Here is a 57,671-nt window from a genome sequence, read left to right as displayed (position 1 = left end):
TCCTTCAAGCTGGCGTGCTATTCGGACCTGCCAAGGCTGCAAATGCCGGTGGTGTTGCTGTATCGGCTCTCGAAATGGCACAAAACAGCATGAGATACTCCTGGAGCTTTGAAGAGGTGGACACGAAGCTTCATGAAATTATGAAGAATATTTATGCTTCGGCTGTCCAGGCGGCGGATGAATATGGTCATCCTGGCAATCTGGTCGTAGGAGCCAATATTGCTGGCTTCACGAAGGTGGCAGATGCCATGATCGCACAAGGTGTCATCTAATTCATCGAATTGCAATAAGCGGCAGTGAATCGGTTGTAGATTCAACTGCCGTTTTTTTGCACCTGGACCGATGATCAGGAGGGTCTGTCATCTGGATGAGGATAGGTTAATTATACTGCTCTAGTGTAGATGTCAGGATTAGGCCTAGTGTTGGTGCAGCTTCACTTGAACGTGTGACTGTAGATAGCCATGCTCTATGAGCAGCTCTTGTGTAGCCTGCCATAGCTTTTTCTGCAATTTGACATTACCCCCAGGTTCCGCTGGCTTAATAGATTTTCCGCTTCCAACATTGAAATATCCACCTGTGACGCTGGAGAATTCCGGATCCATAATCAGGCGTGTGATGATTGCGGCCCCCTTTTGCGGGTTACCGAGTCGAAGGAATCTCAGAATCTGTTCGATTATACCCGCATATTTGAGCTCACGACCAAGCCCCGTAACATTAAATCCGGGGTTGAGTGCATTCACATGAATTCCAGTTCCGGTCCATTGCCGAGCCAGTTCCGCAGTGAACATGATATTTAACAATTTGGTCTTGCCATAGATAGCAGATGAGCCTCGGGCTGTAAACGGAGTGGTGTCCGTTAAGTCGTCGGGCAGGGTCAGCACGCCATGGCGACGAGAAGCTTCGGAAGCGACATTGACGACCCTGGCTGTGCCCGTTTTTTGCAAGGAAGGTCTTAGCAGATGCGTTAACAGCCATGGGGCCAAATAATTCACGGCCATCATCTCGGGAAGCCCCTCGGAGGTGATGCGAGGTTCAAAGGCATGAATGCCAGCGTTATTTAATAACACGTCGATTCTAGGGTGAGCATTGGCGATCTCATTTCCTACGCGAACTACGTCACGCATGACCGATAAATCCCCGTAGAACACATCTACCTGTGCTGAAGGAGCATGCTCATAGATTCGTTTTCGAGTGGCAGCTGCACGTTCCATGCTTCTTGCCGTCAGGATGAGATTATAGCCGCACATGGCTAGCTGAACGGCAACCAGCTCTCCAAGACCACTCGTTGCGCCTGTAATGACAGCTATTGGCTTATTACTCATACTCATGCTCCTTTGTGTGATACAATTTTAATAAATATGGAAAGAAGAGATTGAAGAATCAGCAACAGAAGCAAGACTTTAAAGTAATATAATTGACATATATCCACTATATTAATTTGATTGATATATGTCAACTATACTTCTGGTGTTACTTTACGAAGGAAAGGTGAACGAGGATGGAGGAGGAGCAATCTTTCCCTGTGTCGAGAGCTCAATTGGAATTGGATCTGGGTAAACAGCTGAATGCGCTGATTAGTGCTTCTCATGCACTCCATGTGGAAGCTGCCGCCCGGTTTGACTCTTCTTTGCAGCCAGCTGCCTTCCACATTGTACGTTGGCTCTATTCCTACGGGCCGACCAATGCGGCAGCCTTAGCAGAAGCAATTGCTATGGATCGGAGTTCAGTCAGTAGGCTTGTCAAGCGACTAGAGGCTTTGGGGTATGTTAAAAAAGAGGCGTCGTCTGAGGACGGCAGGGGAGTTATTCTATCCCTAACAGATGTCGGACAGCAAAATATGATTCGTGCCTCCCAAGAAAAGGAGTCCATTTTCTACGAAAGAATTACAAATTGGACGAATACCGATTTGCAAGCTTTTATCGAAATGCTGAGGCGTTTGAACGGGTTGGAGCTCTAGACATACCATTGCTCCTTCTATCGGAGTTTGCGAAAGGCGTATATGACATGCGGAGGACGTATCCGACAGTATGAAGAGACAGGCTTCTGATTCATTCAGAGGCCTGTCTTTTATGTTATTCATATAAATCCTTCTCGGAAATTGGCCCTACTTTGGATGGATCAATAGTAGCTGGACCTGTATATGATCTAGGTCGGTACTGGAGTGGAGACAGGCCCGTCCAACGCTTGAATTGTCTGCTGAAATGACTCTGGGAGGCGAAGCCCAGCTGCTCCGCAATGTTCTGAATTTTTAAGTCGGAGTAGACAAGCAGGTGCTTGGCTTGTTGAAGTCTTTTACTCGTCATATACTGCCTTGGAGAGATCTTATATACCTTGGAGAACAGCTTGTGGCACTGTACCCGACTTAGACAGAGCTCCTCCGCCATTGACTGTATCGAAAGACTTGGTGAATGCAGATTGTTCATCATATATTGCTCAATCCAATGTGCTGTCTCCACCTCGTAGAGGGAATGCTTCTGTTGGATGGACTGTGCAGGTAACGATGTCTGCTGGAGCTGTGCAGCCATAATCTCACTTAGAATCATGAGGATGGTGGAGTGAAGACGCAGTCTCTCTTTCATCAGCAAGAAGCCCTCAATCTTCTCCGGATAGTGGGTGGATGCTGCTGTCGTCATCAGAATGCTATTCTTGATGAATTCATCTAGATGCTCAAGCTGGTGACTGAACTCGGGACGTGGAGGCTGTTCATGATTCCATGCTTGCAGAGGCTGAGCCTGGAACCACCGACGACACTCCAGGTCATCGATGTCAAAATGAATGGAGAGATAAACATAGGGTCCTGCATTGGAGCTAACGACATGATGGCGAAGACCAGGTGGAATTACCAGCCAATCTCCTTTGCTAAATGGAATCGAGCATTGATCAATATATTGAATGGCGCTGCCATCATAGCAATACAGAAGCTCAAAAATTTTGTGGTGATGATCGGGATAAGTCCAGCCGGGCTCGGTTACCCGAAAATGAAAGCCAATAAGATGAAGGGTGCTCATCATGTCTGGAAAGGCAACCTTGTAAGTCAAAGCTTTAGCCTCCCTCTAGGTTTGGAGTTCCAATATACTTCCATAATTATACATACTATGCGACAGATACGATAGCAATTAGTATTACAAATGGTCAAAAAATAGAGAGAAACTATCATTGGAATCGCTTACATAAAAAGTCATAATGGAGGAAGCGCGCGTAAGAACTATCAAGCGGTATCGCAATATACGTAAGGAGAAGGGAGAATTGAGATGAAAGGATTCTGGACCATGCTGCTTTCCTTATCACTGCTTCTAACTACGATGCTGACTTCTGGTTATGGCAAGCTAGTAGCTGCTCCCAATGAGCCAATAGAGGAGGGAAATCATGCTATCGTTGCTGATTCGTATCGGTTCAATTTCGCTAGCCAGACCAAGCCTGGTTACCAGTCTGTAGTGTATGATGCACACATAGGTGCCCCTTTATATAACGCCTCAGTAGGCTACGGATTTGTCGAGCACACCAGTGCCCTCCCACCACGAGAGGTACATACAGATACGATTACCTCCGATGGAACAGGCTTTTTCATCACTGAGCCTGAATTCTATGCGGAACCAAAATTCGAGAAAGACAACTATAACAACTATGGTATGACTTTTCGAATTGCGGCTCCTCCAGGTGCTTATAACGTATATGTGAGGACTACCTCAGACACGGCGGATACTACAATATCGATCTCAGGCATGCAGGCGAGTCGTCTGCTGTCTGGTGGACATTGGGATGCTGCCAAGCTTGTACCCAAGCAATTCAAGGCCGAGGCACGAGGGAGGGATTGGACCTTTGCCTATGTCAATGGACGAGAATATCTGGATGTTGAAATTGAGCCGAATCGCGTTGGCACGAAAGTAGGCATTGAAGAGATTGTTCTGGAGCCTATTGCAGCGCAGGAGGGGGCTGCAGGGACTCTTCCGACCATTTTTACCCTTGGGGATTCGACGGTCAAGTCCTATACCTTCGACGAGGCACCGATGAGCGGCTGGGGCCAGGTGTTCGATACCATGTTTGATCTGGACAAGGTGAAAGTCATTAATTATTCCATGGGTGGTCGTTCGTTCAAAAATGCATACACGGAGGGGCGCTTGAATGATATTCTGCTGAGCGGCAGGATTGGCGACCATGTGCTGATCCAGTTCGGACATAATGATGAGAGCACGGATGAATTCAGGCGCTATGGGCGAGGCTCTACAGAGGCGATGTATGAGACCTATATCAAAGAGGTCTACCTTCCAGCAATTCGCTCAAGAGGTATGGTTCCTGTGCTGATTACTCCGGTATCCAGAGTAAAAGGTGATGCAGCCCAGGATTACGTGTACAGCAATTCCTTCACGAATCGTAAGTTTCCGGATATTCTGAAGCGTATTGCAGCCGAAGAGAGCATCACGCTCATTGATCTGAACACCGAGAGTGTGCAATATTACAACGAAATTGGCGTCAAAGCTACGACAGCAATCTTCATGTCTATTGAAGCCGGAGAGACGCCTGGCAAGACAAATGACGGAAGCTATGCCAATGGGCATCCATCCAAGAAGATTGACGGTACGCATTACAAGGAGGCGCTTTCTAAGCAATTGGCGCGGATGGTTGTGACTGATCTGGTGAAGCAGGCACAGGCAGGCAATTCCGTCGCTGCCGATATTTCATCTCATCTGAAAGATCATGTGAAGCTGGCGGTTACGACAACAGACTGGACAGAGATTTTCCCGGAGATGGCCAAGGATACCACCACCGGTGAGGGGGCTTATTACCGGAATCAGATTGAGAAATTGCTACAGTTAGGAGTCATGAACAAGGACCATCAGGGTAACTTTAACCCGCGAGCGATGATCAGCGTGGAGGAGTTTGCGGATAGTCTTACCCGACTCATGAATTTGGATCGTTCAGTATTGGCCGGATATAGCAATGGGGAGTTATCTCGCGAGCTGATGGGAGCAATGCTGTATGATGCATACCAGTCCAGGTTCATCGACAAGCCAAGGTTCATGACGGACTTTAACGGCTCGACAGTGGTGCCTGGGGACCCGGATTATGATCCGAATCTGGATTCAGGAGCGCGGGGAGCCATGTATTATCCACTGGTGTCCTGGCAGCAGTTGACGGATACGGAGAATACTCAGCCGCACCTGTTAGCCAAGCTGAAGGGAGCCTATGATCTGGGGCTAATTCGCTCGGAGAAGGGGATTACGAGAGGTCAGATGACCAATGGTACGGAGTTAGAGCCAAGGCTCGGGGTAACCCGCGCGCAAGCTGCCAAAGCACTGTATTTTATGTGGGTTCTTAGACAGGACATCACGGCGGAGAATGATACTTCTTCTCTGATTCCCTAGGTAGCCCTCCTTGCTCAGTAACAGCTATTCATTCCTATTCCCTATGAAATGGCGGAACCACCTATGAAACACCTTATATACTAATTTATTAACAAATGGTTTATAAATCGTTTTCTTTTACCGATATAGGAACTAGGAGTGTTCCATTTTTTAACTGGGGGTAAGAGGATGAATACGCTTGAAGCTTTGGTCCATAGCATGCCATTTGTAAGTCAGATGTTTCGTGATGATGTCTCGATATCCATCAATGATCATGAGAAGGTGCTGTATTTTTTGGAGGCCCAGTCGCTTGATATCGGAGTGAAGGTGGGCGACGAGCTGCACAGTGACTATAAGAATTTCAAGATGCTGACGAATCGTGACTCTAGAACCGTCGTGCGGATGCCAGGTGATCTTAAAGGTAGACCCTTCGATGCCATTCTTATCCCAATTAAGGAGAACGAGCAGGTCGTTGGAATACTGGGTGTCAACTATTCATTGGATAGTCATCATACGCTGGAATCACTCATTTCGGAGACCGAGACAATTATCGGTTCGCTGTTAGGCGGGATTCAGCAGGTAGCTGCCCACTCGCAGGAGCTATCCGCCACCTCGGAGGAGATGCTGCGCAATTCCAAGCTAGCCGTCCAGAACTCAGCAGGTGTCACCAAGGTGACTGGTGTGATTCGTGAGGTCTCGGAGCAGACCAATCTGCTTGGGCTGAATGCGATGATCGAAGCGGCGCGTGTTGGTGACCTGGGAAGTGGCTTTGGCGTTGTCGCAGGTGAGGTGCGGAAGCTATCCGATCACACCAAGCAAGCGGCTGCGAGCATTGAAGAATCGCTCGTCAATGTGCAGGCCTCAATGAAGCATATGGAGGTCGAGATCAGTCAGATTACAGCAGCGACTCAGGATCAGGCGATACTGGTTAATGAATTTGTGAATAGTATCGAGCAGCTCAATCAGACGAGCAAGAAATTGAAGGAGTTTGTACAGCAAATGCTTGCTCTGAAGTAGGTAGAAGTGGTTCTGATAGTATCCAACAGCTCTATTCGCGATACGCGAGTAGGGCTTTTTTTAATATGGGATATGTGACATTGAAATAACTGGACTACATCATGTAAAAAAGACCCTGAGTCCAGAACACGAATTCTGGGCTCAGGGCTGAGGCTATGGGTAAGGAGCTGCACCGCATACTTCGCACATTACTTAACGCTTGCGTTCACTTTCGCGGTGCTGCTTCATTTTCTCCACTAGCTGTGGCAGGGTGAGTGTCTTGCTCTGACTCATATATGTCCGGATCTCAGTAGTGGAGTTGTCCTGGGTAAGCGAGCTACCCCAAGTCATGGAATATACCCATTTCGGTTGATTTTTGAGTACTTCTGGACTAGGAAGCCCACCATTCTCACCGATGGCGATCGGTTTGCCCCCTGCGAGTGCAAGCAGCTCCTGATAGTAGGATTGCTTGAAATCATGCTCATAGATATCGGCCGCCAGTATATCGACCTTCGCCGTACCAGGAAAGAACGCCTCGTAGTCCAGAGAATAGGCATTCGGAGCATTAGGATTCCATACCCATAATAGATTGTCCAACTGGTGAACGTTGACGAAGCGATCATACATTATGCCCCAGAGGGCCTCAAAATTATCCTTCTCCCCCCACCAGAACCAGCCTCCATTCATCTCATGATAGGGCCTCCACAAGACAGGTACATCTGCATTCTTGAGTGTCTTCAAGGAGGCGGCGACCTGATCCAGATCGCGGATTAGCCGCTGGTATTGAGGGGTTCCGGGAGTCACATAAGCATTGAATTCAGCTTGGCTAATCTTGCGCTGCACATTCTTCCAAGTAGGTGCCGTACCTGGCAGAGGCTGATGATAGGTCATCACCACAATACCGCCCGAACGGCTCCACTGGATAGCTGAATGGATGACACTTTTTCGCTGGGAAGCAGCTACTGTCGGGCTTTGATTGGAGATTGCACCAAGCTCATATCCATGCAAGCCAGGCATTGAGCCGCTGATTTTCCTAAGACGATTTTTTTGCTCGTCTGGGCTTTCCAGATAATCATGCTGGCCTGTAATCAGGTATTCACCTGATATATCGGACAGGAAAGCTAATAGTTGCCGAGAGCTGTCCGAGGCGTTCGGATTGATGGGTTTGAGGGCCGCTTCAGCACTAGAAGTGGAGTCCTGGGAGCCGGTGAACAATAGCAGGCACAGGAAAGTGAGTGTAAATGCTTTTACGAGCATCAGCGATTGTCTTGAAGTATTTTTCACAAGCATCAGCGTCCTTTCTTCATAACCTGGCGGTTATTTTCTGGATGTAGCATCATGTACTCTGAACCGATTTTTGCTCCAAGCCCGTAGCGAAGTCAATATTACTACTGTATTCAAGATAGATTAACGTCATGTTATAGATAGATATAATTACATTAAGCAGAAGGGTTCTATAACATATATGTAAAAAGGTTATGTAAGATAACAAGAGGGCGTATACTTGGCTCCCTCTCCGCCTGACTGTCTATTGGGGTGGAATCATTATCCATATATACCCGAATTCAGCCGTACTGATTACAATTATTGCAGATAAATGTTTGGTTTGCATGTGCAAAAAGACGTAGGTCCTGTGCTGGAACCAACGCTTTCCTGACATCACTTGGGCACATCAGAGACATAATGTATTTGACAGGCTAGCTGTTTTTTTGCTAGAGTTTTATCAAATCCATAATCTGTATCATTAGGGATGTTACCGTAAGAGGGCATAACCTGATCTGGCTTGTTTGCGTTGCCTACTAATGCATACAGGCTGGTTCGGGTTTTTTTGTTGTAAAGGGCAAGCTATACGGTAGCGAATTTGAACTATTCGGAAGGAGAGTTAGTATGTCCAATTTTGTGTTTCCTGAGAATTTCCTGTGGGGAGGTGCCTTGGCTGCGAACCAGGTTGAGGGCGCATATCTGGAGGATGGCAAAGGTCTGAGCGTTGTCGATCTTATGCCAGCAGGCGAGAAGAGAAGAGATATCATGAAAGGATATGTTCCATCCCTGACTCCACTTGAGGGAGAATTTTATCCGTCACATGAAGCTATTGATTTCTATCACCGCTATAAAGAGGATATCGCATTATTTGCAGAGATGGGCTTCAAGGCTCTTCGTGTCTCGATCGCATGGGCCCGGATTTATCCAACAGGTGAAGAGGCTGCACCGAACGAAGCAGGACTGAAGTTCTACGACGATCTGTTCGATGAGCTGCTGAAGCATGGAATCCAGCCGGTGGTTACATTGGCTCACTTCGACGTGCCAGTTAGTCTGGTAGAGAAGTACGGAAGCTGGAGAAGTCGCGAGCTGGTGCCGTTATTTGAGAAATATGCGCGCACGGTGCTGGAGCGCTACAAGAGCAAAGTGAAATACTGGATGACATTCAACGAGATCAATATGCTGCTGCATTTGCCATTCGTGGGTGCAGGGCTTACGTTCCAGGAAGGCGATAATGTGAAGCAAATTCAGTATCAAGCGGCACATCATCAGCTAGTCGCAAGTGCGCTTGCGGTAAAAGCCTGTCATGAGCTCATACCAGATGCCATCATCGGCTGTATGCTGGCAGCAGGAAGCTTCTATCCGTATACTTGCAATCCTGAGGATGTATTCCAGGGTATGGAGAAGGACCGCGAGTCCTACTTCTTCATTGACGTGCAATCCCGCGGGGAATACCCAGGCTATGCCAAGCGTTTCTTCAAGGACCATGGTCTGAATATAGCGATGGAGCCTAGCGATGCAGACATTCTCAAGAATAACACAGTAGACTACATTGGCTTTAGCTATTACTCCAGCCGTACAACCAGTACCGACCCAGAGGTCGTGAAGAAGATGACCAGTGGTAATGTGTTTGGCTCGGTTTCCAATCCTTATCTGGCTAAATCCGAATGGGGCTGGACCATTGATCCTAAGGGCTTCCGTATTACTGCGAACCAATTGCATGATCGTTATCAAAAGCCTCTATTTGTGGTGGAAAATGGCCTTGGAGCGGTGGATACAGTCACTCCAGACGGAGAAGTGGATGATTCCTACCGAATCGACTACCTGCAGCGTCATATTGCCGAGATGGGAGAAGCCATTCAGGATGGTGTCGAAATCATCGGATATACCAGCTGGGGGCCGATCGATATCGTCAGCGCGTCGTCTGGTGAAATGAAGAAGCGCTATGGCTATATCTACGTCGATCGTGACAACGAAGGCCAAGGTACGCTGAAGCGCATCAAGAAGAAGAGCTTCGACTGGTACAAGCAAGTTATTGCATCCCGTGGAGCCGATCTCGAACAAAAGTAACCGCATCTCGACTACCTGATATCTTATAATCGTCTGCCGGAGTCCTTTTTCTCCTCGGAATGAGGGGATAAGGCTGCGGCAGGCTTATTTCGGTTGAAAGCGTTGACATATCCCTGTTTTCAGGCTATACTTGACGCGAATCCATCTTTACTATTGGGATTGTTACTATACGGGTATTATGCGTACTCTCATGCATGGTGCTGACTGTGTAGGCAAAACCTAAGCTGTCAGAGGACCGGCAATATTGCCTGTTTTATTCTGGCCTGCTTTAGGTTTTTTTTGTATCCCGAGACCCAGATGAATAAGGGGCGGTTGGTGCAGTGAGAACGGGGGATCAACATGAAAATAGCCAAAGTCATTAACAACAACGTAATCAGTGTATATCAAACGGACGGTACAGAGGCTGTCATCATGGGGCGTGGAATTGCGTTTAAGAAGAAGCCCGGAGATCAGGTTGATGAGACGCGGATCCAGAAGGTATTTGCACTGAAAAATAAGCAGACCACCGATAATTTCAAGATGCTGCTGCGGGAAGTACCACTGGAGCTGATTGAGATCGTGGAAGGAATTATCAGTGACGCCAAGCGTGATCAGGACCGGAACCTGAATGAGAATATCTATGTGTCGCTGACAGATCACATTCACTTTGCCATGGAACGTTATGAGCAGGGAATAGAGATTAAAAATGCCCTCTTGTGGGAGATCAAGCAGCTCTACAAAGAGGAGTTCAATCTGGGTCTCAAGACACTGGAGCAGATTAAGCATAAGCTGGGCGTAGAGCTCCCTCCGGATGAGGCGGCCTTTATTGCTATTCACCTCGTTAATGCGGAGATGAACGAAGAAGTAGCGACTACGATGAATATTACCAAATTCATTCAGCAAATTGTGAATATTGCCAAATATCACTTTAAAATGGAGCTGGATGAGGAATCATTAAGCTATTTTCGCTTTATTACGCATTTGAAATTCTTCTCGCAGCGGATATTCAACGGCACGCATTATGATAACCATGATGACCATTTCTATGATCTCATTCGGGATAAGCATCCTGAGGCAGCAGCCTGTGTGGAGAAGATCAATGTCTTTATCCAAAATGAGTATAATCATGTTCTAACGAATGAGGAAAAGCTGTATCTAATGATTCATATTCAGCGAGTGATTACACGTGGGCCTGAGGTTGCGAATGATTAAATAGCGCTTTATCAAGTTGTTATATGAATTTAAAATAGTTGTTGACAATCTTCAAGGCTGTCGTTTACGATATGTCTAACAGGAACTGAATAATGATTTAACTGGGATTGTTACTGGTTATGCAGGCAAAACCTAAGTCATGGGAGGAATAGGACTACATGTGTCCCCTCGCCAATGGCTTAGGTTTTTTGTGTGCTCAAAAATCGGTTCCACCTGTTCTAATAACACACGGGGGTGTACAGCATGAGTCAGGAGAAACTGGCAAAGGAAATTATTGAGTTGGTAGGTGGCGAGAAGAACGTCGTATCTCTCGTACACTGTGCCACGCGTCTGCGCTTCGTACTGAAGGACGATAGCAAAGCAGACAAGGCAGGTCTGCAGAGAACAGATGGGGTCATTGCCGTCAAAGAAAATGGCGGACAGTTTCAAGTTGTCGTAGGTAACAAGGTACCTGAGGTCTATAGCGCCATCGGCAAAATTACCAAGCTGCTGGATGACGGACCTAAGGAGCCAAGTGGCAAATCCGCTAAAGGTATTGGTGCTATCGTCGATGTCATCTCCAGTATTTTTGCTCCATTGCTTGGAGTTATGGCTGGTGCGGGTATTCTCAAGGGCTTGCTGCTGATCGCCAGCAATCTAGGCTGGTTGGAGACGACAGAGACCACTTATACGATTCTGTATGGTACATCTGACGCTTTATTTTATTTCCTGCCAGTGCTGTTAGCGGTTACAACCGCTCGGAAGTTCGGAGGAAACATTTTTATTGCAATGACCATAGCCGGATCATTATTGTATCCGTCTATCATGGCTTTGAAAACAGAAGGTGTAGCAACTGATTTCTTCGGGATTCCAGTCATCATGATGACGTATTCCTCTACCGTTATTCCGATTATTATCGCCATTATTGTAATGTGCAAGCTGGAGAAGCTGTTCAACCGATTGATTCATGAGAGCGTGAAGAACTTCATCACGCCACTGCTGCTTCTGGTCATCATGGTTCCGCTTACGCTGATCGTGTTTGGACCATTCGGTGTGTATGTTGGTAATGCCATTGCTTCCGGTCTGGTAGCTGCCTTCGGCTTCAGTCCACTGATCGCTGGTGCGATCATGGGTGCATGCTGGCAGTTGCTCGTTATCTTTGGAGTACATTGGGGTCTGGTTCCGATCTTCATCAATAACGTGGCTGTTCATGGCCGTGATGGCATCAAGCCTGCAGCAACAGCATCTGTATTTGCTCAGACCGGCGCATCCTTCGGGGTTATGCTCAAAACCAAGAACAAGAAGCTCAAAACATTGGCGGGTTCCGCTACACTGAGTGCCCTGTTCGGAATTACCGAGCCTGCTGTCTATGGTGTGACGCTCCCACTGAAGCGTCCGTTCATCGCTGGTATTATCGGTGGTGCTGTCGGTGGTGCTATCATTGGTCAAGCGGGTACACAGGCGTTCGCTTCCGGCGCACCTGGACTGTTGACACTGCCAATCTTCTATGGACCAGGTGGACAAGGCTTCCCGGGTCTGATTATGGGTATTACGGCATCCTTTATTATCTCAGCGGCGCTCACTTATATTCTGGGCTTCGAAGATCCGGTGGAAGAGGAAGACAAGGCTACCAAGTCCGTTGAACCATCCAATCAGACGGCTCCTGTAGCCAGCGCGAATCAAGAAGTGCTCAGCCCGATCCAAGGTAAAGTAGTATCTCTGTCTGAAGTGCCAGATCCAGCGTTTTCATCCGGCGCCATGGGGCAAGGCATTGCGATTGAACCTTCTGAAGGACGGGTAGTGGCTCCATTCGATGGAACGGTTACTGTAGCCTTCAAGAAGAAGCATGCTTTGGCTGTTGTCTCCGAGACAGGAGCAGAGGTTCTCGTTCATGTCGGAGTAGACACTGTCAAGCTGGATGGACAGCATTTTACCTCCTACATTAAGGAAGGGGATCAGGTCAAGGCTGGCGATCTACTGCTGGAATTTGATCTGGAGCAAATCAAGGCGGCTGGTTATCATACGGTAACGCCAGTCATTATTACGAACTCGGCCGATTATGCTGAGGTGAAGCCTGCTGCGGATGGTCAAGTTCAGCTTCAGCAGCCACTATTGAAGCTACACATCTAATTCGACGATAAAGCTACTATAATGTTCATATCATGGATAGGCAGCGAGCCCTTGGGGGGTGTCGCTGCCTCTTTTTATTAAGATGATAGAATATATAAGCTTTCAGCGAAGCTGATAGTAAAATAAGAAATGCGAACTATTGTTCCCTACAATGACTTGCTATACAATATATGAGGGAATGGAGCGGTAACATCCATTATTGACATTGTGGCTGCCCAGATGAATAGAGAGGATGCATGACATCATGATGGGAAGAGCCCATATTATTATTGGTACTGGCGTTAGCTGGTCAGTGCTTGTGCTGCAAGGCTATGATGTAACATTGCCCGCTGCCGCAGCGGCTGTGATTGGATCCTTGCTGCCGGATATTGATGAACCGAATTCGCTCTTGCTCAGCAGGACGATGCCACGGAAGCTGTTGCGTTGGGTACAGATATTGACGCTAATCGGTGCTGTGATTGTGTTCATGGCAGGTGTATTCAGCTACCCATGGGATTGGATTCTGGCAGGGATTATGGCCGTCGTGGCGTGGATTCCTTCCCGCTCCTTACGGAAGGTCATTCTGTTTGCGCTAGGCGCGGGGTTCGCTTGGTACGGTGGTGCTTATAGTCCGTGGAATTATATTGCGGGCAGTCTGCTCGTAATTTGCACGATTGTCCCTCATCGTGGGCTGACGCATACGCTCTATGGAGCGGCAGCCTGGACAGGGCTGCTGTATGGCACAACAGCCGCTTATGGAGACAGCATCTGGCTGGCAGGTGGTATAGCCTATGTAGTGCATCTCCTTGCGGATTCCTTGACCAATAATGGCATTAAGCCACTACCGCCCCTGAATCTGCGCCTTCGCTTCCGCCTGATGAGCACAGGAACGAAGAAGGGAGCCAGGGTCGAGAACATTTGCATTGCTCTGACGCTGCTACTGGTGACGGTCGCGTACATTTTTCGATCCGTTTGATGAATTAGTAGTGACAACACACCAAAGCCATGCTCTGCGGCACGTATCCCTTTTCAGGATAGACGAGCCAGGAGCATGGCTTTGATCATTGTGGCTGTGTAAGTCTCATGATCTCGGCATGATCACGAGTTCTCAATGATGGTATTGAGTGTGGTGCGATCCAGATGCTTCACAAGCTTGATAATCAGTTCTTTTGCAGCTGCATAATCATCTGTGTGAATAATGGAGCCAGAGGTATGGATGTATCTACCACATATGCCAATGACAGTGGAAGGCACACCTTTACCACTTAAATGAACCTGACCAGCGTCTGTTCCACCTGGAGAGATGAAATATTGATACTTAATACGATGGGTATCCGCCATATCCTTTACATATTCCACCAACCCACGGTGGGTCAACATCGTAGGATCAAATACGCGAAGTAAAGCCCCGTGACCGAGATGCCCATAGGCATTTTTGTCGCCGGTCATATCATTAGCTGCACTACAATCAAGTGCGAAAAAAATGTCCGGCTGAATGAGATTGGCCGCCGTTCTTGCTCCTCGCAGCCCCAATTCCTCCTGCACAGTAGCTCCCGTATATAACGTGTTTGGCAGCTTTTCCTTATGTACAGCCTCAAGAAGCTCAATTGCCAGGCCGACACCATAGCGGTTGTCCCAAGCCTTGGCCATTATTTTTTTGGGGTTAGCCAGAGGTGTGAACTTGCTTACTGGAACAATGGATGTCCCGGGCACAATTCCCAAAGCCTCTACTTCCTCACGACTATCTGCACCGATATCCAGATACATGTGCTTCAATTCAACAGGTTTGCTGCGCGCGGCATCATCGAGCAGGTGTGTAGGCGTCGAGCCCACAACGCCTTCGATAGGTCCATTTGGCGTGATGACCTGAAGTCGCTGAGACATGACTGCTTGACTCCACCAGCCGCCGAGCTGTTGGAATTTGATCATGCCAGTATCTGTAATGCCGTTGACCAAGAAGCCAACCTCATCAAAATGTCCCGCTACCATGACGCGAGGTCCTTCTTCATCGCCTCTTACAACACCGAACAGGCTTCCCAGATGATCCTGTACGAATTCATTGGTGTAAGATGACATCTTGTCCTTCACCCATGCTCTGAGCTCTCGTTCATGCCCTGGTGCAGAAGGGAATTCAGTCAATGTTCTGAACAATTCTAAAGTGTGCTGATCCATGTATGTAATCACTCCTCATTAATTAACCGCCGGATAGTTATTATGTTTAAGTATAAAGCATTATGTATAAATGTCCATGCTGAATCCGTTTGTCAGAAGTGGTGATCAGCACGAAATTACCAATCATAACAAGGGCTCCCTCGACAAATAATGAACATGGAGAAAGATTGTCCTTTAGTTCTTTATTTAAATACGATACAGGAGGTGCGGGGATGGCTGTGAAAACAGGGCGTTCCAATGCTGGACAACAGATTAAGCCCAAATTGACTCTCCACGAGGAAGAATATCAGCAAATTGCCAAGAAGCATGAGCCTTCCAGAAAGGTGCTGGTGAACTGCATCCGTGCTTTTTTAGTAGGTGGTTTTATTTGTCTTATCGGTCAGGCCATTCTCCGTGCTTTTATGGCCGGATTCGATATGACGGCAAAAGATGCAGGGAATCCAACCGTTGCGGTCTTGATTCTGATCTCCGTCATTTTGACCAGCATGGGGGTATACGACAAGTTCGCACAGTGGGCGGGTGCAGGGACAGCCGTACCTGTAACGGGCTTTGCCAACTCCATGTGTTCAGCTGCAATTGAGCATCGGTCAGAAGGTCTGGTGCTTGGTGTCGGTGCCAGTATGTTCAAGCTTGCGGGCTCCGTCATTGTATTCGGCGTGGTCGCTGCGTTCATCATTGGACTTGTCTATGCAGCTCTAGGTGTAGGAGGCAACCATTTATGAAAAGATTGGGTGAGCAGACCTGGAAATTCGAATCACGTCCGCGGATTGCGGGAAGCGCTACTGTAGTTGGCCCTGATGAAGGCGAGGGTCCCCTTGCCGCAGATTTCAGCTATGTGTATGACAACCTTGAGATTGATGAGAAGACTTGGGAAAAAGCTGAACGCCGCTTGCTGGAGCAAGCCTCACAGCTTGCTCTGGTCAACTCCAATCTGACCAAGGATGATATTCAGTTTTTTGTGGGCGGCGACTTGCTGAACCAGATTATTAGCAGTTCCTTTGCTGCTCGTAAGCTTGGCATCCCTTACCTGGGCGTATTTGGTGCCTGCTCCACCTCGATGGAGAGCCTTGCTTTGGCTTCCCTTATTGTGGATTCAGGGGGCGCAGATTATGCCATCGCGGGTACTTCCAGTCACAATTGTACGGCAGAAAAGCAATTCCGCTATCCTACGGAATATGGCTCTCAGAAGCCGCCAACCGCACAATATACCGTTACTGGGGCAGGCTGTGCCGTCGTTGGTACCACCGGCAATGGTGCAATTGTTGACTGTGCGACCATAGGCAGGGTACAGGATATGGGGATTAAGGACCCGTTCAATATGGGAGGCGCTATGGCTCCAGCAGCAGCAGACACCATTCTTTCTCATTTTCGAGATACGGGAAGAAGTGTTCAGGATTATGATTTGATTGTGACTGGTGACCTCGCATCTGTGGGTCTGCCTATAATGAAGGAATTACTTAAGGATCATGGGATGGATACCGAAGCGACGGAATTTAACGACTGCGGGCTCATGATCTTTGATCGTGAGAAGCAGAAGCAAGTTATTGCGGGTGGAAGCGGCTGCGGCTGTGCAGCAGTAGTGACCTATGGGCATCTGCTCAAGCGCCTTCAGAGTAGGGAACTGAAGCGAGTGCTGGTTGTTGCTACAGGAGCACTCTTATCGCCACTTTCGTATCAGCAAGGAGACAGTATTCCATGTGTTGCACATGCTGTAGCTTTAGAAGCAGGAGGACAATAATATGCAATTTTTATGGGCTTTCTTAGTAGGTGGCGCGATCTGTGTCGTGGGGCAAATCTTAATTGATGTATTCAAGCTGACTCCTGCCCATACGATGAGTTCGCTTGTCGTTGCGGGGGCAGTAGCAGATGCAGTAGGCATTTATGATCCACTAATTAAGTTCGCAGGGGCTGGAGCAACCGTGCCCATTACCAGCTTCGGTAATCAACTCGTCCACGGAGCACTGACAGAACTGGAGACACAAGGATGGATGGGGGTTATTACCGGCATCTTCAGCCTGACGAGTGCGGGCATCTCCTCTGCGATCATTTTCTCCTTTCTGGCAGCATTGGTCGTTCGGCCCAAAGGATAAAGCTGTCTTAGCTGAACATAACATTTACATGTCGTATACATCGGTTTCTGCGGCGACCTGCAGATCAGGTCGTGAATTCAAAAGCTTCATCATCTAATAAGCGAATGCCGACATCCCGGAGCAGAGTTCCGGGGTGTTTTGCTGTTAGCTACACTGGGTATTGTACATAGATATGAGAAATTGATAGTTATAGAGAAAATCATAGGAATACTTGAATCTGGAAGCTGTGGCAAGTGTACTCTCGCTTCATGTTCATGTACAATAATAAATAGAAACTACTTTTAATAGAAGCTATATCGTAGAGTCCAACATCTTAATGCACTTACTCATGAATGCAATGAATTCAATAAACTCAGTAAACACAATAAACTCAACAAACTCAATAAACTCAATAAATTTAATGAATGCTCTTAATAGAATAGCAGTTGAATCGTTTACGTCCTGTGAACGGACTGCATGTTGATATTTTAGGAGGTACACGATTATATGCCCGTTCGCCAAGAATCTCTGCAGACGATCTCTGCAGTCCGTACGAATCTAGAATCATGCATACTAGGTAAATCTTTTGAAATACAGCTGCTCATGACCGCGATGCTTGCGGGAGGGCATGTACTCATCGAGGATGTGCCGGGTACTGGCAAAACTCAGATGATCAAAGCATTGGCAAAGTCCATGCGAGGCGATTACAGACGGATTCAATGTAACCCGGACTTGTTGCCAAGTGATATTACAGGGGTATCCATTTTCCACCCCAAGGATGAGAAATTCTACTTCAGACCCGGTCCGGTCATGACGAATATTTTGCTTGCCGATGAGATTAACAGAGCCACAACCAAGACACAATCTGCCCTGCTGGAGGTTATGGAGGAACGGAGCGTCACTGTGGATGGCGAGACATATCCACTACCATCCCCGTTCATGCTGTGTGCCACCCAGAACCCAATTGACTTCGAAGGTACGTATATGCTTCCTGAAGCGCAGCTGGATCGATTCATGCTGAAGCTCAGTCTGGGCTACCCAGATGAAGAGACAGAGAGAAATCTGCTGTTCAGCCATCAGCAAGGCCAGCCAGTGGACAAACTGGAGCCTGTAGCTAATATGGAGCAGATCGCAGCCATTCAGCGCGAGATTCGTGATGTCTATCTGAATGAGGATGTAGCATCCTATCTGCTGGGAGTGGTTCGTTCTACGCGTGAAAATTCAGCCGTGCTGCTTGGGGCCAGCCCTCGTGCCGCCCTATCTTTTGTTATGGCTGTCAAGGCTTATGCCTTTTTGCAAGAGAGAGACTATGTGCTTCCTGACGATGTGAAGACCTTGGCTCCTTATGTGCTGGCACACCGCTTGCTGCTGCGCCCGGAGGCCCGCATGGATCACGCAAATTCGCAGGCTGTGCTGCATTCAATTCTGCGGCAGGTTGAGGTGCCCGTACAGCTGGAGAGATTGTGAACATGAGCACGGGTAAATTCAGTACCAAGTTACGTTATATTAACGCTAAAGTAGGTACTTTTATTCTGATCTGGGTGGTCTGTCTCCTCTATGTGTTGTTTCAAGGCGGCAAGACATCCTTTATGCTGCTGTCCATGATTACGTTGTTGGGCTTATATTTGTGGATTTCGGGGCTCAGCAGTGTAAGTCGTGTCACAGGCGTCCGGCGACTGTCCTCTGGAGAGGAATATGATGATCTACTTCACGCGGGGGATCAGGTGCATGTCAGACACAATGTCAGCATCCCTGGATTTTTGCCGCTGCCTTATGTCATTGTCAGAGAGGTGCTGCACCGTCATACAGGCGAGACATGGTCATTTGAGGAGAGTATTATTCCATCCATGAAAGGGGAGGGGCAGCTCTCCTATCAGACTCCGTCCTTGGAGCGGGGAAGGTATTCCTTTGCAGAGACCGAGATTGTCAGTGAGGATATATTTGGTCTCTTGGAGAATAAGGGACGTCTTAAGGTGCCGGGGGATTTCAGAGTCCTTCCCCGGACAGCGTTCATTCCCCACTGGGATCTGAATGACTACAAGACCAGACGATCTGGCCAGCAATCCACCCACATTCGTACCCGCAGAGAGACGACTCAGATCAACGGAGTTCGTGATTATGTATATGGGGACCGGCTATCGCGTATTCACTGGAATGCAACAGCCCGGACGGGTAGCTGGAAATCCAAAGAATATGAGCATGAGACGATTCCGAAAACCATCGTAATTCTGGATCAACTGGCTACGCATTATGCTTCAAGAGATCAATTCGAGCTTGCTGTCTCCTGCGCGGCTTCACTGCTGGATTATGGTGGTCGTGAGCGAATGCGTATTGGCTTGGGTGTGGCAGGTAATGGACTAAAGGTGTTCACGGCAAGTGAGAATATCAACGATATTCAGAAAATGATACAGCATCTCGTGGATGTCGACATGGAGGAGAACGGCGACCTGCAGATTGCCTTGGAAAAGCAGCTTCATCTGCTTCCATCCGGGTCGTATATGGTACTGATTAGTCCGTGTACAGATGATCGGATATTGGAGCTGCTGCGTTGGGCAGACACACGTGGGATGATTCCCTGCCATGTACATGTTGGAGGCTCTCGTGCAACCTCATCTCAAGAGGAGTGGAAGGAATTATTACGCATGAGAGGCATTAAGGCTTATACAGTATCCTCTCTTGAAGAGTTACCTGCTGTGATGGGAGGAGGGGGACGATGAATAAATGGGTAAGACTGATGCTGTCGAACTGGTATCTGTCTTTTGCAATATTGTGGATCATGGTCATCGCCTTTCAGTGGCTGTCCTTTGCTTCTATATTATGGTTTGAGGAGACCACCACGATTGTCCTTAAGACGTTGATTGCTGTCGCAGTGATCAATATACTTCTTCCTTTCAGCTCCTGGTGGAAGCTGCTCCTGAAGGCAATTGCATTGCTATTTATCCTCTTCAGAACGTTAAGTGACTACTCCATTATGCTGAGTGACGGGAATGCCTTGGAGCAGGTTATATATTTTACAGGTATGGTCACCCCATACATCTGGTATGCGATGATTGCCTGGCTGCTACTTGAGCTCATTCCGATGCTAGTCACAAATAAGAAGCGTATTCTCGTTTTTATCGGCCTGAATATTGTTGCTCTGGGGGTACTGGATTCCTTCACACCATTCGTGCTCTGGCAGGAAGTGGCCTGGATATTTTTTGCCGGCATGGGCTGGCTTGTGACCAAGCATTTTGAGCAATTTAGACAGCGTTACCCGCAGGGCTGGCGCAATTTGCGACGTTATCCGTTCAAGATTACCGCCAATATTGCGATAATTTTCTCGTTGGTCATTGTGGCTGGCGTTAATATGCCTGAGGTTCCTCCCTCATTAATGGATCCCTATACAGCCTGGAGAAATATGTCTGGAACAGGTACGGCAGGTGGGAATGGGGTGACGGGATCACCAGTACAGCAGATGAATTCGGAATCCGGATACAGCCGTCAGGACAATCGTCTGGGGGGCGGCTTTAATTTTGACTACTCACCTGTTATGACAGTCATCACCAATCAGCGCAGCTACTGGAGGGGAGAGAGCCGGAGAGTGTATACCGGTCTTGGCTGGGCAGACAATGCTGGTAGTCGGGCTGATTTTGAGGATGTTGCGGCTAACCAGGAACTCGGACTTGGGGAGACTCCTTCGATCCAGACAGAGTCAGTCGTTCAGACCGTGATGATGCAGAATGAGAATTCCTATCCGGTGCTGTTCGGTGCCTTTGCCATTAACAGGGTCGAATCGGTAGATGGCACTACGAATACAGACTGGCTTAGCTGGAAAGAAGAACAAGGCGAGCTACACTGGAATTCTCCGCGTCGTACGAATCGGTACCCACGGACGTATACGTTGATCTCGCAGGTGCCTGTCATTCCGGAGCGGGAGCTCCGCTCCAAGAGCTTTAGTGAGCTCTATGGCAATCGTGATCTTGAAGAATATTTGCAAATGCCCGGGAGCTTCCCCGACCGGGTAACCGAGCTGGCAGAGACCATTACCGAGTCAGCAGATACACCATATGAGAAGGTTGGTCTTCTGCAGCAATATTTGCAGCAAAACTACACGTACACGAACAATCCGGATCTGTCGCGTAGCAACAGTGAGGATTTTGTGGAAGGCTTTCTATTCGATATTCGCGAAGGCTACTGCGATTATTTCTCGACCTCGATCGTTATGATGTCACGGTCCTTGGGGATTCCTGCCCGCTGGGTGAAGGGATATGCCCCAGGCCAGATTACCTTTAACGAGCAAGCTGCATCTGCATCTCAAGAGGAGAATATGATCGCTTATTCTGTAACGAATGCAGATGCCCATTCCTGGGCAGAAGTCTATTTTGGTGAAGAGTATGGTTGGATACCAGTAGAAGCTACGCCTGGATTTGATATGCCGTTGCTGACGCAAAGCGAGGACTCACAGCCTGTTCAAGCACCTGAGCTGGAGGAAGAGGAGCAGGCTCAGGAGCCGCAGCAGGAGACACCTGCTAACCAAAACAATGAGACAAGCATTCCGCAAGGCATCGTTTGGGTGGCAGTTGCTGTGCTGGTATTATGGGCAGGGTACATTCTGTGGCGCAACCGGATATTTATACATTTTTACATGCTTCATGTTCGGCTGGGGCGTCCACTGAATGCTGCGGAGAAAGTAGTAGTAGAGACGGAGCGATGGCTACGTTATATGAAGCGAAGAGGCTATGGACGACAGCCTGGCGATACGCTGAGGGAAGCCGTCAATCGCTGGCAGTCTGAGTCAGAGGAGCTTGCGGTTGTGCTGAACAAGCTGCTGGAGCTGTTCGAGCAAGCCAGATACAGCCCGGCAAAGGTGTCTGAAGACGATTGGCGATTGGTGCGCGTGTACGCAGCCCAGCTTCGGAAAGCAGGAAGACAGTCAGGTCCTCCTGGAAGCAATGCACATCAAGCAGATGTGAATGGATAGCAAGTGAGGAGTCGCTTACGCTTCGTAAGCGGCTTTTTACTAAGCTCCCGTAATATGGTATAGTTTGTCGTATGAAGCTGAGGTGACCGAATTGTTTGAATTGTTCATGCCCAAATTGCGGGTAGATACAGTGTTTGACATTGATCTAGAGGGACTATACGCCCAAGGATACCGTGGTATTATCACGGATCTGGATAACACGCTTGTAGGAGCCAAAGCACCTAACGCAACTCCCGAGCTCATTGCATGGTTCGAGAAGGTGAAGAAGGCCGGCTTCAAGCTTATTATTGTGTCCAATAATAAATTGAATCGTGTATCACTATTTGCTACGCCACTGGATATCCAATTCATTCATGGCGCAAGAAAACCTACGAACAAGGCATTCCGCCAAGCGATGAAGCTGATGGAGCTAACACCTGAGCAGACCATTATGGTAGGCGATCAGATGATGACAGACGTGTTCGGCGGTAACCGCATGAAGCTGCACACTGTCCTCGTATTGCCTATTTCGGAACAGGATGAAGGCTGGACGACACGCATCAATCGGCGCTTGGAGCGGATTGCCCTGACACAGCTACGTAAGAAAGGGATTTGGCTTGAGGAGGAAAAGAATAAATGACAGAATCCAAGAGGGACAACGTTAAGCTGCGCTGTAGCGGCTGCGGAATTGCTTTGCAATCTGCAAGTCCCGAGCTTCCGGGTTATATTCCGGAGAAGACCATGGAGCGCGAGCCAGTAATCTGCCAGCGCTGCTTCCGTATCAAGAACTATAATGAGGCATCGTCTGTGGCTGTGGACCAGGACGAATTCCTGAGTCTGCTTAGCAAGATTGGTGATAAGGACGCGCTAGTCGTTCACATCGTTGATTTGTTTGATTTTGAAGGTAGTCTGATCTCTGGTCTGCAACGCTTTGTAGGCAGTAATCCAGTTATTCTGGCAGTTAACAAAATTGATCTGCTGCCCAAGGTGACCAACTGGAACAAGGTGCGTAACTGGGTGCAAAAGCAAGCCAAGGAGCAGGGACTTCGCACCTCCGAAATTGTCTTGTGCAGCGCCAAGAAGAATCAGGGCTTCGATCGTCTGCTTGAGGCTGTTGCCGAGCAGCGTGGTAATCGAGACGTCTATGTTGTAGGCGGAACGAATGTGGGTAAATCCACTTTAATTAACCGCTTGATTAAGGATTATAGTGATCTGGAGCAGGAATTGACGACCTCGCGCTATCCAGGCACGACCTTGGATATGGTTAACATTCCGCTGGATGACGGACATTACATTATTGATACTCCAGGGATTGTGTACCCTTGGCGGTTCAGTGAGATTGTATCGAAGCGTGATCTGGGGGCTATTATGCCAGATAAGCCGCTTAAGCCTGCTGCGTATCAGCTTGATGCGGGACAGACGCTGTTCTATGGCGCGATGGCTCGGTTTGATTTCATTGAGGGTGCGCATCAATCGTTCACCTCGTATATCTCAGGTGCGTTGAAGATTCATCGGACGAAGCTGGAGCGAGCGGATGAGCTGTATGCTAACCATAAGGGAGAGATGCTATCTCCTCCCCATACGGCTGAATTGGCTGAGATGCCTGCTTGGACGAGACATGAATTTAGAGTACCTAAGGGTGCCGATGTAGATTTGTTTATCTCGGGACTCGGATGGATTAAGGTAAACGGCAGCAGCGGAGCTGTGGTGGCTATTCATGCGCCGCGAGGAATCCGTGTGCTGATGCGACCATCATTGATATAAGACGGTTCACAGTCACTGGTTAGATGAGCAAGGCAAATGATCAAGTTAAATGATGAAGATAAATGGTCAGGTAAATGATCAGGATAAATAAGCATTACAGAAATGATACTGGCAAAGCAGGGGGCTATGGTATGCAGAAAAGGGTTACGGAGTCGGGGCAGGAGCATCGTGTCCAACTGGGTGTATTAGGAGATCCGATTGCACAGTCTCGCTCTCCGCTCATGCATCAGGCGGCCCTGGACGCTGCTGGCATACCGGGAGAATATGTTGCCATTCATGTGACTCGGGAACGTCTTGGTGATGTAATGCGTGACATCCGGGTGCAAGGCTTCCGAGGTGTAAATGTAACGATCCCCCACAAGGTGGAGGTCATGAACTACCTGGACGAGCTGGATGAAGCAGCCAGGCGGATTGGTGCTGTGAACACCGTGGTCAACGAGCAGGGACGCCTGAAGGGGTACAATACGGATGGAGTCGGCTACGTAAGATCTTTGAAGGAAGAGGCCATAGCCCAGCTGTCGGGGTTGAAGATCATGATGCTCGGCGCTGGTGGTGCCGCTAGAGGTGTGCTGGATGCTTTGGTTGCAGAGCAGCCGGATACCGTATATATTGTGAATCGGACCGTGGATAAAGCAGCGAGCCTCGCAGCAGAGTGGAACGGAGCAGTTAAGGTAGAGGGCTATGGAATGGAGGACGCTGAGCGGCTTGTTCGCGAGGTCGATGTTTTGATCAATACAACCTCTTTAGGCATGTACCCAGCTATAGACGAGCTACCTTTTCCGACTGAATGGATTCCTAAGGGAATTGTGGTCAGTGATCTGATCTACAATCCGCTGGAGACGCGTTTATTGCTGGAGAGCAAGGGGCGTGGCTGCAAGACTCATGGCGGTCTTGGTATGTTCATTTACCAAGGGGCGATTGCCTACGAGCATTGGCTCGGACAGACTCCGTCGATTCCTCATATGCGTGAGGCATTGCTACAATCTCTGGGCAACCAGGTTGAGTGATAGCTAAAGTATTGAATGATTTACATGTACAAGGCTGTGCTTATATATGTAACAAGCTTAAATGAAAAGCAGTCTGTTCAGGGCAACTATTGGAGGCAGACGAAGCTATGAAGGAGTACAATAATTATGTTAACTGGTAAACAAAAGAGATATCTGCGCTCTATGGCGCATCACCTTGATCCGATCTTTCAGGTCGGCAAAGGGGGAACCAACGAGCATCTTTTCCGCCATATCAATGATGCCATTGAGAAGCGGGAGCTGATGAAGATATCCATTCTGAATAACTGTCTGGAAGACAAGCAGGATATCGCCAAGGAGCTGGTCGAAGGCACAGGAGCAGAGCTCGTGCAGATCATCGGCGGGACGATTATTCTGTATAAGGAATCTCGTGATCACAAGGAGATCCAGCTTCCTAACTGAGTAATTTTGCATTGCAAAATACTGAACTAGATGACAGACAAAGGTGATGCTATGAAAGTCGGTATAATGGGCGGTACGTTCGACCCGATTCATATCGGTCATATGCTGGCTGCTGAAGCGGCGAGAGATGGCTACGCACTAGATCAAATCTGGTTCATGCCCTCTCATATTCCACCGCACAAGCGGGCAGCAGGTGCAACTGGAGAGCAGCGTCTGGCTATGACACGGGAGGCTGTGGCCTGTAATTCTGCATTTGAGGTGCTGGATCTGGAGATTCGGCGTGGAGGAGTAAGCTACACGATCGATACCATTCGGGCACTACAGGAGCTTCATCCTGACAAGGACTTCTATTTCATCATCGGAGCGGATATGGTGAACTATCTCGCGGCGTGGGAGCAAATTGAGGAGCTGGCCTCCAGAATAACTTTTATCGGGCTCAGAAGACCGGGGTTCGAGCTGGCGCTGGATTTACTACCTCCCTTCCTGCATAACAAGGTTCTACTTGCTGATATGCCAGTCGTGGATATTTCCTCTACAGATATTCGGGAACGACTTGCGACAGGGCACTCCGTACGTTATATGATCCCTGAATCCGTGTATGAATATATAAGGAAGGGGCGTATGTATGAATTACAGCCGTGAGAAGCTAATGGAGAAGGTCTCTGTACAAATGCCCCAGAAGCGCTGGCAGCATACCCTTGGAGTTATGGAGACCTCTGTCCTGTTGGCCCTTCGCTATGGTGGAGATGCACAGAAGGCGGAGCTGGCAGCGATCCTGCATGACGTAGCCAAATACTGGCCAGTCAAGGACATGGAGGCTGTCATTATGGATAGTCCGGAGGCTGACCGGGAGCTACTGCAGCATGAGAAGCAGCTGTGGCATTCCGAGGTAGGCTATATCGTAGCCCGGCGTGATTATGGCGTAGAGGACTCCGAAGTGCTGAATGCCATACGTTGGCATACATCAGGCCGTGTTGGAATGAGCTTGCTGGACAAGATCGTCTGTCTGGCTGATTATATGGAGCCTGGTCGTGACTTTCCAGGTGTGGAACGGATTCGTGAGCTGGCTCAGCACAGCCTGGAGGAGGCTCTCGTAGCTGGACTGGATAACACCATCTCACATCTTCTGCAGCAAGGGAAGGTCATCTATCCACAGACGGTGCTAACCCGGAATGACCTACTGCTCCAGCTTAAGTCTGTTAAAGACCATAACAATAATAAATGATGACTAATGGCTATCAAGTGAATTGGAAGAGAGTCCATGAATATGTGGATGTGTTCGTTATTAAAGTAACATAAAAGAAAACTGTTGGCTGGATATATGATTCAGGCATGTAGGCGTTTAAATATGAAGCAGCACATCAATAAATGATTATTGGAGGCGTGTGAATGGCAGTAGCAGCGGATCAAATTATGCAGCTTGCAGTAGCGGCGGCAGATGATAAGAAGGCAATGAATATCGTAGCACTGGATTTGCGTGGAATCTCGCTTGTAGCAGATTATTTTGTAATTTGCCACGGTAATTCTGACACTCAGGTGCAGGCGATTGTTACCGAGATTAAGAAGCAAGCGCAGCAAGCAGGAGGCGTAGTTAAGGGAATAGAAGGTATGGATTCAGCACGTTGGGTGTTGGTAGATCTTGGCGATGTCATCGTACATGTGTTCCACCGGGACGAACGTGAATATTATAATATTGAGCGGCTCTGGTCGGATGCCAAAGTCGTGGAGACCGTATGATGCTGACAGCTGGAACCTATGCCAATATTATGGTAGACCGTGAGGTCTCCCCTTATGGGTATTTTCTCAGCGTTGGTGCTCAGGATGTGCTCTTGCATTACACAGAGCTGACCCGCGAGATTGAGATTGGGGAGCGTCTGGACGTCTTTATTTTCTATGATACGGAAGATCGCATTGCAGCAACGATGAAAAAGCCTTACTTGACGTTAGGCGAGATGGCCAAGCTACAGGTGGCGGATATTCACCCGCGCCTGGGCTGCTTCCTGGAGATGGGCCTTGGACGCCAATTGTTACTACCAATCCGTGAACTACCTGAGAACAAGGATCTTCATCCGAAGGTCGGTGATTATGTATTCGCGATTATGGAGCATGACAAACAAGGGCGTCTACGGGCAAAGCTAGCCGGTGAACAAGAGCTGGCACCGCGGGCATTCCATGCCCCTCAATCCTGGGTAAATACCTGGGTCGAAGCCACCGTGTACAAGCCATTACAGATGGGGACTTTTGTTCTGGTAGATGGTGGGGTGCTTGGATTCGGAGCCATTGGTATGATCCACTCCTCCGAACGGAGCCGCTTGCTTCGTCTTGGTGAGCAGGTTAAAGTACGGGTTACGCATGTACGGGAGGATGGAAGAGTTAATCTGGCTATGGCTCCGCGCAAGGAAATTGGCAGGGATGAAGACTCGGAACGCCTGCTTGCTTTCTTGAAGGAACGTCCAGGTGGCGGTATGCCGTATTCCGATATGACTCCTCCGGATATCATCAAGCAACGGTTTGGAATTAGTAAATCGGCGTTCAAGCGAGCGATCGGCAAGCTCATGAAAGAAGGCATCGTCGTTCAGGAGGAGAATTGGACTTACCTGAAGGACAGGCTGCCGAAGAAGGAAGGCAAAGGGCAGGATTCATAACTTACGGTTACGCAGTCACTGTCATACAGGAGATGTTATATATTGTTTATTTTAGGCTCGATCTGAAATATCAGCTGTTGACATGAAGTGCGAATAATGTGCAGGCAGAGGAATGCTGTAGAATCAGCGGTTCATCCTGAAGCACCATTTGGACTTGACGGCGCTGATATGAGGATTGGGCCTTCCGTATGATGAATGCCAATGAAACGAAATGAAGCTCCCCAAGCCAACCAGCTTGGAGAAGGTATAGAAAGTGCGGTGTAATATGGCTTCATACCGAAAATTTGCCTATGTGTATGACGAATTAATGGAGGATATGCCTTATCCGGACTGGCTTCGTTTTGCTAGAGAGGCCTGGGATCGATATGGAATGCCCCATACTGTGGCCGAACTCGGCTGCGGTACGGGTGCCATTACGATTCCCTTGGTCCACTCTGGCTTCGAGGTTGCGGGAATTGACTTGTCCTCAGATATGCTCGCCGTAGCTCGGCAGAAGATGGAGAACACCCCGCAAGGACAGCGTCTCTTCAGGCAAGGGAGTATTCGCTGGCTGCAACAAGATATGCGGGACTGGACGCTTCCAGAGTCAGTTGATACGGTAATATCCTTTTGTGATTGCCTGAACTATCTGCTGCAGGAGGATGATATTCGTGCTACCTTTGCCCAGACCTATGCTGGTCTCAAGGAAGGCGGCACTTTCCTCTTTGACGTGCACCATCCCCGTACGTTCAGGCGTTATGATGAAGAGCAGCCCTTTGTGCTGGATGATAAATCCATTTCTTATATATGGACCTGTGAGCTGGAGGAGGCTACCTGCGAGATCGAGCATCATCTGAGCATTTTTGCCAGAACGGACGACAAGCACGGGGATCTGTACCAGCGGTTCGAGGAGATTCATCTACAGCGTGCCTATGATCCTGATTGGATGAAGAGTGCACTCCTGCAGGCAGGGTTTCGCGAAGTACATATGTATGCGGATTTCGAATGGAAGCAACCGGATGAAGAGACGGCTCGTCTGTTCTTTGTTGCTGTAAAGTGATCGAATTGATTGACTTTATGGATACTTTTCAACTATAATAAGGCGAAAATTAGTGCTGTCTAACGTGAGGCACTATAGCATAGGTAATCCATGATGAGGATTAGTAATTCACACTGGACATAGCAGAGAGTCGGCGTATGGTGCAAGTCGATTGTCAGTAATGAATGAACTCGCCTCGGAGATATACGGTCAACGCAGGCACAGATTTTCACTGTGCATGTCAGTAAATCGTATCGGCGCACCGCCGTTATCAGGTGTAAAGGGAGCGAACAGCGAAGCACGCTGGACGCTAACTAGGGTGGTACCACGGGAATTCAACCTCTCGTCCCTAGCGCTGAACACGCTAGGGATGTAGAGGTTTTTTTTATAGATGATAGGGTATTTAAGGTTTCCAGAGGAGCTGAACCACTCGATCATCGAGAAAAATTTGCGCAAAATGAGGTCTGTCTTCAGGGGAAGTACGTCGATAGACGTAATTTGTTCTGAATTTCAGTGAGTACGGCCTGTCATGCGACAAGAGTAAGTGTACATTGTTGGAGGAGGAAATAAGATGAGCGACACGACACAGCCGAAGCACGGCTATCAGCCACAGCAGCTTGAACCGAAATGGCAGACTTATTGGGAGGACAACCATACCTTCCGTACCGGAGAAGAGGCTGGTAAGCCTAAATTCTACGCACTGGATATGTTCCCGTATCCTTCGGGCGCAGGGCTTCATGTAGGCCATCCAGAAGGGTATACAGCTACAGATATAGTATCGAGATACAAGCGGATGAAGGGCTACAATGTACTTCACCCTATGGGTTGGGATGCCTTCGGTCTGCCTGCTGAGCAGCACGCACTGGATACTGGAGAGCATCCACGGGACATTACCGTGAAGAACATCAATAACTTCCGCCGTCAGATTAAGTCTCTGGGCTTCTCGTATGATTGGGATCGTGAGTTCAGCACGACGGACCCGGATTATTACAAATGGACGCAATGGATCTTTATTCAGCTTTATAAGCGGGGCTTGGCCTATGTGGCTGAGGTTCCGGTGAACTGGTGTCCAGCCCTGGGCACGGTGTTGGCAAATGAAGAGGTTATCGACGGCAAGAGTGAGCGCGGAGGTCATCCGGTCATTCGTAAGCCGATGCGTCAGTGGATGTTGAAGATTACGGCATATGCTGAGCGACTGCTGGAGGATCTGGAGGAGCTTGATTGGTCCGAGAGCATCAAGGACATGCAACGTAACTGGATCGGCAAGTCCACAGGAGCAGAGGTTACCTTTGCTATCGATGGACATGATGCACAGCTTACAGTATTTACTACTCGTCCGGATACACTTTTCGGCGCAAGCTATTGCGTATTGGCTCCAGAGCAGGAGCTTGTGGCGCAAATTACTTCAACGGAATACAAGGATGCGGTGCAGCAATACGTGGATAAGGCAGCGCACAAGAGTGATCTGGAACGTACGGATTTGGCCAAGGAGAAGACGGGTGTATTCACAGGAGCTTATGCTATTAACCCGGTTAACGGCAAGAAGCTCCCGATCTGGATTGCTGATTATGTACTGGCTGGCTATGGTACTGGGGCAATTATGGCTGTGCCTGGGCACGATACACGTGACTGGGAATTCGCTAAGCAGTTCAATCTCGATATTGTAGAAGTCGTGTCTGGCGGAGACATCACTCAGGAAGCCTATGCGGGCGATGGAGAGCATGTGAACTCGGAATTCCTGAATGGCATGAAGAATGAAGAAGCCATTGCAGCCATGATTGCCTGGCTGGAGGAGCAAGGCGTAGGAACTGGCAAGGTCACCTATCGTCTGCGTGACTGGCTGTTCAGCCGTCAACGTTATTGGGGAGAGCCGATTCCTGTGCTCCATCTTGAGGATGGATCAATGAAGACGGTGCCTGAGGATCAGCTTCCACTTGTTCTGCCAGATGTGGAGCAGATCAAGCCGTCGGGAACGGGAGAATCTCCGCTGGCGAATGTGAAGGAATGGGTAGAGACTGTTGACCCAGAGACGGGTATGAAGGCACGGCGTGAGACCAACACGATGCCGCAATGGGCTGGAAGCTGTTGGTATTACCTGCGCTACATTGATCCACACAATGATAAGGAGCTTGTCTCCAAGGAGAAGCAGCGCGAATGGCTGCCTGTTGACTTGTATATTGGCGGTGCTGAGCACGCGGTCTTGCATTTGCTCTATGCTCGTTTTTGGCATAAGGTGCTGTATGATATCGGTGTGGTTGAGACGAAGGAGCCTTTCCATAAGCTCGTTAACCAGGGTATGATTCTGGGCGACAACAATGAGAAGATGAGTAAGTCCCGTGGAAATGTTATTAACCCTGATGATATTGTTAACGCCTACGGTGCGGATACATTACGTGTATATGAAATGTTTATGGGTCCATTGGAAGCTACCAAGCCTTGGAATGAAAAGGGCGTAGAGGGAATCCATCGTTTCCTTTCTCGTGTATGGCGTCTGTTCATTACTGACGCTGGTGAGCTGAATGACAAGATTACTGACGAAGTCGGCAGTGATGAGTTCAGACGCACATGGCACAAGACTGTGAAGAAGGTTACGGAGGACATGGAGCATCTGCGCTTCAATACCGCCATCAGCCAGCTCATGATCTTTATCAATGATGCATACAAGGCTGAGACGTTGCCTCGTGCCGCGATGGAGAACTTCTTGCAGTTACTCTCCCCGCTGGCTCCGCATATTGCTGAAGAGCTGTGGGAGCGCTTGGGGCATCAAGAGAGCATCACGTATGTGGCCTGGCCGCAGTATGATGCAGCTTGGGCTATTGACGCCGAGGTGGAGATTGTCATTCAGATCAACGGGAAAATTGTACAGCGTACAACGGTCTCCAAGGAGCTGGATGCCAAAGGACTGGAGGAGCATGCCCTCTCACTGGAGTCCGTGACAGAGGCGCTTGCTGGCAAGACGATTCGCAAGATCATCGCAGTTCCAGCCAAGCTTGTCAATATCGTTGCTGGTTAATGGAGCTGTCGCCGAATAGCGCATCAAGCTTCTGTACATCCTCATCATACTTCGTGTGAGTTGTCCGGGTCAGTTCAGGAAATACACTGTCCAGACTCATGCTGAGGACACGGAGCGCTTCCGCTGTAATGCCGCCAGGCACGGACACCCGTGCTTGCAGCTCAGCGGGAGTGAATCCCTCCTCTTGCAATAGCTTGCCTGTACCGATAAGCATCTCTCCAGCCAGTAGGCATAGTGTCTGTGAATCCACACCAGTTGCTTCTGTGGCTGCTTGAATCCATTCCTGTAGAAAGTAAGCAAGGAACGCAGGACCGCAACTGGCGAAGTCAGAAGCGACACGGGTGTGCTGCTCTTGAATACGTACAGGTCTGCTGATGAAGGACATCAGCTTCTCGACGACAGCACAATCCTGTTCACTCATTCGCTCACCGTGTACACAGAGAGAGGACCCTCTTCTGGTGAGATTTGTGATGCTGGGTATGATTTTGCTGATTTTGGCGGGAAGCTCCTTTTCAAGATGAACAAGCTGTAACGGACTTGTAATGGATATAACAATTTGTTCAGGAGATATGAGGTCCTTAATCTCATCCAGGACACATTTGTATTCAAGGGGCTTGACACAAATGAATAATATATCACTGAAGTCGGCTGTTTCACGGTTACTCCATGAGACATGAAGACCGTGATGGCGTTCAGCTAGTTCCAAGACTTTAGTCGTGGTGCGGCTGCTCGCCATGATTTGCTGCGGTGTGAGAGCACCCGCTGCTATAAAGGCGTCAATGAGCAGGCTTCCCATGCTTCCGGTCCCGATAAATCCCACTTTCATCGTTCAACGTCCTCCTTTCATACTGTAAAGGTGTAGGCATAGTCATTCTTCAGAGTATATGCATCCAGTCTTGGCCAACATGTCATGTTTATGAAGGAATTCAGGATTGGATTGAAAAAGGGAGCAGACTATAGACTGGACATTGCAGGATGGAACTTACATATGAGGACGAGAAAGGATGACAGGCTTGAAGCGAGGAACGACATTAGCCGCTGCTGTACTAGCTGTACTCGGCAGTGGGTTTATTTTATTCTCTGGAGGCGAGAAGCCGCATGAGGAAGTATGGAAGCCTCTGAATCAGCAACTTGAGCGGCAGCTTGAACAATCCTCCGACAACGGATTGCCTGTAGCGGAAGCCAGGTCTCTGTCGCAAAACTCTTCGGTTACTCCGTCGGTAACCTCGACCATGAATACTGCCGAGGAGCAGATAGAACCCAAAGCTCAGGAAGCCAATAATTCTGATAAGGGTGAGCACCCGACTCCGTCTATAATAGTTGGTGAAGCAGCGGGAGCGAAAGAAGCTGTACAGAACACGGCTACGATAACGGAAACTTCTCCTACAGAGCTGGGTGTTAATGTTATTGCAGATGGCAAAATAAATGTGAATACAGCGTCGCTCGCTCAGTTGATGGAGCTTCCGGGCATAGGCGAGAAAAAAGCGCAGGCTATTATGGATTATCGGACACAGCACGGTGCCTTCAGACAAGTTGAGGATCTGGAGAATGTGAAGGGAATTGGTCCGAAAATGCTGGAGAAGATGAAGCCATACGTCGGTCTGTAATTACGGCTTGACTTGATGATGATGTATATCTATTCCTGCTACAGGAGAGCGAATGAATATGAGCTTAACGATACGAAAAGATTGGGATACGTATTTTATGGACATTGCCTATATGGTATCTACACGCTCCAGGTGCTCACGCCGTCATGTAGGTGCTGTATTGGTACAAGGCAAGAAGCTACTCGGAACAGCATATAATGGAGCTCCCTCTGGCGTGCCGGATTGCTCGGAAGCTGGCTGTATGATTTCGGAGGAAATCGAATTGGTTATGGTTGACGGGAATGAGGAGCATGTAAAGAAACAGCGGTGTATCCGCACAATTCATGCTGAGCAGAACCTGCTACTATTCACAGACCGCTCTGACCGAGAAGGGTCGACCGTATATGTGACGGATGAGCCATGTTGGACCTGCTCCAACATGCTGGCGAATAGCGGTATTGTGGAAGTTATCTATCACAGGCCATATCCAAAGGATACGCGGAAGGTACAGCAGCTAATGGAGCAAAAAGGGATTGCCTTTCGGCAAATAGTGGACTATCACCCTCCGCAAGAGACTCTGATGAAGATTCAGGATTAGACAGGTAACGAGAGGCTAAAGTTGTATGACTACAGGCAAAGGGCTGTAGGATGCAAGAATACACTGCTATTTATATTAGAGGAGGAACCTCTGAGCGACGATATGTCGCCCAGAGGTTCCTTTTTTGTTGCATAGCTATCGTCAGCATAAGAAAGGGAGGTGTACCATGCAACGAAGACTCTTGGTATGCGTGACCGTGAGTTGGATTGTTGGCAATGCAATCGCTTGTATGTATTCTGGACGTGAGCTGCTCCTGATCTGGATCGGATTGTCGATAGTACTGGCTGCAGTACTACTAATCGTGCGTATCCCCGTGCAAAGAGGCTTATTGCTATGGGTAACACTGACGATTGGCGGATTATACTGGGAATGGAATGACAGCCACAATTCCAGTCAGATACCATCCATATTTCATCATACGGTACTGGAGTCTGCCATTTCGGCGACTGAACAGGGGGAATCTGTAGTTGAAGCTCAATTGGCAGTTGAAGATCAAGCCGTTGTCATTGAAGGCAATATAGCCTCTGCGCTGAAGATTGATGGAGATCGGGTGCAATTTCAGATGAAAATGAGCCAGATTCAGGCCGCTGACCAGACTCAACCACAAGCTTTAGGTGAACTTGTCCTGGTACAAATTAGATTGGCAGCTGTAGAGGAACAGTCCATTGCTAACCAATGGCAAAGAGGAGACCTGATTCGCTTGCAAGGGACCTTGAAGCAACCCTCTCCTGCTAGAAATTTTGGTGGATTCGATTATAGAAGGTATCTACATACGCAGAGAATACACTGGATAGTGAAAGCAAATGGAATTAGTGCAGCGAGCGTTACATCACCATCAGGCTGGAATCAACATACACTGCTACGTTGGAATGATGCCCTCAGAAATAAACTGGGCGGACAGATGGACTCAGTCTTTACAAGCACTGTTCAATCAGGCTATATGAAGAGCCTTGTACTTGGCGTGACAGAGGATATGGATGCTGGAGTATATGATGAATTCACTCAGTTGGGATTGACACATGTGCTAGCGATTTCTGGTATGCATGTTGCTGTATTTACAGCGGGACTATCCTTCTTATGCAAATTGATCAGGCTTCCACGTGAGCATACTTTATTGCTGATGTTATTGGTTGTCCCTGGTTATGTACTGATTTCTGGTGGATCACCATCAGTTGTTCGAGCAGGTATAATGGCGATGCTTGGACTATATGCAGCCAGGAAGGGGATTCTGAAGGATGGTCTGAATATATTATGTGCAGCTGCTCTCGTCATGCTTCTATGGGAACCCTATTTCCTTCTTAGTGTAAGCTTTCAACTCTCTTTTCTTGTGACCGCTGGCTTAATGATCTACGGTCCTATTCTGCGGCCGCTGTTCCGTAGCTGGAAGGAGAGCATTGGAGGAGCTGCTTCGGTGACTATTACCGCTCAACTGGTTTCCTTTCCGTTAACCATATACTACTTTAATCAATTTTCTCTGCTGTCACTTGCTGCGAATTTTGCCTTGGTGCCCGTAATAACCTCCATAGTGATGCCTTTAGGTGCTGCAGCCCTCTTGCTTGGCTTCGTGTGGCAACCAGCTGCGGTGATTGTGGTATGGCCTGCCGAGAAGCTGAATGAATTAAGCTTTGTCATCATTGAATGGGTGAACGGTTATGGAGGTGCGGTGAACATCTGGCCTTCTGTTTCTCTTCCCTGGCTCTGTGCTTATTTTGTGATCCTGTATGCTCTGTTGCGTCTGTTGATGAGATGGATCGATGCATACAGATCATTAAACTCGCACAGTCAAGATATGACAGCTCCTCTCTCCCAATCCAATGAGCGATATGGATGGGTTCGTTCTTTGTTCCATTCCCGCCGGCCTACACATGCGGGGGCAGTTAATGCCGTGTCATCGTTGCCGCTTGCGGCTGTCCCGGAATGGTCCGTGACATGGCGTCCATCAGCGGCTGCTTATGCCAGGAATCGAATGACTAAAGGCGCTTATATCCGTCTAACACTCACATTGCTATCATTCATTATCTTGCTGGTGATGGGATATCAGACACCGACTTATGGCGGTGCGGGTCTGGTGCAATTTCTGGATGTGGGTCAGGGCGATAGTATTCTGATTACGACACCAGCAGGCAAGCATATATTGGTTGATGCCGGTGGGACGATGGACTTTGCGCAGGGTAAAAATGCCTGGAGAAAGAGGAAAAAGCCTTATGAAGTTGGAGCGCAAACGGTCGTACCTCTGTTAAAGCAAAGAGGTGTACATCAACTGGAAGCCGTGATCGTCACTCATGGTGATGAAGATCATGCTGGAGGGATGAGGGCGGTGCTGGAGCAGATCCCCGTTAAAGCTTTTATATTTAATGGAACATTAACGGGGAAAGCTCCTGACCAACTGATTACATTGGCGCTTGCCAAGCAGATTCCTATATATTCAGCGTATAATGGTCTTACCTTGGAACCAGATTCTCATACGAATCTCCGATTCTTGGCCCCTGACATGCGAGGAGAAGAGGTACCTACCCGAAAAGAACAGAATGTCGAATCCGTAGTATTCTACCTTGAAATGGGGGGAGCCTCCTTCCTCTTGACCGGAGATACGGTAACGTCTGTGGAGAAGAGTATGGTTGAAGCACTGATGCAGAAGGAGGGGCATACGATGATACCATCGAACATGATTGATGTACTGAAAGTTGCTCATCATGGAAGCAGGACATCTACAAGTATGGAGTGGCTTTCCTATTGGAAGCCTCGCAATGCTGTCATATCAGCAGGGGTCAACAATGCATATGGTCATCCAAATGAGCAGGTGCTGAAGCGAATAGAATCCTATGGATCGCGTATTTTCAGGACGGATCTTATGGGGGAGGTTCAGTTCAGAGCCAAGGACGGCTTTCTGGAATACCGCCATAAGCTTGTACAGTAGTTGTAGTAGAAATGTCGCGATTAGGGAAAGGTAGCGGAGCAGTTGGCAACCAGGTGGCGATCAGATGCTGCTCAAGCTCGTCACAGGTGACTAGTCTTCTTTTTTCTGTTATTCTTAGATAAGCTTTCCGTAGGGCCATTTTGTTCGGATAATATGCTATTTTCTATTGAGCTAGCTGGAATATAATAGAGTGCGGCTCAGACTGACTGAGCTTATCGACATATGTTACTATTAGTTCATGGGTCCTGAAATGTGTCCCTTCATACATAGGTCCTGTAGGGCTGCTACCCATTTGATCCAGGCTGTTCTTGGGGCGTAATTCTGTGGAATGCAATCGACAGTATGTTCTTATTAGAGAAGCCTCTTGTTGATGTGTAGTACCCCAGGTATAGCCAATTGTGGGAACCTGAAAAATAAGGCTCTGCAGCCAAGGTATTTCCAATAATTACTCTTAACAAAATGAAAAAATACAGAGTTCGGGTGCAACAATCTAAAATCTGAATCCGTCTGTAATATTAACAAGGAGAGGGGGATCCCTTGTGGTAGAGCAGGAGCTCATCAGAGCTGCTCAATCTGGCGATCGCGACGCACTAGTTACCCTTTTAAGAGAAATAGAACAGCATGTATATCGAACTGCCTATTATATCCTGAATAATGAGCATGATGCTATGGACGCTGCTCAGGAGGCACTGATCCGGATTTATTCCAAGATCAACTCCTACGAAGAGAAAGCCCAGTTCAAGACGTGGGTGCAGCGCATAGTGACGAATATATGTATTGACAAATTCAGGCGCACAAAGCCATCGGTGTCCATGGATGAGCATGAATTAGTATTTAGTGATTCGCAAAACGTGGAGGCTGAGGTGCTAACGACCTATATGGCACAGGATGTTCGAGAAGCGATTAACCTGCTGCCCGAGCATCATCGTACGGTTGTTGTGCTCCGTTATCTTCAGGATTTTTCTTACAACGAAATTGCCGATGCACTTGATCTGCCTTTGAATACCGTCAAATCTTATTTGTACCGTGCAAGACAGCAGCTTCAGGGGCTGCTCCAAGAATATCAGAAAGGTGGTGTATCAGGATGAAATGCGATGATGTGATGGACTGGATGCAGCGTTATGTTGATCATGATCTGGGCGAAGATGAGTCGGTACAGCTGTTGAAACATATAGCCCAGTGTGATGACTGTGCAGAGAAGTTCGAAATTCTGCAGGCGTTGTCCCAAGAGCTAGAGCAGCTGCCTGCCGTCACGCCCAAGTTCAGTCTGGTCGATGCTATCATGCCTCAGCTGGATGCGATCGACGAAGCTCGCAAGGAACAGAGTAGTACATTGCAGGAAATGAAACCAATGTCTGCTCAGCAAGAGCCAAGCGGTATGAAACGTAGCAGACCACTTCCATGGTGGAATCGCACAGGTGGACGAGTTACGATCGGCGTAGCCGCTGCAGCGGCTGTACTTGGAATCGTCGTGATGACCTACCAACCTCAAGAACTCCAAAATGCAGATGTTATGTCAAGCCAATTGCAGCAGGAAGACAAAGGACTGATGGAGACGAGTAACGGAAGTGGTTCTGCGCAGGAGCCCTCCGTATCCGACGATATAAATTCCACGTCACCTGCAGATGAAGACGTGAAGGCCAAGGAGTCAACGGGCGAAGCTGTGGAGCAGGAAAATGGCGATCAGCCTGCACAAAATGAAGCCCCGCCATCGGATGATAAATCGCAGCCAGCCCAGTCATCAGCAGGAGATAATTCTCAAGCCGAAAGGTCTGCTCGTACAGGCGAAGAGCCAAGCTCCAAGGAGAGTAGCGGTTCGCCGGCCTCTGACTCCACGAATTCTAAGAAAGAGGACCCTGCTTCATCCTCCCAGCAAGAGTCGAGTGCCAACAGCCGATCGCTTCTCTCACAAGAGGCGGATCAGCCGGCAGAGAGCACCAATGCAGATGAACCTCCTATGGATAAGGCACCGAAAGCTAATCCGGAATCAAACGGAGACATGGCATCTTCTGAGCAGCAGGAATTCAGCCATAATGACATGCTCATTCAGGAAATTCAAATTAACGAGGATCCTGAACTCATGATGTCCATTACAGGAGATAGTCCAGCTAGCGGAAGTACGGATACATCCAGCAACACTGGCAATTCTGGAAGTGCTGGTAATGCGGGCAGTACTCCTAGCTCTGGTGATACCGGGGCAACCAAGGGCAATACAGGTTCAGGTTCAGCAACTACCGGTAGCAGCGGAGAGGCAGCAACGAATTCGCCAGACGGGCAATATTCAGTTGTTGTTGAAGGAAAGAAGCTTACCGTGTATCAACTGACGAATAGCGGCGCTGGCAAAGTATCCATGGAGGTCCGAACCTTGAACGGAACATGGGTATCAGGTAGCTGGTCTGACGATAGCAAGACCTTCACTTACGAGACAGAGCAAGACGGGATTACCAGCAAATATACCTATACCGTGCCTCGTTCGGCAGGTCAGTAATGGTACAATTACGCACAGACTCGATGATTTCTAGGTGAATAAGTTACAAATATGCTGTATTGGCTAGCACGGGGGCGAAGCTCCCGGCTGGCCTTTTTTTGAAGATAATAAAATTTATAAGCTTTCAGCGGGGCTGAATCATTCATTATTTGCAATAAACCTTCAGCAAAAGCGGTCAGTCCTTTGTGAAATTACGTCGATAGTCGTTGTACATATTGGACTTGTTGTGCGAGCGCTCTTTCCCCAACAGCTGATATCTGGTAGGATAAATCGGTGGGGGTGTTGGAATGGACGTTAAATCAGCGATGCAGGCTATTCGCAAAGGAAAAACTGCCCCGATCTATGTGCTGTATGGTACGGAGAAATATCAGATGAAGCAGTTCCTTGATACGCTGAAGGAGCAAATGATTGAGCCAGATCACCAGGAGTTCGCGGTGGCATCATATGATCTGACGGATACGCCAATTGAGGCTGTAGTGGAGGAAGCGAACACGGCGCCGTTTCTCGTGCCGAGCAAGCTTATAACCGTGCGTGACTCCAATCTGTTGTCGGCTGCCAAGGACAATAGCAAGATCGAGCACCGGATTGAGACTTTGCTGAGCTACATTGAACAGCCAGCGGAATATAGCGTCATCGTCTTTGTGGTCTATGCAGACAAGCTGGATGAGCGTAAGAAGCTTGTGAAGCAGCTCAAGAGCGTGGGTGTGGTACTGCACTTTTCTCCGCTTGGTAGTGATGATCTACTGCAATGGATCGGTCATAAGGCACAAGAACAGCAGGTCATGCTGGACACAAGTACAGCGGAGCTGCTAATTCGTTATGCAGGCACTGGGCTTGAGACATTGGCTGCTGAGATTGATAAGCTTTGTCTGTATGCGGGACGGGGCGGGACTGTGAGCAGCTCTGATATTGAGGAGCTTGTGCCACGAAGTACGGAACAAAATGTGTTCGTCATGGTGGAGGAGCTGGCCAATCTGCGTATTCAGAATGCGCTCGCGATCTTCTATGAGTTGCTGAAGCAGAGAGAGGAGCCCATCAAGATTGCAGCGCTGATTACAAGGCAATTCCGTATCATGCTCCAGGTCAAGGAGCTTATGCGCCAGAACTATTCGCAACAGCAGATTGCTGGACAGCTGAGCCTTCATCCCTATGCGGTGAAGATCGCTGGAGAGCAGGCGCGGCGCTTCAGCTTGCAGCAGCTTAGCAGCATGCTTCATGAGCTGGCTGAGCTGGACTATCGTATGAAGAGCGGTCAGATTGATAAAGTGTTGGGGATTGAGCTTCTGTTCCTGAAGCTAGGAACGGGTCAGTCTGCTTAGGAGTGCTGTGCAAGCGAGCATCTGTAGCAAAATTATAGAAACAACCAAAAAATCCTGATCAGCACGGGCTGGTCAGGATTTTTGTCATCATCATATGAAGAAGCGCATTACGCTTGAGCTTTCAGAGCGTTCAACTTTTTAGCCAAGCGGGATTTTTTGCGAGCTGCAGCGTTTTTGTGGATCAGGCCCTTAGTAGCGGCTTTATCCAGCTTTGTGGAAGCAGCTTTGAAAGCAGCAGCTGCAGTTTCAACTTCGTTGCTAGCCAGCGCAGTATCAGCAGCTTTAACTGCAGTACGAAGCGCGGATTTTTGCGAAGCATTCAACGCACGACGCTTTTCAGACGTTTTTACGCGTTTAACAGCGGATTTAATGTTCGGCATTCCATTCACCTCCTGTAAAGGCATTACTATGAACACAAACGTTTCACAACTTAAAATATTTTAGCATGAGCCTATGTAAAATGCAATACAAAACATGGATAAGTACGTTACTTCAAACCCAATGATCTGTATTTTCTCACGGCTTATGCGATAAAAATATATTATGCGGCATATGGACGATGTTTTCAACTATTATTTTGTGCAAAACCTATTTGAATGGATGAATACGGCCTTTTGCTAATTCTGGACGTCCTGTTATTGCTGACGTTGCTCTTATTTGTATTGCAGCTTCTTCAACGTCCGAACGACATCAGCTCTATTCTTGGCTTGTTTCATATAGGCAGGTATGGTGTGAGATGCTGTCCTGAGAGGCGTAGCATAGCGCCTTACCCGCAAATCCGCCGACACGTAGGAGATTAGATAATTCAAATGAGCTCGATTCATGGCCCATACGACTTTGCCGCGCACATAGTCCAGAAAATATAATTCGAGATGAAAGATAGGATCGCGCCCATTTCGAATGTCCGGGTAACATCCTTGATACGCTGGCTTGCGGTGTAGCTCACATAATTGAATCCATCCGCAATGAGGACAGGGCACACGAGCCGATTTGTGCAGGGTACGTTTCTCTTCCTTTATTTGTACATTGAACCAGCGCTCGCAGCTTGTGCAGACCTTCTTGGCATAATACTGATATAAAGGTTGCTCCACTTGTCGGGTGTAGCACTGTGTGCAGCGCCACTCCAATTGATCGTTCTTGCTCAAAATGTACGCATGCCCATCACACTGTCTGCATTTGACATCCACTTGCTCTCCCCGACGGAGAATAACATAGAAATTGTATTTAAAGCCTACTTCATCCTCAAATCGCTTCAACAAGACTCACCTTCTTATAGATCTTTGTCCTTGTACCTTGATCGTATTAAATCTGAGTATGGAGCTGTTGCACGGGGTGATCCCTATCGACCGCTGTTAAGATTGACGTTTCGATCAAGGCACTATCCTAGTACCTCAGATTATAAGAAAGTCTGCTATTCAAAACAAGAAACGTATGGGTGGGAGCAGAAGACGACCTAATGTATGTTCTAATGAACGGTCTAATGTGTAGTCTAATGTGTGGTCTAATAAATGATGCATAAAGTTGGCATCTCTCCAGCACAATAAGAGGAACATGTGTATAGAGGAGGATAATGATGGAGCTGGATTTGCAGAAATACTCCGTTCGGACGGATTTGGCCATAGAAGCGAAAGAGCTGGCTGGCAAGGGCCGTGAGCAGTCTATACCGGGTGTCTGGGAGCAGGTGGAGAATGAAGACGATATTCGAATTACGAGGCTGGATGTAGAGAATGAAGAAGGGGCCAGTCAAATTGGTCGGGTCGTGGGGCATTATGTAACGCTGGAGGTCCCTAAACTGCGGGAGGGTGATACACCTCTTCAGGATCAGGTATCTATGGTGCTTGCTAGAGAGATGGAACAATTCATGACCAAGATTGGGATTGGACCGAAGGGCAAGGTGTTGGTGGTTGGACTCGGTAACTGGAATGTCACACCGGATTCATTGGGGCCTCTTGTAGTTGAGAATCTCATGATCACGCGGCAGTATTTCGAATTGGTGCCTGATCAGATCAGCCCCGGATACCGCGAAGTCAGTGCCATTGCACCAGGGGTGCTGGGCATCACAGGCATCGAATCCAGTGAAATCGTGCAAAGCATCGTTGAACGTACTCGTCCTGATCTGGTGATTGCAATTGATGCGCTTGCTTCCCGTTCTCTGGAACGGATCAACACGACCATTCAGATTGCGGATATTGGCATTCATCCCGGTTCTGGTATTGGGAATAAGCGAAAAGGAATTACGAAAGACATCATGGGCATTCCATGTATCGCCATTGGGGTACCAACAGTATGCTATGCTTCGACCATCGTGAATGACTCCATTGAATTAATGAAGTCTCATTTCGGTGCTAACACGAAACGGGCTATTCTAGGTATGCTCGACGAGATCTCCGAGCAGGAGCGTCTCATGCTGGTGAAGGAGGTCTTACAGCCGCTCGGGCATGACCTGATCGTGACACCCAAGGAAGTGGACAAGTTCATTGAGGACATATCCAATATTATAGCTACGGGATTAAATGCCGCATTGCATGAAGCGGTCGATCCTGGCAATGTTGCCGCTTATACGCATTGAGTAGTTGAGTGTTACTTACGTATTTGATGAACGATCAAGACACAAGGCCACAAGGGACCGCATTTCTCTCTGGAGAAAATGTGGTCTTTTTTCTCCTATTTTGTTCTAGTATCTTCCATTCGTTCATAGAGTTGAAGTATGAGAGATTCCCTGGTAGGGCTTAAATGGGAAGAAGGAGGACATCCCTGAGATGAGCAAATATCAAATCTGGAACGTTGCACAATGGAAGAGTACAGGGTTGAGAATCTTGAGTATGGGGCAGACGCTGATTGCGCTAATGGTTGGTACAGCCGTGCTATTTGTGCTGCTAGGTCTCGGAGGACTGGTGGAGCAGCGCATTCAATCCTCTCCCGTCTCGTCTATGAAAGGCTTTGCGTCGTCAGTTCCTTCTGATTTTTTTGCAGATATGCTAGGTATGGAGATTCCCCATCTAAGTGCAGATAAAAAGGTATCCGTCCTGTCTGGAGAGCAAGTAAGCACATTTGCATTTCAATTGCTGACCGGTGTAAATCCACAGGATCCCAAAAGCCTTATTGCCAGGGAGATTCCTGGAATGGCTTCAGGCAATCCGGTCCTGCTGCGCTCCGGCTCAGGGAATCTGCAGGTGGAGGCACCGGAGGATTATCAGCCAGATCCGGGCTTGGTCGATTCGTCACATGCTGAGGATGCTGAAGCTGCTGGTCCTGATGGAGGTGGTTCAGGTGCTGGCGATGGTGGTCCAGAAGGCACGGGCGGAGGTACAGAGGGTGCAGATGGATCAGGCCCAGTCAAGAACCCTTCATCTATTGACTCTAGCAAGACAAAGGACCCTGTAACGAAAGAAGTACTAATCTACCATTCTCATCCGCGAGAAGCGTACAACCCACTGCTTAGCTCAGCAAGTACGAATCCGAACTCCTCCTCCCCTAAGGCCACAGTAAACAGAGTGGGAGACTATGTAGCCAAAAGGCTGGAGCGGCAAGGGGTTGGTACGTTCCATGCTCAGGAGGATTATGTGACGACAATCCAGGATTACAACTGGAATTATTCTTATAAATATTCACGCCAGACCGTGAAGGAAGCGATGAGCATGAATAAGCAGCTTACTTATCTGATTGACATCCATCGTGATTCACAGCGCCATGCCAAGACTACTGCGACGATTAATGGCACGGGATATGCCAAGCTCTATTTTATCATCGGTCATGACAATAAGAACTGGCGGCAAAATGAAGCATTTGCCAATCGTATACATGCGAAGCTCGAACAAAAGTATCCGGGCCTCTCACGAGGAATCTGGGGCAAGGATAAAGGGGGAGGGAATAACGGCGAATATAATCAATCCCTGTCCCCCAATGGCATCCTGGTGGAGGTTGGTGGCATTGATAACAATGATGAAGAGCTAAAGCGCACATCCGAGGTGCTGGCCGATGCGATTGCAGAAGTGTATTGGGAGGATCAGGCCGCGGTGAAAGCGAGCGAGCCTCTTCCAGAGGCGCCTGGAACAGACAAACATTAACGAGCAGATAGATATAGAGCGGATAATATTAGGTTCATGACTTAACCTCATGGCTTGGAATCATAAGCTGAAATTCATCAGCATATTTACACTATGTCAAGTGAGGTTGTTCAAAAACAAGCAAAGTTATGTTGGGAGGAAATAATCATGGCTCGCTTCAGAACCAAGGCTATCGTATTTACCTGTCTGGTTGGCATGGGCATGCTGCTCGGGATGCAATTGGCTGGATCGGGGATGCGCACGGTATACGGACCTACATGGGACCAGCCAGAGTCTGCTCGGGAACAAGGTACCATGAGTCAGACAGTGATCACCCAGACAGCTCCAAACGCAACGGAAGCAGCACGGGGGCAGTCGCAGCCGATAACGCAGACGACGGAGCAATCATTGGCGATGCAACCACAGGTACCGATTAAGCAGACGATAGCTGAAGCGAGCCTAACAGAGGAGAAGGCTGTTCCACTCGTTCCTGCCACGAAGAGCAAGCAAGCCTCGGTTGATGTCATGGCGGATAAGACCGCAGGCCTCCTGCAAAAGCTGTCCAAGAAAGGAATTCATCTGGTCGTCTCCATGTTCGAAGGAGTGACGGAATAGAAGCCTTGAGCTGTTCATATTGAAGCCTTACTCTTCAACTGGTATAATGAAGCGATTGACACTAGGTGGTGTGGGGGTAAGGCATGACAGACATTTTGGCAAGACAGCAGAAAATACGAAACTTTTGTATCATTGCACATATAGACCATGGAAAATCAACCTTGGCGGACCGTATTCTTGAGTATACGGGTGCTCTGACCTCTCGTGAAATGCAGGAACAGGTGCTCGACCAGATGGATCTGGAGCGCGAACGCGGCATCACAATCAAGCTGCAGGCGGTACGTCTAACTTATAAGGCAGATAACGGAGAGGAATATATCCTGAATCTGATCGATACACCAGGACACGTCGATTTTACGTATGAGGTATCCCGTAGCCTTGCGGCTTGTGAGGGTGCTCTGCTCGTAGTTGATGCGGCTCAGGGGATCGAGGCTCAGACGCTCGCAAATGTGTATCTGGCGTTGGATAATGATCTAGAGATTCTGCCAGTCATTAACAAGATTGACCTCCCTAGTGCGGACCCTGACCGGGTAAAGCAGGAAGTTGAGGACGTTATTGGCCTCGATACGAGCGAGGCAGTTCTGGCATCTGCTAAGGCAGGGATTGGGATCAAGGAGATTCTGGAGCAAGTTGTAAAGTCAATCCCTGCTCCGCAAGGGAATCCTGATGCACCGCTGAAGGCGTTGATCTTTGACTCACACTATGACCCGTACAAGGGTGTAATTGTGTATGTGCGGGTAGTTGATGGAAAGATTAAAGCGGGTTCCAAGATTAAAATGATGGCAACGGACAAAACCTTCGAAGTTATTGAGGTCGGTGCCTTCAAGCCACGTATGAGTATTGTGGACGAGCTGAATGTCGGTGATGTTGGCTTCATCGTGGCTGGAATCAAGCATGTTGGTGATACGCGTGTCGGGGATACGGTCACCGATGCCAAGAATCCGGCTATCGAGCCGATGCCAGGCTACCGTAAGATCAATCCGATGGTGTATTGCGGATTGTATCCAATCGAGACCTCAGACTACAATGATTTGCGTGAAGCGTTGGAGAAGCTGCAGTTGAATGATGCTTCCCTGAGCTTTGAGCCAGAGACCTCCAGCGCCCTGGGCTTCGGCTTCCGCTGTGGCTTCCTTGGCCTCCTGCATATGGATGTCATTCAGGAGCGGATCGAACGGGAATTCAATATTCCTCTTATTACGACGGCACCGAGCGTTATCTATCGAATTCAATTGACGGACGGCTCGATGATTCAGATTGATAATCCTTCGAATTATCCAGAGATTGGGCGTATTGATTATGTTGAGGAGCCGTACGTGAAGGCGGGAATCATCGTTCCTAACGATTATGTTGGAACAGTTATGGAGCTGTGTCAGTCCAAGCGTGGTGAGTATGTGAACATGGAGTACCTGGATACAACTCGTGTTACGATCACATACGAGATTCCACTATCCGAGATCGTCTACGATTTCTTTGATCAGCTGAAATCAAGCACGAAGGGGTACGCTTCCTTTGACTATGAGCTATCAGGCTATCGCCAGTCCAATCTGGTCAAAATGGACATCCTCCTGAATGGAGAGCAAGTGGATGCGTTGTCCTTCATTGTGCACCGTGAACGTGCATATCATCGCGGACGCATTATTTGTGAGAAGTTGCGTGAGCTCATTCCACGTCAGATGTTCGAAGTGCCGATTCAGGCTTCTGTGGGTACGAAGGTTGTTGCCCGGGAGACGGTTAAGGCGATGCGGAAGAACGTACTTGCCAAGTGTTATGGTGGTGACATCTCCCGTAAGCGTAAGCTGCTTGAGAAGCAGAAGGAAGGCAAGAAGCGGATGAAGCAGGTCGGTAATGTAGAGGTACCTCAGGAAGCCTTCATGGCCGTACTGAAAATTGATGAGTAGCCAATATACCAAGGGAAAGCCTTCAGGCTTTCCCTTTCCAAATATACGGGCCGATTCTTGATTGGCGGAGTCTGGTTCAGCAGGAGTGAACAATATGTCAGCTTTTGAACAGGGACAGCATGCGTCTGCACCGCAGGCCGTGTATATTCATATCCCTTTTTGCACGAATAAATGTTTTTACTGTGATTTCAATTCCTACGTCCTGAAGGACCAGCCTGTCATGGATTATCTGCGAGCGCTGGAGCGCGAAATGGAGCAGACGGTACAACTGCACCCGCCAGGGACCATCAAGACCATCTTCGTAGGTGGCGGCACACCGACGGTGCTTACACCTAGCGAGATGGATTATTTCTTGAAATCGGTTCGGACTTATTTCCCGAATTGGGCCGAGGATATTGAATTCTCTATGGAGGCTAACCCGGGTACTACAGACCTGGAGAAGCTCGGAGTCATGAAGGAAGGCGGTGTAAACCGTGTCAGCTTCGGGGTGCAGGCATTCCAGAATCAGCTGCTATCAGGTATAGGACGTATTCATAATACGGATGATGTCTACCGCAGTCTTGAGAATGCCCAGAAGGTCGGCTTGAACAATCTGTCCATTGATCTCATGTTCGGCCTGCCGAATCAGACGGTGGATATGCTGGACGAAAGTGTGACCAAGGCTCTTGAGCTTGGCCTGCCACATTATTCGATCTACAGCCTCAAGGTGGAGGAGAATACCCTCTTCCATACGCTCTTTCAGAAGAACCAACTACCGCTCCCGCATGAGGATGACGAGCTCCAGATGTATCAGCTGCTTATGGATCGGATGAAGGCAGCCGGATACATGCAGTATGAGATCAGTAATTTTGCCAAGCCAGGCTATGAGAGCAGACATAACATGACATATTGGCGCAATGAGCCATATTATGGTCTGGGAGCTGGTGCGCATGGTTATGCGGCAGGCCTGCGTCATATCAACATTAAGGGAGTTAATGCCTATAATGAAGCTGCAATGCAGCGGCTGCCACGACTGGATAGCGTCGATATTGATATGGAAGAGGCTATGGAGGATTTCATGATGGTGGGCCTGAGGATGCATGAAGGAGCTTCAATAAGTCGTTTTCAGCAACAATTTGGTCAATCCATGGATGAGGTGTTCTCTGCTTCCCTCCAAAAAATGCTGCAAAGAGGTCTGCTGGAGCCGATTACAGACGGATACCGCCTGAGCGCACAGGGCATCCTTTTTGGCAATGATGTATTTGCTGAGTTCATCGGTGCTGCCTCCAAGACGCAGAGCGTATAATTAAACAGATTATATAGAAGTATGCGAAATGGATTAACTGGAATTCAGTCTGCCGAGAGTACTGCCACATGCTTATGCCATGTGCGTGTAAAGGCAGGTGTATTGGGCTGTAAGGTGCTGCATAACCTTCATAGCTTGATGTTGTATGGATTCAAAAAAACATCTAATTCCTCGCTTGCAATTCTATACGTCATGTTGTATATTTATTCGTATCTTACAGCAGGCGTCAGGAGGAGAGCGGATGTCATCGGTGTGCAAGCAGGTCATATGTCGGAGTGCGGTTCCCGAGGATGTGGAACCTTTATATCAGATGATTAGCGGATATGCAGAGCGAGGAATTATGCTTCCGCGATCACGGGAGGTACTACATCGTCAACTTGAACACTTCGTGGTGGCCGAGGTTGATGGCGAAGTGGTTGGCTGTGGGTCTCTTTGCCGACTGGGCACAGATCTGGTGGAAATTCGCTCGCTTGGTATATCCGAAGGCCATAAGGGAATGGGCATCGGCTCCAAGATTGTGGATCAGCTTATCGTCGAGGCGAAGAAGCAGGGGATTCCCAAGATTATGGCTCTGACCTACGAGGTGTCTTTCTTCATTAAGAACGGGTTCGCGGTAGTGACGAAGGATATCTTTCCTGAAAAAGTGTGGACCGATTGCATCCATTGCAGCAAGCAGCATGCTTGTGATGAAATAGCTGTACTCAAAGTACTGAACTGACTTGACAACAATCAGGTCGGTTTGGTATTTTTGTATTATCGCTTAGCACTCAAGTTGAGTGAGTGCTAATGATTATGGATGATTGTGGATGCAGATATTGTATTTGGTTTGAAGAAAATACATTACATCATTTGGACAGCAAGGGAGGAACTCGCATGTTGACCGAGCGTCAAAGGTTAATACTAAATGCTATAGTTGACGACTATATTCGTTCGGCTGAGCCGGTGGGGTCCCGCAGCATATCCAAGAGAGAAGATGTCGGCTTCAGCCCGGCAACCATCCGCAACGAGATGTCGGACCTGGAAGAGCAGGGCTATCTGGAACAGCCCCATACCTCTGCCGGACGGATTCCTTCACATAAGGGATATCGCTATTATGTGGATCATCTGGTGCCGCTCAGCAAGCTTGCATCTGCAGAGATGAGAGAGCTGAAGGCTTTTTATGCACAAAAACTAAATGCTATGGAGCAGGTTATCCAGCATGCATCCAATGTTCTGTCGCATATGACGAACTACACTTCCATCCTGCTGGGACCGGAGGTTTTTCATACTTCGTTGCGCCATTTTCAGCTGTTGCCCCTTAATGAGGATTCAGCGGTGGCCATTATCGTGACTAACACTGGCCAAGTGGAGAATAAGACGATCTCGATACCGGAGGGTGTGTCCTTCTCGGATATGCAAAATATCGTCAACATGCTGAACGCCAAGCTGGCGGGCGCGCCCATTTACCAGTTGAAGACACGAATGCACACAGTGCTCGGCCAGGAGATGGAGCGTCATATCTCCCAGATCGAGAACGTCATTGATGTGCTGGATAAGACACTTGAGAACGAGAGTGATCAGCGTCTATATCTGAGTGGTGCCACGAATATGCTGACACAGCCTGAATTCAGGGATGTAGACAAGGTGAAGGATATTCTGGATTTACTGGAGGAGACTCCTACGCTCCTGAAAATGATGACCCCTGTCATGGGTGCTCCAGACATTCAGGTGCGAATTGGCACGGAGAATCATCACGAGGCCTTTTCCAATTGTAGCCTCATTACGGCTACCTATGCTATAGATGGGGAAGCTCTTGGCACGATTGGCATTCTGGGCCCGACACGGATGGAATATGCCAGAGTCATTAATATTCTGGGTATACTCTCCAAGGATCTTACCCATATGTTGAGTCAACGCTTCAAATGACAGTAACCGTACAATGATTGAATTCTTACTCGCAGCAATTGATCGAAGGAGGTGAAACATCTTGAAAGACAATCAAACGTTTCAAGGGGAAGAGGCAGTGAATACTGAGGAGCAAGCTTCTGCAACTGCTGCAGAAACGGTTAACGAAGATGTGCAAGCACAAGAGCAGGAAGCCGCTCAACAAGAGGAGCCTGCAGCTGAGACAGCTGGCGCAGAGAGTCGTCTAGCCGCCGAACTGGAAGAGCAGCAGCAACGTCTCCTTCGTACGCAAGCGGATTTCGACAACTTCCGCCGCCGTACCCAGAAGGAGAAGGAAGAGCTTGCGAAGTACGCATCTATGAAGCTGGTTACCGAGTTGGTACCGGTCCTAGACAATTTTGAGCGTGCACTGGCTAGTGCTCCGCAATCCGATGAAGGAGAATCCTTCACGAAGGGTGTAAGTATGATCTTCCGTCAACTGGAGAGCGTCCTCACAGCAGAGGGTGTACGTGCGATGGAGGCTGTAGGGCAGCCATTTAATCCAGAGTTTCATCAGGCCATCATGCAGGTCGAAAGTGATGAGCATGAGGAAGGCATTGTTGTTGAAGAGGTACAGAAGGGCTACATGCTGAAGGATAAAGTACTTCGCCCTGCGATGGTGAAGGTTAGCATGTAATACTTACTTGATTCCATAGATGAATTACAAAACTACGGTCAGAAGACCAATGGTACTTATAGAAGGAGGATATTCTTGTGAGTAAAGTAATCGGTATTGACTTGGGAACTACCAACTCTTGTGTAGCTGTCATGGAAGGCGGCGAGGCAGTCGTTATTCCAAATCCGGAAGGCGCCCGCACAACTCCCTCGGTAGTTGGCTTTAAGAAGGACGGCGAGCGGATCGTAGGTGAGACTGCAAAGCGTCAGGCGATCACCAACCCAGACCGTACAATTAGCTCCATCAAGCGTCACATGGGTTCCAACCATAAGGAGAAGATTGAAGACAAAGAGTATTCTCCACAAGAAATCTCCGCAATGATTCTGCAAAAGCTGAAGGCTGATGCGGAAGCATATTTGGGTCAGACAGTAACCCAAGCGGTTATTACTGTACCAGCTTATTTCAATGACAGTCAGCGTCAAGCAACAAAAGATGCAGGCAAGATCGCTGGTCTCGAAGTATTGCGGATCGTCAATGAGCCTACAGCAGCTGCATTGGCATACGGTATGGAGAAATCCGAAGATCAGACTATCCTGGTATATGACCTGGGTGGCGGTACGTTTGACGTATCTATTCTCGAGCTTGGAGATGGCTTCTTCGAAGTTAAGGCGACCAGTGGTGACAACCAACTGGGTGGAGATGACTTTGACCAAGTAATCATCGACTACCTCGTAAGTGAATTTAAAAAGGATCAAGGTATTGATCTGAGCAAGGATAAAGCAGCTGTCCAACGTCTGAAGGATGCTGCTGAGAAAGCGAAGAAGGAATTGTCCGGAGTACTCACGACAACGATCTCTTTGCCGTTCATTACAGTAGTAGACGGCGTGCCACAGCACTTGGAGCTGAGCCTTACTCGTGCGAAATTCGAAGAGCTGTCCGCGAATCTTGTTGAGCGCACACTAGGCCCTACTCGTCAAGCATTGAGCGATTCCGGCTTGAATGCTAGTGAGATCGACAAGATCGTTCTGGTTGGTGGTTCCACTCGTATTCCTGCTGTGCAAGAGGCAATCAAGAAGCTGACAGGTAAAGAGCCACATAAAGGCGTTAACCCGGATGAGGTTGTAGCTCTGGGTGCGGCTGTTCAAGCTGGCGTATTGACTGGTGACGTTAAGGATGTTGTCCTGCTCGACGTGACACCTCTGTCCCTTGGTATCGAGACTGCAGGCGGCGTATTCACGAAGATGATTGACCGCAATACAACAATCCCTACAAGCAAGTCTCAGGTGTTCTCTACTTATGCGGACAACCAGCCAAGCGTAGAGATTCATGTCCTGCAAGGTGAGCGCGAGATGGCTGCTGGCAATAAGACTCTGGGTCGCTTCCAATTGGGAGACATCCCTCCAGCACCACGTGGTGTTCCGCAGATTGAAGTTACCTTCGATCTCGATGCCAACGGTATTGTGAACGTATCTGCAACGGATAAGGGAACAGGCAAGAGCCAAAAAATCACGATTACTTCTTCCAGCGGTCTGAGCGACGAGGAAGTTGAACGCATGATGAAGGATGCCGAGTTGCATGCGGAAGAAGACAAGAAGCGCAAGGAGCTTGTTGAGGCGAAGAACTCCGCAGACCAATTGATCTATCAAGTAGACAAGACAGTCAAGGATCTTGGCGATAAGGTCGATGCTTCCGAGATCGAGAAGGCAAATGCAGCCAAAGACAAGCTGCAAAAAACACTCGAAACCGACAATGTTGACGACATCAAGGCTGCAACAGAAGAATTGACAGAAATCGTGCAACAGCTGTCCGTGAAGCTCTATGAGCAAGCAGCACAAGCACAGCAAGCTGCTGAGGGTGGCGCATCCTCCGAAGGTGCTGCTCGCGATAATGTCGTAGACGCAGACTATGAAGTCGTTAATGATGATCAGGATAAGAAGTAAGCTACAATTAAAAAATGGCATGATGAACAAAAGGGCGTGAGCGTTAACTTCACAGGAAGCTCGTGAACACATACAATTGTCGCATCATGCCGAATGCATAAATATAACGTGCTGAGCAGCCATGTCATGATGGAAAGGTCAAAGCCGGGACCTCCCGTGCTTTGACTTTGCTTTTTCCATGCCATACATGGGTTAGCCAATCAGTGCGTTAGGATGGGGGTGGAATGTTGGCTGACAAGCGTGATTACTATGAGGTGCTTGGTGTAAATAAAAGCGCCGGCGAGGACGAAATCAAAAAAGCGTACCGCAAGCTGGCCCGTCAATATCATCCTGATGTCAACAAAGCACCGGATGCCGAGAATAAGTTCAAGGAAGTCAAGGAAGCCTATGATGTGCTTAGCGATGGTCAGAAGCGAGCGCGCTATGATCAATACGGGCATGTAGATCCTAACCAGGGAATGGGCGGCGGATTTTCTGGCGGTGGTGATTTTGGTGGCTTCGGGGATATCTTCGATATGTTCTTCGGTGGCAACGGCGGTGGTCGTCGTGACCCGAACGCACCACAGCGGGGAAATGATCTGCAGTACAACATGACGATTGAATTTAAGGAAGCCGTCTTCGGCAAGGAGACAGATATTACGATCCCTAGAACCGAAAGCTGTGATACCTGTCATGGCTCAGGTGCGAAGCCGGGAACTCATCCTGAGACGTGCTCGGTCTGCCGTGGCACAGGACAGGAAGAGGTTGTGCAAAACACGCCGTTCGGTCGCATGGTGAATCGTCGTGCTTGCTCCAACTGTAGCGGCACAGGCAAGATCATCAAAGACAAATGCTCGACATGCAGCGGCAGCGGTAAAGTCCGTAAGCAACGCACTATACATGTTCGCATTCCTGCGGGAGTAGACGACGGTGCACAGCTACGTATGACAGGTGAAGGGGAAGGCGGATTGCGTGGTGGCCCAGCTGGTGACCTGTATATCGTTATTCGCGTAAAATCGCATGATTTCTTCGAGCGAGAGGGCGACGATATATACTGTGAGATTCCGTTGACTTTTGCCCAGGCGGCGCTCGGGGATGAGATCGAGATTCCGACGCTGACGGAGAAGGTCAAGCTTAAGGTTCCTGCCGGAACACAGACTGGAACGTACTTCCGCTTAAAGGGCAAGGGTGTGCCAAGACTCCGTGGTGTCGGTCAGGGTGACCAGCATATCAAGGTAGTCGTAGTGACACCAAGCAAGCTTAGCGATGAGCAGAAGGATCTCCTTCGTCAGTTCGGTTCCTTAAGTGGAGAGCAGACACACGAGAATGAACAATCCTTTTTTGACCGGGTGAAGCGCGCATTCCGTGGAGATTAAGGCTCGTCATTGAAGGCGATCGTTGTAGTGCTCTAAAGTACTGTTACTGTGTGTATGACTTTAATGAGTACAAATAAATAGATATGTGAATAAGCCAGATTGCTGTGATCCGTTAAAGGATGCAGTGATCTGGCTTATTGCGTTACAGCGTATAAGACAAGCATCCATGCATAAGAAACGATGCCGTGCACACCCTAAAGTGAGGCGGCAGGGGCTCAGCACTACAGAAGCTAGGACCTACGCATTCTGCAATTTTACTTCGAAAAGATTACACGCAGTATGATTGCATTTGGTGGTGCTATGCTCGCGTTGTACTAGGGCATAAATGAACTGTCGGACATTACAGGAAGAGGGATGGCTTGTGAGCGAGAAAAACATTCTAGCATACTTCAACACACCCGAACAGGCGCAGGAGGCGGCTAACAAGCTGAAGGCACTGCGAGTCGTCGATATGTCCATTGACCGGTTCAGTCGTTATCCAGGCGCAGGTATGAGCTCAGGTATTCCTGTCTTTTCCGGGAAAGTAAGTAGCCTGTCCTCTTTAACATCAGGTGCCGATTTTTACGGAAGCTCCTCATCCATTCTTGCTGCAGCTGATATTACGGCGAGCGGGATGAGTGACGGCGGCCAGGGAGGACCGACAGGGAAGGATATTTTGCTAACGGCCGTCGTCGATGAGTCCATTCATCACCAGGCATTGCAGATCGTTGAACAAGCCGGAGGCATGGTTTAGGAAAATAAAATCAGGAAAATTTACATTCCATCTCGAAGGAGGCTGCTTCATGTCCAGAAATAAACGTCATGACAGAGTACTAACCAAGACTGACAAACTGAAGAAACTACAGTCCGCGAAGAATGAGGACGTAGAATTCTCGGCAGAGCTGGCCGATCATGATGATGTCGAAGCACTTCGTCGTAGTGAGGCGGCAGACCGCAGACAGGATCGCATTATGAACAAACCTGAGCTCAGCGATCTCTAGAATGCTACAACGAGGGCTTGAAGGATTGATGAGGGACAGGGCTAGAGAGGGCTGCACCATAAGCAGTCCTCTCTTTTTTTGTGCTAGGGACAGCAAGTATAGTACAATACTATGGATGCTTGTTAAATGAGGAGGAGTAGAACTACATGTTATGGCATGAATTAACCATACATACAACAGAAGAAGCGGTGGAGATGATCTCCAACTTTTTGCATGAAGCCGGAGCTGGGGGGGTATCCATTGAAGAATCGGGGACGCTGAACAAAGAGCGTGATACTTCCTTTGGACAGTGGTACGAAAGACCGCTGAACGATATTCCTGAGGGGCAGGCTGTCATTAAGGGTTACTTCGCTGAAGAGACAGATTTGAATGATATTCAGGGAGAGCTTGTACCACGAATTGAAGAACTGAGAACATTCGATATTGATCCTGGGGAGTATCGCTTCGAGCAACAGACCGTGAATGAAGATGACTGGGCTGACGCCTGGAAGCAGTACTTTAAGCCACAGCGTGTATCAGAACGTCTGACCATTAAACCAACATGGGAGAACTACGAGCCAACTGGTAGCAACGAGCAGATTATCGAGCTGGACCCGGGTATGGCCTTCGGAACAGGGACACATCCTACCACATCTCTGTGTCTGCGTACGCTGGAGTCGGTCATCAAAGGTGGCGAAGAGGTCATTGATGTCGGTACAGGCTCCGGTATTCTATCTATCGGTGCAGTGAAGCTCGGTGCCAAGCACGTATTAGCCTTGGATCTTGATCCTGTAGCGGTGTCAAGTGCACTGGCGAATACTAGCTTGAACGGGCTGGAGAAGCAGATTACAGTTAAGGAAAGCGACCTACTGTCTGTCTTGGATGGTCAAGATCCGTCGCTTGGTGTCAAGCTCCCGGTTCAGGTTGTCGTCGCGAATATTTTGGCTGAGATCATTCTGTTGTTCATTGACGATGTGTACCAAGCGCTCGTTCCAGGCGGTGTATACATTGCTTCAGGGATCTGGAAGAACAAGGAGCAGGTCGTTGAGGAAGCGCTGGTTGCAGCTGGCTTCCAGATCGAGGATAAGCACCGGGACGAGGACTGGATTGCGTTCGTAGCGAGAAAGGGGTAATCCATGGATTTCTTGAATTCCATATTCAGGTTCTCATTGACCGAATTGCCATTCGTACTGCTGACACTCATGTTTGCATTTACGATTCACGAGTTCTCGCACGCCTATTTTGCGAATAAATTCGGAGACCCGACGGCCCGCCTCCTGGGGCGGGTATCGCTCAATCCGGCAGTGCATCTGGATGTACTAGGGACGCTACTGCTCGTTATTGCGGGCTTTGGCTGGGCAAAGCCTGTCCCGGTTAATCGCGACAACTTCAGTAATCCCCGGCTCATGGGGATCGTGGTCTCCGCTGCTGGACCGTTAAGTAACCTGTTACTGGCCTTTGTGACTACACTGCTCTATGTAGGACTTGCAGCCACTGGGCTATGGTCGACGATTAGTGAAGCTAATCCGAATGCTTTTGAGGCGATTCGCATTTTTGTTAATTATATGGTGACGCTGAATATCCTTCTGTTCCTGTTCAATCTGATTCCACTGCCACCACTGGATGGATACCGGATTCTGGAGGATGTGGCCCCTGGGCCGCTGCGTCGCCGATTGCAGCAGTTCGAGCAATACTCTATTTTTATTTTTCTGCTAATTCTGGTGCTGCCACCTGTGCGCGCCTTTACGATTGACCCACTGTATTCCATGATTAACGTGATTGCCGATCAATTTTTCAGATTTGCCATCATGTTGTTTGGAGTAGGGGGAGCCTAACGGCTCCCTTTTTTTGTTGGCGTGCCCAGAGGCACGCATTATCTAGTTGGTGAAAGTCCAACCAAGGGAGGGGCCAAGCCACCCTTGTAGCTAGGATGCTTGCGCATGGTGAAATCTGTGTGTAAAAGCGCATCGACAAAAGTACCGGTCAGAGACCGGGCGAGCGACAACCCAGGCCGCAACATCAAGTGAATCCTGCCGCGTCGTCAAAAAGGACCTGCGAAGGGGAAAAGAGGGAGCCGAGTCTCGTGACAATGGACGAAGGCCAAGGAAGCTGTGCAGAACTTGGGACAACAG

Annotated in this window: 51 protein-coding genes and 1 other annotated feature (1 of these 52 running past the window's edge); of the genes, 44 read left to right on the top strand and 7 right to left on the bottom strand. The window is 48.6% G+C overall.

Going from position 1 to position 57,671, the window contains the following annotated elements; genetic code table 11:
- Nucleotides 1–272 carry the 3' end of an NADP-specific glutamate dehydrogenase gene (gdhA, locus tag D328_RS0126090; RefSeq protein WP_018887994.1) on the top strand. 1,084 nt of this gene lie to the left of the window's left edge, so only the last 272 of its 1,356 coding nucleotides appear in the window; its start codon lies off the left edge, out of view; its stop codon occupies nucleotides 270–272.
- A 144-nt stretch (nucleotides 273–416) separates the two neighbouring features.
- Here gdhA and D328_RS0126085 read toward each other — a convergent pair whose 3' ends face one another.
- Complete coding sequence (locus D328_RS0126085; protein WP_018887993.1) at nucleotides 417–1,322, bottom strand: SDR family NAD(P)-dependent oxidoreductase; 906 nt, start codon at nucleotides 1,320–1,322, stop codon at nucleotides 417–419.
- A gap of 176 nt (nucleotides 1,323–1,498) precedes the next feature.
- Here D328_RS0126085 and D328_RS0126080 point away from each other — a divergent pair, with 176 nt between their 5' ends.
- Nucleotides 1,499–1,957, top strand: a complete 459-nt coding sequence (locus tag D328_RS0126080) for a MarR family winged helix-turn-helix transcriptional regulator (protein WP_018887992.1) — start codon at nucleotides 1,499–1,501, stop codon at nucleotides 1,955–1,957.
- 115 nt (nucleotides 1,958–2,072) lie between these two features.
- Here D328_RS0126080 and D328_RS0126075 read toward each other — a convergent pair whose 3' ends face one another.
- Complete coding sequence (locus tag D328_RS0126075) at nucleotides 2,073–3,038, bottom strand: AraC family transcriptional regulator (protein ID WP_018887991.1); 966 nt, start codon at nucleotides 3,036–3,038, stop codon at nucleotides 2,073–2,075.
- A 213-nt stretch (nucleotides 3,039–3,251) separates the two neighbouring features.
- On the opposite strand from D328_RS0126075, the gene D328_RS0126070 reads away from it, so the two are divergent.
- Both D328_RS0126070 and D328_RS0126065 read left to right on the top strand, forming a co-directional pair.
- Nucleotides 3,252–5,363: a GDSL-type esterase/lipase family protein gene (locus tag D328_RS0126070; protein ID WP_018887990.1), complete on the top strand. Its 2,112-nt coding sequence runs from the start codon at nucleotides 3,252–3,254 to the stop codon at nucleotides 5,361–5,363.
- Between the two features lie 168 nt (nucleotides 5,364–5,531).
- Entirely contained in the window at nucleotides 5,532–6,359 is an 828-nt protein-coding gene (locus D328_RS0126065) for a methyl-accepting chemotaxis protein (RefSeq protein ID WP_018887989.1), read from the top strand.
- Nucleotides 6,360–6,551: 192 nt separating this feature from the next.
- Here D328_RS0126065 and D328_RS0126060 read toward each other — a convergent pair whose 3' ends face one another.
- A complete protein-coding gene (locus D328_RS0126060) occupies nucleotides 6,552–7,628 on the bottom strand; it encodes a glycosyl hydrolase (RefSeq protein ID WP_018887988.1) in 1,077 nt (358 codons plus the stop codon).
- A gap of 597 nt (nucleotides 7,629–8,225) precedes the next feature.
- Here D328_RS0126060 and D328_RS0126055 point away from each other — a divergent pair.
- The 4 genes from D328_RS0126055 (at nucleotide 8,226) to D328_RS0126040 (ending at nucleotide 13,923) form a co-directional block, all read left to right on the top strand.
- Complete coding sequence (locus D328_RS0126055) at nucleotides 8,226–9,668, top strand: 6-phospho-beta-glucosidase (protein WP_018887987.1); 1,443 nt, start codon at nucleotides 8,226–8,228, stop codon at nucleotides 9,666–9,668.
- A 339-nt stretch (nucleotides 9,669–10,007) separates the two neighbouring features.
- On the top strand, nucleotides 10,008–10,859 hold the full coding sequence (gene licT / locus D328_RS0126050) for a BglG family transcription antiterminator LicT (RefSeq protein ID WP_018887986.1): 852 nt from the start codon (nucleotides 10,008–10,010) through the stop codon (nucleotides 10,857–10,859).
- 243 nt (nucleotides 10,860–11,102) lie between these two features.
- Complete coding sequence (locus tag D328_RS0126045; protein WP_018887985.1) at nucleotides 11,103–12,968, top strand: beta-glucoside-specific PTS transporter subunit IIABC; 1,866 nt, start codon at nucleotides 11,103–11,105, stop codon at nucleotides 12,966–12,968.
- A gap of 244 nt (nucleotides 12,969–13,212) precedes the next feature.
- Entirely contained in the window at nucleotides 13,213–13,923 is a 711-nt protein-coding gene (locus D328_RS0126040) for a metal-dependent hydrolase (RefSeq protein WP_018887984.1), read from the top strand.
- Nucleotides 13,924–14,045: 122 nt separating this feature from the next.
- On the opposite strand, the gene D328_RS0126035 is transcribed toward D328_RS0126040, so the two are convergent.
- Complete coding sequence (locus D328_RS0126035; protein ID WP_018887983.1) at nucleotides 14,046–15,119, bottom strand: M42 family metallopeptidase; 1,074 nt, start codon at nucleotides 15,117–15,119, stop codon at nucleotides 14,046–14,048.
- A 212-nt stretch (nucleotides 15,120–15,331) separates the two neighbouring features.
- Here D328_RS0126035 and spoVAC point away from each other — a divergent pair, with 212 nt between their 5' ends.
- The 16 genes from spoVAC (at nucleotide 15,332) to leuS (ending at nucleotide 31,994) form a co-directional block, all read left to right on the top strand.
- Nucleotides 15,332–15,841 carry a stage V sporulation protein AC gene (gene spoVAC / locus D328_RS0126030; protein ID WP_018887982.1) on the top strand — a complete coding sequence of 170 codons (510 nt, stop codon included), beginning with the start codon at nucleotides 15,332–15,334 and terminating at the stop codon, nucleotides 15,839–15,841.
- Entirely contained in the window at nucleotides 15,838–16,857 is a 1,020-nt protein-coding gene (gene spoVAD, locus D328_RS0126025) for a stage V sporulation protein AD (RefSeq protein WP_018887981.1), read from the top strand. The genes spoVAC and spoVAD overlap by 4 nt, the downstream gene beginning before the upstream one ends.
- Before the next feature lies 1 nt (nucleotide 16,858).
- Nucleotides 16,859–17,209 carry a stage V sporulation protein AE gene (spoVAE, locus tag D328_RS0126020; RefSeq protein WP_018887980.1) on the top strand — a complete coding sequence of 117 codons (351 nt, stop codon included), beginning with the start codon at nucleotides 16,859–16,861 and terminating at the stop codon, nucleotides 17,207–17,209.
- 486 nt (nucleotides 17,210–17,695) lie between these two features.
- Nucleotides 17,696–18,655 (top strand): AAA family ATPase, encoded by a 960-nt coding sequence (locus tag D328_RS0126015; protein WP_018887979.1) that lies wholly within the window; start codon nucleotides 17,696–17,698, stop codon nucleotides 18,653–18,655.
- A 2-nt stretch (nucleotides 18,656–18,657) separates the two neighbouring features.
- Complete coding sequence (locus D328_RS0126010; RefSeq protein ID WP_018887978.1) at nucleotides 18,658–19,905, top strand: DUF58 domain-containing protein; 1,248 nt, start codon at nucleotides 18,658–18,660, stop codon at nucleotides 19,903–19,905.
- Nucleotides 19,902–22,148, top strand: a complete 2,247-nt coding sequence (locus D328_RS0126005) for a DUF4129 domain-containing transglutaminase family protein (protein ID WP_018887977.1) — start codon at nucleotides 19,902–19,904, stop codon at nucleotides 22,146–22,148. The genes D328_RS0126010 and D328_RS0126005 overlap by 4 nt, the downstream gene beginning before the upstream one ends.
- 91 nt (nucleotides 22,149–22,239) lie before the next feature.
- Nucleotides 22,240–22,767 carry a YqeG family HAD IIIA-type phosphatase gene (locus D328_RS0126000; protein WP_018887976.1) on the top strand — a complete coding sequence of 176 codons (528 nt, stop codon included), beginning with the start codon at nucleotides 22,240–22,242 and terminating at the stop codon, nucleotides 22,765–22,767.
- A complete protein-coding gene (yqeH, locus tag D328_RS0125995; protein ID WP_018887975.1) occupies nucleotides 22,764–23,891 on the top strand; it encodes a ribosome biogenesis GTPase YqeH in 1,128 nt (375 codons plus the stop codon). Before D328_RS0126000 ends, yqeH begins: the two co-directional genes overlap by 4 nt.
- 131 nt (nucleotides 23,892–24,022) lie before the next feature.
- On the top strand, nucleotides 24,023–24,898 hold the full coding sequence (gene aroE, locus D328_RS0125990; protein ID WP_018887974.1) for a shikimate dehydrogenase: 876 nt from the start codon (nucleotides 24,023–24,025) through the stop codon (nucleotides 24,896–24,898).
- A gap of 126 nt (nucleotides 24,899–25,024) precedes the next feature.
- The gene (yhbY, locus tag D328_RS0125985; RefSeq protein ID WP_018887973.1) at nucleotides 25,025–25,318 is read left to right on the top strand and encodes a ribosome assembly RNA-binding protein YhbY; all 294 of its coding nucleotides are present in this window, start codon (nucleotides 25,025–25,027) and stop codon (nucleotides 25,316–25,318) included.
- Nucleotides 25,319–25,369: 51 nt separating this feature from the next.
- Entirely contained in the window at nucleotides 25,370–25,960 is a 591-nt protein-coding gene (gene nadD / locus D328_RS0125980; RefSeq protein ID WP_026281386.1) for a nicotinate-nucleotide adenylyltransferase, read from the top strand.
- Complete coding sequence (gene yqeK, locus D328_RS0125975; protein ID WP_018887971.1) at nucleotides 25,944–26,543, top strand: bis(5'-nucleosyl)-tetraphosphatase (symmetrical) YqeK; 600 nt, start codon at nucleotides 25,944–25,946, stop codon at nucleotides 26,541–26,543. The genes nadD and yqeK overlap by 17 nt, the downstream gene beginning before the upstream one ends.
- 164 nt (nucleotides 26,544–26,707) lie before the next feature.
- Nucleotides 26,708–27,055, top strand: coding sequence for a ribosome silencing factor (gene rsfS / locus D328_RS0125970; RefSeq protein ID WP_018887970.1), 348 nt, complete (start codon nucleotides 26,708–26,710; stop codon nucleotides 27,053–27,055).
- Nucleotides 27,052–27,963 carry a CvfB family protein gene (locus tag D328_RS0125965; protein WP_025680340.1) on the top strand — a complete coding sequence of 304 codons (912 nt, stop codon included), beginning with the start codon at nucleotides 27,052–27,054 and terminating at the stop codon, nucleotides 27,961–27,963. Before rsfS ends, D328_RS0125965 begins: the two co-directional genes overlap by 4 nt.
- A 265-nt stretch (nucleotides 27,964–28,228) precedes the next feature.
- The gene (locus tag D328_RS0125960; RefSeq protein ID WP_018887968.1) at nucleotides 28,229–29,002 is read left to right on the top strand and encodes a class I SAM-dependent DNA methyltransferase; all 774 of its coding nucleotides are present in this window, start codon (nucleotides 28,229–28,231) and stop codon (nucleotides 29,000–29,002) included.
- Nucleotides 29,003–29,083: 81 nt separating this feature from the next.
- Nucleotides 29,084–29,335: a binding site (T-box leader), on the top strand.
- A gap of 217 nt (nucleotides 29,336–29,552) precedes the next feature.
- Nucleotides 29,553–31,994 (top strand): leucine--tRNA ligase, encoded by a 2,442-nt coding sequence (gene leuS / locus D328_RS0125955; RefSeq protein WP_018887967.1) that lies wholly within the window; start codon nucleotides 29,553–29,555, stop codon nucleotides 31,992–31,994.
- On the opposite strand, the gene comER is transcribed toward leuS, so the two are convergent.
- The gene (gene comER, locus D328_RS0125950; protein WP_018887966.1) at nucleotides 31,975–32,820 is read right to left on the bottom strand and encodes a late competence protein ComER; all 846 of its coding nucleotides are present in this window, start codon (nucleotides 32,818–32,820) and stop codon (nucleotides 31,975–31,977) included. The two genes, leuS and comER, sit on opposite strands and share 20 nt — an antisense overlap.
- A gap of 178 nt (nucleotides 32,821–32,998) precedes the next feature.
- Between comER and D328_RS31695 the strand changes: the two genes are divergently transcribed.
- From D328_RS31695 to holA, 6 genes are all read left to right on the top strand, one after another.
- The gene (locus D328_RS31695; RefSeq protein WP_018887965.1) at nucleotides 32,999–33,601 is read left to right on the top strand and encodes a ComEA family DNA-binding protein; all 603 of its coding nucleotides are present in this window, start codon (nucleotides 32,999–33,001) and stop codon (nucleotides 33,599–33,601) included.
- A gap of 58 nt (nucleotides 33,602–33,659) precedes the next feature.
- On the top strand, nucleotides 33,660–34,178 hold the full coding sequence (locus D328_RS0125940; RefSeq protein ID WP_018887964.1) for a deoxycytidylate deaminase: 519 nt from the start codon (nucleotides 33,660–33,662) through the stop codon (nucleotides 34,176–34,178).
- 166 nt (nucleotides 34,179–34,344) lie between these two features.
- Nucleotides 34,345–37,095 (top strand): ComEC/Rec2 family competence protein, encoded by a 2,751-nt coding sequence (locus tag D328_RS0125935; RefSeq protein WP_018887963.1) that lies wholly within the window; start codon nucleotides 34,345–34,347, stop codon nucleotides 37,093–37,095.
- Between the two features lie 539 nt (nucleotides 37,096–37,634).
- Nucleotides 37,635–38,183 carry an RNA polymerase sigma factor gene (locus tag D328_RS0125930; protein ID WP_018887962.1) on the top strand — a complete coding sequence of 183 codons (549 nt, stop codon included), beginning with the start codon at nucleotides 37,635–37,637 and terminating at the stop codon, nucleotides 38,181–38,183.
- Nucleotides 38,180–39,583, top strand: a complete 1,404-nt coding sequence (locus tag D328_RS0125925; RefSeq protein ID WP_018887961.1) for a zf-HC2 domain-containing protein — start codon at nucleotides 38,180–38,182, stop codon at nucleotides 39,581–39,583. The genes D328_RS0125930 and D328_RS0125925 overlap by 4 nt, the downstream gene beginning before the upstream one ends.
- 287 nt (nucleotides 39,584–39,870) lie before the next feature.
- Nucleotides 39,871–40,902 carry a DNA polymerase III subunit delta gene (gene holA, locus D328_RS0125920; protein WP_018887960.1) on the top strand — a complete coding sequence of 344 codons (1,032 nt, stop codon included), beginning with the start codon at nucleotides 39,871–39,873 and terminating at the stop codon, nucleotides 40,900–40,902.
- 107 nt (nucleotides 40,903–41,009) lie between these two features.
- Here the strand turns inward: holA and rpsT are convergent, their stop codons facing one another.
- Both rpsT and D328_RS0125910 read right to left on the bottom strand, forming a co-directional pair.
- Nucleotides 41,010–41,282, bottom strand: a complete 273-nt coding sequence (gene rpsT, locus D328_RS0125915; protein WP_018887959.1) for a 30S ribosomal protein S20 — start codon at nucleotides 41,280–41,282, stop codon at nucleotides 41,010–41,012.
- A gap of 273 nt (nucleotides 41,283–41,555) precedes the next feature.
- Entirely contained in the window at nucleotides 41,556–42,158 is a 603-nt protein-coding gene (locus D328_RS0125910; RefSeq protein ID WP_018887958.1) for an FmdB family zinc ribbon protein, read from the bottom strand.
- Between the two features lie 317 nt (nucleotides 42,159–42,475).
- Between D328_RS0125910 and gpr the strand changes: the two genes are divergently transcribed.
- The 14 genes from gpr to D328_RS0125840 all read left to right on the top strand — a co-directional run bounded on the left by gpr (nucleotide 42,476) and on the right by D328_RS0125840 (nucleotide 57,374).
- Nucleotides 42,476–43,471: a GPR endopeptidase gene (gpr, locus tag D328_RS0125905; RefSeq protein WP_018887957.1), complete on the top strand. Its 996-nt coding sequence runs from the start codon at nucleotides 42,476–42,478 to the stop codon at nucleotides 43,469–43,471.
- A gap of 190 nt (nucleotides 43,472–43,661) precedes the next feature.
- The gene (locus D328_RS0125900; RefSeq protein WP_018887956.1) at nucleotides 43,662–44,969 is read left to right on the top strand and encodes a stage II sporulation protein P; all 1,308 of its coding nucleotides are present in this window, start codon (nucleotides 43,662–43,664) and stop codon (nucleotides 44,967–44,969) included.
- Between the two features lie 147 nt (nucleotides 44,970–45,116).
- Nucleotides 45,117–45,563, top strand: a complete 447-nt coding sequence (locus D328_RS0125895) for a hypothetical protein (protein WP_018887955.1) — start codon at nucleotides 45,117–45,119, stop codon at nucleotides 45,561–45,563.
- Nucleotides 45,564–45,646: 83 nt separating this feature from the next.
- Nucleotides 45,647–47,461, top strand: coding sequence for a translation elongation factor 4 (gene lepA / locus D328_RS0125890; RefSeq protein WP_018887954.1), 1,815 nt, complete (start codon nucleotides 45,647–45,649; stop codon nucleotides 47,459–47,461).
- Nucleotides 47,462–47,555: 94 nt separating this feature from the next.
- On the top strand, nucleotides 47,556–48,746 hold the full coding sequence (hemW, locus tag D328_RS0125885) for a radical SAM family heme chaperone HemW (protein WP_018887953.1): 1,191 nt from the start codon (nucleotides 47,556–47,558) through the stop codon (nucleotides 48,744–48,746).
- A gap of 241 nt (nucleotides 48,747–48,987) precedes the next feature.
- On the top strand, nucleotides 48,988–49,464 hold the full coding sequence (locus D328_RS0125880) for an N-acetyltransferase (protein ID WP_018887952.1): 477 nt from the start codon (nucleotides 48,988–48,990) through the stop codon (nucleotides 49,462–49,464).
- A gap of 155 nt (nucleotides 49,465–49,619) precedes the next feature.
- Nucleotides 49,620–50,651 (top strand): heat-inducible transcriptional repressor HrcA, encoded by a 1,032-nt coding sequence (gene hrcA / locus D328_RS0125875; RefSeq protein WP_018887951.1) that lies wholly within the window; start codon nucleotides 49,620–49,622, stop codon nucleotides 50,649–50,651.
- A gap of 61 nt (nucleotides 50,652–50,712) precedes the next feature.
- Nucleotides 50,713–51,306, top strand: coding sequence for a nucleotide exchange factor GrpE (grpE, locus tag D328_RS0125870; RefSeq protein WP_018887950.1), 594 nt, complete (start codon nucleotides 50,713–50,715; stop codon nucleotides 51,304–51,306).
- Between the two features lie 77 nt (nucleotides 51,307–51,383).
- Nucleotides 51,384–53,225: a molecular chaperone DnaK gene (gene dnaK / locus D328_RS0125865; protein WP_018887949.1), complete on the top strand. Its 1,842-nt coding sequence runs from the start codon at nucleotides 51,384–51,386 to the stop codon at nucleotides 53,223–53,225.
- 227 nt (nucleotides 53,226–53,452) lie between these two features.
- Complete coding sequence (gene dnaJ / locus D328_RS0125860; RefSeq protein WP_025681382.1) at nucleotides 53,453–54,580, top strand: molecular chaperone DnaJ; 1,128 nt, start codon at nucleotides 53,453–53,455, stop codon at nucleotides 54,578–54,580.
- 361 nt (nucleotides 54,581–54,941) lie between these two features.
- Complete coding sequence (locus D328_RS0125855; RefSeq protein ID WP_018887947.1) at nucleotides 54,942–55,313, top strand: hypothetical protein; 372 nt, start codon at nucleotides 54,942–54,944, stop codon at nucleotides 55,311–55,313.
- 49 nt (nucleotides 55,314–55,362) lie between these two features.
- Entirely contained in the window at nucleotides 55,363–55,560 is a 198-nt protein-coding gene (locus D328_RS0125850; protein ID WP_018887946.1) for a YfhD family protein, read from the top strand.
- A 146-nt stretch (nucleotides 55,561–55,706) separates the two neighbouring features.
- Nucleotides 55,707–56,672 (top strand): 50S ribosomal protein L11 methyltransferase, encoded by a 966-nt coding sequence (gene prmA / locus D328_RS0125845; protein ID WP_018887945.1) that lies wholly within the window; start codon nucleotides 55,707–55,709, stop codon nucleotides 56,670–56,672.
- A gap of 3 nt (nucleotides 56,673–56,675) precedes the next feature.
- Nucleotides 56,676–57,374 (top strand): site-2 protease family protein, encoded by a 699-nt coding sequence (locus D328_RS0125840; RefSeq protein ID WP_018887944.1) that lies wholly within the window; start codon nucleotides 56,676–56,678, stop codon nucleotides 57,372–57,374.
- Nucleotides 57,375–57,671 lie beyond the last annotated feature (297 nt).

The sequence above is a fragment of the Paenibacillus massiliensis 2301065 = DSM 16942 genome, from assembly GCF_000377505.1.
GTDB classification, from domain to species: domain Bacteria; phylum Bacillota; class Bacilli; order Paenibacillales; family Paenibacillaceae; genus Paenibacillus; species Paenibacillus massiliensis.
Note: the sequence above shows the minus strand (reverse complement) of the source record. Positions and strands in the feature narration are given on the sequence as shown.

Bases quoted from the DNA above. Each gene is read 5' to 3' on its own strand.
- D328_RS0126085 (WP_018887993.1), bottom strand. From the start codon at position 1,322: ATGAGTAATAAGCCAATAGCTGTCATTACAGGCGCAACGAGTGGTCTT.
- D328_RS0126080 (WP_018887992.1), top strand. From the start codon at position 1,499: ATGGAGGAGGAGCAATCTTTCCCTGTGTCGAGAGCTCAATTGGAATTG.
- D328_RS0126070 (WP_018887990.1), top strand. From the start codon at position 3,252: ATGAAAGGATTCTGGACCATGCTGCTTTCCTTATCACTGCTTCTAACT.
- D328_RS0126065 (WP_018887989.1), top strand. From the start codon at position 5,532: ATGAATACGCTTGAAGCTTTGGTCCATAGCATGCCATTTGTAAGTCAG.
- D328_RS0126060 (WP_018887988.1), bottom strand. From the start codon at position 7,628: ATGCTTGTGAAAAATACTTCAAGACAATCGCTGATGCTCGTAAAAGCA.
- D328_RS0126055 (WP_018887987.1), top strand. From the start codon at position 8,226: ATGTCCAATTTTGTGTTTCCTGAGAATTTCCTGTGGGGAGGTGCCTTG.
- licT (WP_018887986.1), top strand. From the start codon at position 10,008: ATGAAAATAGCCAAAGTCATTAACAACAACGTAATCAGTGTATATCAA.
- D328_RS0126045 (WP_018887985.1), top strand. From the start codon at position 11,103: ATGAGTCAGGAGAAACTGGCAAAGGAAATTATTGAGTTGGTAGGTGGC.
- D328_RS0126040 (WP_018887984.1), top strand. From the start codon at position 13,213: ATGATGGGAAGAGCCCATATTATTATTGGTACTGGCGTTAGCTGGTCA.
- D328_RS0126035 (WP_018887983.1), bottom strand. From the start codon at position 15,119: ATGGATCAGCACACTTTAGAATTGTTCAGAACATTGACTGAATTCCCT.
- spoVAC (WP_018887982.1), top strand. From the start codon at position 15,332: ATGGCTGTGAAAACAGGGCGTTCCAATGCTGGACAACAGATTAAGCCC.
- spoVAD (WP_018887981.1), top strand. From the start codon at position 15,838: ATGAAAAGATTGGGTGAGCAGACCTGGAAATTCGAATCACGTCCGCGG.
- spoVAE (WP_018887980.1), top strand. From the start codon at position 16,859: ATGCAATTTTTATGGGCTTTCTTAGTAGGTGGCGCGATCTGTGTCGTG.
- D328_RS0126015 (WP_018887979.1), top strand. From the start codon at position 17,696: ATGCCCGTTCGCCAAGAATCTCTGCAGACGATCTCTGCAGTCCGTACG.
- D328_RS0126010 (WP_018887978.1), top strand. From the start codon at position 18,658: ATGAGCACGGGTAAATTCAGTACCAAGTTACGTTATATTAACGCTAAA.
- D328_RS0126005 (WP_018887977.1), top strand. From the start codon at position 19,902: ATGAATAAATGGGTAAGACTGATGCTGTCGAACTGGTATCTGTCTTTT.
- yqeH (WP_018887975.1), top strand. From the start codon at position 22,764: ATGACAGAATCCAAGAGGGACAACGTTAAGCTGCGCTGTAGCGGCTGC.
- aroE (WP_018887974.1), top strand. From the start codon at position 24,023: ATGCAGAAAAGGGTTACGGAGTCGGGGCAGGAGCATCGTGTCCAACTG.
- yhbY (WP_018887973.1), top strand. From the start codon at position 25,025: ATGTTAACTGGTAAACAAAAGAGATATCTGCGCTCTATGGCGCATCAC.
- nadD (WP_026281386.1), top strand. From the start codon at position 25,370: ATGAAAGTCGGTATAATGGGCGGTACGTTCGACCCGATTCATATCGGT.
- yqeK (WP_018887971.1), top strand. From the start codon at position 25,944: ATGAATTACAGCCGTGAGAAGCTAATGGAGAAGGTCTCTGTACAAATG.
- rsfS (WP_018887970.1), top strand. From the start codon at position 26,708: ATGGCAGTAGCAGCGGATCAAATTATGCAGCTTGCAGTAGCGGCGGCA.
- D328_RS0125965 (WP_025680340.1), top strand. From the start codon at position 27,052: ATGATGCTGACAGCTGGAACCTATGCCAATATTATGGTAGACCGTGAG.
- D328_RS0125960 (WP_018887968.1), top strand. From the start codon at position 28,229: ATGGCTTCATACCGAAAATTTGCCTATGTGTATGACGAATTAATGGAG.
- leuS (WP_018887967.1), top strand. From the start codon at position 29,553: ATGAGCGACACGACACAGCCGAAGCACGGCTATCAGCCACAGCAGCTT.
- comER (WP_018887966.1), bottom strand. From the start codon at position 32,820: ATGAAAGTGGGATTTATCGGGACCGGAAGCATGGGAAGCCTGCTCATT.
- D328_RS31695 (WP_018887965.1), top strand. From the start codon at position 32,999: ATGACAGGCTTGAAGCGAGGAACGACATTAGCCGCTGCTGTACTAGCT.
- D328_RS0125940 (WP_018887964.1), top strand. From the start codon at position 33,660: ATGAGCTTAACGATACGAAAAGATTGGGATACGTATTTTATGGACATT.
- D328_RS0125935 (WP_018887963.1), top strand. From the start codon at position 34,345: ATGCAACGAAGACTCTTGGTATGCGTGACCGTGAGTTGGATTGTTGGC.
- D328_RS0125925 (WP_018887961.1), top strand. From the start codon at position 38,180: ATGAAATGCGATGATGTGATGGACTGGATGCAGCGTTATGTTGATCAT.
- holA (WP_018887960.1), top strand. From the start codon at position 39,871: ATGGACGTTAAATCAGCGATGCAGGCTATTCGCAAAGGAAAAACTGCC.
- rpsT (WP_018887959.1), bottom strand. From the start codon at position 41,282: ATGCCGAACATTAAATCCGCTGTTAAACGCGTAAAAACGTCTGAAAAG.
- gpr (WP_018887957.1), top strand. From the start codon at position 42,476: ATGGAGCTGGATTTGCAGAAATACTCCGTTCGGACGGATTTGGCCATA.
- D328_RS0125900 (WP_018887956.1), top strand. From the start codon at position 43,662: ATGAGCAAATATCAAATCTGGAACGTTGCACAATGGAAGAGTACAGGG.
- D328_RS0125895 (WP_018887955.1), top strand. From the start codon at position 45,117: ATGGCTCGCTTCAGAACCAAGGCTATCGTATTTACCTGTCTGGTTGGC.
- lepA (WP_018887954.1), top strand. From the start codon at position 45,647: ATGACAGACATTTTGGCAAGACAGCAGAAAATACGAAACTTTTGTATC.
- hemW (WP_018887953.1), top strand. From the start codon at position 47,556: ATGTCAGCTTTTGAACAGGGACAGCATGCGTCTGCACCGCAGGCCGTG.
- D328_RS0125880 (WP_018887952.1), top strand. From the start codon at position 48,988: ATGTCATCGGTGTGCAAGCAGGTCATATGTCGGAGTGCGGTTCCCGAG.
- hrcA (WP_018887951.1), top strand. From the start codon at position 49,620: ATGTTGACCGAGCGTCAAAGGTTAATACTAAATGCTATAGTTGACGAC.
- D328_RS0125850 (WP_018887946.1), top strand. From the start codon at position 55,363: ATGTCCAGAAATAAACGTCATGACAGAGTACTAACCAAGACTGACAAA.
- prmA (WP_018887945.1), top strand. From the start codon at position 55,707: ATGTTATGGCATGAATTAACCATACATACAACAGAAGAAGCGGTGGAG.
- D328_RS0125840 (WP_018887944.1), top strand. From the start codon at position 56,676: ATGGATTTCTTGAATTCCATATTCAGGTTCTCATTGACCGAATTGCCA.